We start from the raw sequence: 44,130 nt of genomic DNA on the forward strand, positions 1-44,130 counted from the left end.
AGATCATACCATCCGCAAAATATGCCATAATCGCGTTGCGGCGATACAGCCACTCCGGAAAATAACTGGGCGCGTCAGGATTGCCCCCCTCTTGCAAATACTCGCCGATGAGCCCGAGAGTCGTTTTTTTGTAAAGGTAGAGCGCGAATACTCCGATATCCGACTTCGGATTTGCAGGCTTTTCCTCAAAGGAACAAACGAGACCTGTTTCATCCAGCTCCACTACGCCCACTCTCTGCAGCTCCTCACGGCTATCCAAACGCTGCACCAAAATGCAGTCTCTGTCCTGCTCATAAAAGAAACGAACATACGCATTCAAATCAAAAGTAAAGAAATTGTCGCCGGCCAGCACCATGATATCCTCTTGAATCTGATCTTTCTCAATGGCAAATTGCATATCGCCGATGGCTCCAAGACGGGTTTCCAACGATAGTGTCCCGTCATTCAAGATGCGGACCGGTTTGCCCGAGAAACTGCTGCGCCGGTTATCCAGCCATTCCGAAAAATTCGGATAAAACTTGTCGTTGCAAACGAGGAGCACTTCACTCACCTCATCCACCGTATCAAGCTTCTCCATGATAAAATCCAGAATGGTTTTGCTTCCTTCTATAGGCAATAACGATTTCGGCTGGTTCAACGTCAATGGATACAACCTTGTAGCATAGCCCGCGGCCAAAATGATGGCTTTCATATGATTCTCCTTTTGGGTGCCTTTACGTTTCGAATGCTTGCTGGACAAGCGGATTGGACAAAATGAACTATTGACAAATAAATATTTTTGTGATATAATAATATGTTTCGTGTATTTACTAGATTTTCTCCATCTGTTATTATAGTTCTGCCATCGGCCACGAGACAAGGCTGACAGGTTGGTATAACATGACAGGAGGAATAATGATGACATCTCCCTCAGGGATTCAAATGCTGGATATCTCCGCCACTGTAATGGGTAAAACCCAATCGATCCATCCTACGCTCATTTGGGATGAATCCGATATGATTCTCGTCGACACGTCCTACCCGGGCCAATATCCCCTTTTGCAGGCAGAAATCATGAAAACCGGCTTACCCCTGGAAAAACTGAACAAAGTTATCATAACACACCAAGACATTGACCATATAGGCGGCCTTCCTGCTCTTCTGCAGGAGTGTCCGTCCGCCGATGTTATCGCCGACCCTATTGAAAAACCGTATATCGAAGGTGAACGGATGCTGGTGAAAGTGACGCCTGAGGCCATCGCCCAAGCCGTCGCCTCTTTGCCTCCTCAAGTACCCGAGGCCATGCGGGCAGCTTTCAAGCATGCTCTGGAAAACCCGCCGAAAGCCCCGGTGAATGCCACGGTTTCCGATGAAGAGGAGCTTCCTTATTGCGGCGGAATCAACATTATCGGCACCCCCGGACATACGCCCGGCCACATCAGCTTGTATCATCGGGCCAGCAAAACTCTCATCGCCGGAGACGCCTTGAACGTGGAGAATGGCGACCTTTGCGAGCCCACTCCCGCCAATTGTTGGGACTTTGATATGGCGCTCCATTCGCTAAAGCGGCTGAGCAAGTATGAGATAGACCGCGTCATCTGCTATCACGGCGGCAGTTTTACAGGCGATTGCAACAAAAGGATCGCTGAACTAGCCGGGGAATAACGACGTGCAAAAAGCTGCGGCTTTGATCCGAAGGGACTCAAGCTGCAGCTATCTTTTTTTGGAGGCAAAGGATATGAAACGTGTTTATAAAAAACTTAGCTTAAGTGATCTCCACCTGGTGCTGCGAATGGAACAGGATTTCCGCAGCGGCTTCATCTGCGTCGACAACGCGCGGCAGTTCCTCTCAAATCCCAGCAACTGGCTGTTTGCTTGCATTGAAGATGAGCGGATCATCGGTTTTGCTTACGGATATGAACTGAACCGACTCAATGATATCGGCAACATGCTTTACATTCATGAAGTTGGCGTACTCCCTGAGTATCAGCGGCAAGGAATCGGCAGGGAGATGCTGACCCGGATGAAAGAGCTTTGCACGCTCTCCGGGATATGCCGTTTCTTTTTATTTTCGCAAAAATCCAACACAGCGGCATGTGCCCTCTATGAATCCGTTGGAGGGGAAGCTTCCCACGAAGATGATGTCGCCTTTTTTTTTCAGACAAAGTGAATGTCCGATAAGACCCATCCCATGCGGATTAGCGGATTAACACGATTCTTCGATATAGCTCAAAAGCTCCGTTTTATAGGTATCGATTTCCGGACTCCGTTTATCATTGATAATGACATCAAAATACAAAATAACAAGATCATACAAGGCTTTGCTTAAGCTTTCCTTGTTCATGGTTACTTCGTATGTTTTTTGCAATCTTTTTGCATACGGATCATCCAAAGCATCGATCGATTTCAAATAGTCGTGATCAATCTGATTCGAGACGCAGATGATTTTGATAATATGGTCCCTAATATTCTCCATATCCTTTATTGCTTTTATGTAGGATCGGCGATTAACGGCAACAACGGCGTTTTGAACGAATTGCCAAAAGCTGCTGATTGAATCATGGACAACTTCTTGAATAACCGCGGGAACATGGGAAGCCAATGATTGGGACAATCGTTTCTCAATGCCGCCTGTTTTATCAAATTTGACAATCCAATTTGGCTTCGTTGCACGCAGCTTTTTTAGAGACCAAATCCCCAGGTCCAGGTTAAGGTAATCCCCCATGAAAAAACACGTTACGAATATATCCTCTTCATGTCGATACGTCTTGTGCCTCAATACGGTTTTGTTGCTTTCCAAATACTTGATAAAAATCTTGTTGATTTCCTCCGCCTGATCCGATTCTTCAATCACTAAAAGGACGTCGAGATCGGAAAACTTATCCCGAAACCCCAATGAACCGGAGCCCACCAATAGAAATCCGACGATCTCCTTTTGTTCATACGCGAAACTGACCAATTCATCAAGGAGCAGTTGCCTATCTTCACCCGTGTACATGTATCGTTCACTCCGATTCATCAGAAAAACTCATAGACCCCATCCGCAAAATAACGATATTCTTCATCCGATAGAGTTAATTTGCCATACGCATCGATAAAAACCTCTTTGTCCCTCTCGTTATCGAAAGCGTAAGGTTTCGGACGGATTGCTAACGCCGCATCATACCTGGGATCCCCGAATGCCGCTCCAGCCCAGTCGATAATCCCCGCGATATTACCTCCGCTGTCCACCAAGACGTTATCAATTGTAAAATCGCCATGAATCAAGGTATTGCCTATGGGGGCAGGCCGATGCCACTTCAATTGCGCGAGAAGTTCGGCAGAACCGTCCACCTTATTATGGGTTAAGTTGTATTCAGCTTTGAGCAGCATGGCATCCAGCCAAGATTGACTGTTCCCGGCCAACTCAAGTGGACATGGGCAGTCATGAATGTTCCGCAAGGCGAGACCAAAGTTTGCAATTGCCCTTTCCCTAGCTTTGGTTGTCTGTCTTCCGGATAAAAATGCTCGCAAGCTCACCCCGTCGATATAATCCATTAGGAGCCAGCGCGTATTTCTCTCTGCATGATAGCCATACACTTTTGGGACGGGCAATCCTGTTTGGGAAAGAATCACAAGTGCATCGTATTCTGCCGCCAACCAGCGATTATATAGCTCGTTTTCCGTCTTTTTCACCACATACTTTTGTCCGGCAGTTTCAAGAATAGCGACGACCGAGGTCTGGCCTTGTCGGGGAAAAGAGAGGCTTGTGATTTCTCCGGTATGCTCTACGATCCCCTCAGGCAGATCATGAATGGTCATGGCATGCACCTCTACTGTTATTAGAAAAGAGTCACCTACTCGCAAGGCAATGGCTAAAATCTCCAGCAAATAGAGTAAATTCGCCTAACCTAGTATCGGTTCCTTTTAATCATTGATTTATGCACCAAATCGTCATCGGCCGGTCATCGAAATGATCAATTCCTTGGCCAGCGTACGAATGGAAGGCGGCGTCTCCCCTTCCTTGAAATCGCAGCTCAAATCTGATTTTGATCTGCTCGAAAGGGGGAACGCACGCGTTATTGGAGAATGAATACCCAGGACATATCCATTAACGTTGTTAAATCCGTATTTATGCGTTTCTCATTTTTTTAAGTAATTCTCTTTTAGCTTGCTCGACCACGTCGTGTATTTCTTGGTTCGCATCAATTATGAGTTCCGCTTTATCCTTTACCCGGATTCCATTGAGTAAATACATCTCCCTGACACCTCCATATAAATAATCCGATAAAAAATGATCCAGCAAGCTTAACAAAGCTTCTGGATCATGCTTTAAGTTCTTTATCAGATCATAAATTCTTCTTCCAAGAGATAGTTCAGGACTAATATCCAAATATATGACGAAATCGATGAGGTCCGCTACCTCCTCTCTTTGTTTTCCAAAAGGTTCTTCAAGTAATATGATCTTGCCTGGTTTTAATTCTATTTCTTCTTTTAGTTTCACAATTCCGTACTCTTCTGCCCACCCGATCTTCTTGTCTACGATTACGGATTCACCATTTATGAGACAGATTAAATGCTCTCTAAGCAATGGCGTTTTAATATCATTGGGATTTCCGCCGCTGTGAATCCAATCTGCAATACTTTCTGGAAAGTCTTTTCTTGATGCGTAATCATCGAAAAACAATGGTACGGAATTCGCCAGCACTTTAGCTAATTCAATAACTAACTTACTCTTTCCTGATCCGGAATAACCACTAACTGCAACTACGAAAGGTTTTTGCATCTACATCTTCTCCCATATAAAAATTTAAGAGCAGACCTCGGTTGAGGTCCGCTCTTATTGGTGAACATCATAACATGGAAATTATGGATGTCAAGTACTACCAAAATAATTATCTAGGAGTCTTTAGGTTATTTATACGTCTATTTTCTTCTTGCATAAGCCAATGCCTTATTCCCTTACCGGCAAACGGTTCATCTTTGTATCTCGGTACAACATGTAAATGAGAATGATAAACAAACTGACCGCCTACTTCCCCGATATTCCAACCAAGATTATAACCATCTGGCTTATATTTTGTGTCCAAATAAGTTTTGGTTATATCAATCAGTTTTTTTGTATCTATCCATTCCCTTTCTGATAAATCAAATGGTGTTTCTTTATGTGCTTTCGGTATTATATAACATGCCCCTATTAATATATTATTATCATCAGCGACGCAGACAACTGAATCATTCTCAAATAAAACATGCTGAAAATTTTTGTGGTAATTACAACACTTACAATTAATATTTGTATCCATCTTAACCCCCCAAAATAAATAACATAATAACCGATACCGAGGTCCGTATGGGGCGACTTACCAAATGTTAATTATCTCTTCAAATGTACGGTCACCACTTACCTTTAAAACAAGTGAAGAAGGAACAAAGCTATTCCCTTTATAGTTAGGTGTTCCGGAATATTTTATTTTGAACCCATCTTCAAGTAACTTCATAACAATTCGATCAAAACTTTGTTTCATATCTACTGCGAAATGTGGAGCGTATAAAACATTACTTGCATCATCAACTCCACCAAACTCCAATGGAAATAAATACATCTTAGCTAAGTTTCCATTTTTATATTGTCCTATTGCAGAATCTATAGATTCAATGGTACTAAAATCTGGCGATTTGCTTTTGTCGTTTTTCCTGAACCAATTGAACATGAGCATTTTCTCCTTTTTCTTTTATGATTGTTTAATGAAATTATAGATAACGTTCTTGTATCCCCGAATCCGAGAGGCTTAAGGTCGCGCCAGCGACCGGGTGACTCCGCCACTTAGCCTCGCAGAATTGTCTGCCTGATTCCACTTTCCTGAAAAACCTCGGGCAGATTGAGGGCCGGAAGCGGGAATGTGGTGTTATCTGATGTCGAGGGCTTCCCGAAAAACTTAATATTAATCTCCTACTGGCTCGAAATACTAGTAAATGCTTCAACATCCTTCTCTTGAAATATTGAAATTCGATTATCCTGTTGGAATGTATGATTCTTAATATTTACTTTCGTAAATCCATGCTCTCCAATAATATACAGAATGTTTTTATGAATTAAATAGTTTTTTACTCCAGTTTCTATATTTTGTTTTTTCTTTAAATCGTATAAATTCTTAGATTCCCCACTCTTCAGAATTTGAATAGATCCATCACCTATAGATAGAACTGTATCTTTGCCTTCAGAATATTTAGTACATGATGTAAATAACATGCACAAAATGAACAATATAAAAATTCGCTTCAATGACATCACTTCCTTATATTTTATACTTCGATTTCAGATAACATTTTTGTATTCATGAGCCCGAGAGGCTTAAGGCAACTTATTGCGGGTGGCTCCGCCACTTAGCCTTGCAGGATTGTCTGCCTGAGCCCACTTCCCCGAAAAACCTCTGGCAGACCACGTACGGTGTTATGCGAAGGTGCCCTGAGTTACTTACATTAAGTTAACTTCCTTCTTCGTTTTAGTGTTCTACTAATTCTAAATATCAGCTTTGAGTCATTAATCGTAACAGTTAGGTTCTTCTGCCCGCTAATAAAATGATTTATTTGCATTCTTCTATTTGGGACCATTAACATTGGCAGCTTTTTCGGAATAAACCATCTTAACTCAGCTGTCTCTGGACCAGTATTTATCAATTCCCCTCCTGTTATTTCTCCGAAAAATAAGTTTTGAATGTCGTAATAAAATGGTCTTTCATATTGACCAATTTTATTTAATATCCGTATTTCAAGACCTGTTTCTTCTTTAACTTCCCTAATAGCACACTCAATATCAGATTCATGTTTCTCTTTTCTCCCTCCAGGCAAATCCCAGAAAGGGAAATCTCTTCTCTTCACCAGTAAGAACTTATCCCCTGATTCACTTAAAATAATTGTAAAAGAACCATGAGTGCTCAACTAATCACCATATTTCTTAAATAAATTTCTTCGCACTTTCGCATAACGTTTTTGTATTCCCGACGCCGAAAGGCTTAAGGTTCTCGCGTTGATCCGAGCGCAGCGATCAACCCGAACCGGGTGGCTCCACCACTTAGCCTTGCAGGTGTGTCACCTGATTCCCCTTCTTCGAAAAACTTCTGGTGACCAAGGGCCGACAGGTCTGCAGCGGGAATGCGGTGTTAGGTTTAGCAACACTTAATTCCAAATTGCCTTAAATCCTGCTTGTATTCGTTGCATTCATATAATCTTGTCTAATCATTCCATACAAGATAACGTTCAAAAATTGATTATCAATATATGCAAAGTTTCTAAGATTTCCTTCTTGAACAAATCCCGATTTCTCCAATACCTTTCTTGATGCGTGGTTGCACTCTGCTGTAAGTGCCTCAATTCGTTCTAACATTAGATATTCATATAAGTAACGTACTAAAGCTTTTGTGATTTCTGTTGCGTATCCGAAGCCCCAATACTTTGGATGAAGATTGTAGCCAATAACTCCCCTTTTGCATCTCGGATTATATGACAATAGCCCGGCTTCACCAATATATTCATCAGTATCCTTTAAGAAAAGAGCTTGAAATTCACATTTATTATTGTTGTAATTACTTAAAATGATTTCCAGTGTTTGTTCCACTTCTGAAATGTCCTTTACAACAGTTTTGTCAGAATATCTCCAAACCAATGGCTCAGACCTTAGCATAATAAGATTCTCAATGTCACTAGAACTGTAGTTTTTTAGTATAAGCCTTTCGGATTCCACAATCATTTTGAGGAACCCCCCCCGAAATATTATTTTTTGTTATAGTTTTACGACTATTTCACCTAACGTTGTTGTATTCGCGAACCCGAGAAGCTTAAGGTGCATCAGCGCCGGGTGGCTTCGCCACTTAGCCTCGCAGGGTCTTCTTCACGAAAATCTTTGGGCAGAACAGGGAGCGTTAGCTCCGTAGCGTGAATACGGTCTATGAAGGATGGTGCTTCTTAACTTACCCCAAAACTAATCATTCCTGTTTTCATCAAAAGGATCTTCCACATTCGGCATTACAGGAGACAAATATACATCTTGTTCCCGAGATAGATTCCCACGAACTAACTTCCATACAACAAAACAATTTGAATTATCGTGCAATTTACTGATGTCTTCATCGTCTTGAATATAAAGTAATCCATATGATCCAGGCATTATTTCACCGATCTTTTGAAAAAGTTCAATGACATATTCACTTCGATGATTATGTATTCCTGAGATACATAGTGAATCTAGTCCATTTCGTTGTCGCAAAAAAACAAGCTTCTCAGTATCTACTTTTGAAATATAATTAGTAAGCATCTTAATAGAGTTTTCTTGCTTTACTTGATCATTATCATGTGTGTGATATCTTAAAACAACCCAACCGTTAAACTGGAACATAGCTTGCTCCTTTAGATTTTTATGAGCTCTTCGACATCTTTCATACGTCTCTCGTATACACGAGCCCGAGGACCTTAAGCCCCAACGGGCGGCCGCGATGCGGTTAGGTTCACAGGGTTGTCCGCCTGATCCAGCTTCCACGAAATGCCTCGGGCTGACCGAGCAGCCAACAGGCTGCGATGCGTGAATATGGTATTATATGAAGTATCTGCCTTCTTCGAATTAATCTTCAACACAAATATTTATTTTATCTAAGTTATTAAAAGGTGGATTTGTGCAACCTATTAACACTTTTTCGTTTGTATAGCTCATCACTATCTGATAAGGCGTTGTTTGACTTATCAGTTGAATTGAAATGTCTTGATTATCTAATGGTTTTATGATGTTTATTATGTACTCTATATCTTCTTTGCTAACTCCTCCATTTTTTTCAAAGACATAAAATGTTCGTTTTGTAGAATACCAAATATATTCATTAAATATATATGGTTTATCAAGTTTATCTTTATAGTAACTCTCTGTACTTGCTTGCAATTCAATTTCCTTTTGAATTTCCTTGTTTGATTTCCATTCTTGAACGTAATTATTACCTATATCGAAGTAAAAGAATATTGCAATCATTCCAAATAGTATTAATAAACTATATTTCAGCTTTTCAGTTCCATGCTTATCAATATAATTGTTAATAAATATTATGCCTACAAAAAACACAAGAAAGTGTATCCCAATAGACTGAATAACTGGGATTTTTACAGGTGATAACAATTCAAAGTGTGCTAGTATTAAAAACACTCTACCGACTACCCAAGTTGCTGTTATTAATAGAAATAAACGAAGGTACATTAAAAAACCCCTGTCTATTAGTTTTTTTATTCTGCAAGTCTTTCGTCTAACGTCTTATTTGTGAACTTCATAAAAATCGCAATAAATATGTATTCGTGAATTTAGTAAGATATCCTTTTTATGGATAATCCTCTGAAACAAACCTTTCCCAGATACTATTTGGCGCTACGAATTTGATCCGATAAATAAAAAAAGCCCACAATATAAGTGGACTTCATTCGGATATTATTACTTATAGGTATCGCACACCTCTTAGAGGCATTATCGTTTTCGTATCAAAGGATGAAGTATTTATCGCTAAACGGGAAACGAAAAAGCATGACTGAATGGGTACGCCTTGTCTCTTTAACCGCGATCATCTTCAAAATTCATATGAAAAACTTGCTGCCATTTCGTATTGGTGAAGCCGCAACTTTCGTAAAACCGGTGGGCCTCCGTGCGCAAACCGTTGGAGCGGACGCGAAGCGTTCGATAACCTTTTGCTTTCGTCCACTCTACGCATGAATCTATCAGCTTCCGTCCAACTCCCATTCGCCGGCAGATGTCATCTACGACCAAACCGCCGATTTCAGCAAAAGGAGCGGACTCCAGCGCAAGACGACCTTGAACATGAACCCATCCTGCCAGTTTGCCATCTACTTCCATTACGAAAACGGCATTTTCCCCATCTTCCATTAACCAGCTTATGCGCCTACAGACCTCAGATTCATCGGCGGGATATCCGAGCTGAGTGGATAATCGGGCGATTTCGGCGGCATCCTCAGTTTGAACATTTCGTAACATCATGGCTACTCTTCCCCCATTACGGAACGATTAGACAAAACGAATCTCCTCAATACTCCTCGTACTACCCAAACTCCTCAAACCACCCGTTTATCGCAGATACGAAAGATCAAGCTTCGGTACTAGACCTTCCACCGCCGCGCGGTCGAGCAGGGAGGTGATCGCTTCATAGCCGGCATCGCCAAGATTAGCTGTAAACTCATTGACGTAGAGGTTGATATGCTGGTCGGCAACAGCCGGATCCATCTCTTGAGCGTGCTCCAGCACGTAAGCCCGGGATACCTCGGGATTCGCCCACGCATACTCGACGGAAGCGCGAATCCATGCGGCTATAGCGTCCAGATTCAGCGTTCGGCGGGCGATGATCGCTCCCAAAGGAATGGGCAGCCCGGTATCCTGTTCCCACCATTCTCCCATATCCGCCAGCAGGTTAAGGCCATAATTTTGATACGTAAACCGCGCCTCATGAATGACAAGGCCGGCATCGATTAAACCATCGCGAACGGCTGGCATGATTTCGTGGAAGGGCATGACGACGATTTCTCCAAGTCCGCCCGGCACATGTCCGGCCGCCCACAGCCGAAACAGCAGATAGGCAGTGGAACGGTCGCTTGGCACCGCGACACGGCGACCCGTCAGCTCTGCAGGCGCAAGGGAATCGCGTGTCAGCACCAACGGTCCGCAGCCTCTGCCTAAAGCGCCGCCGCAGGGCAACAGAGCATATTCGGGATGGATGTAGGGCAGCGCCGCATAGGAGATTTTCAAAATATCGAGAGAATCCTCTCCGCTTGAAACAGATAGTTTGTTTGTAATATCGATATCGGCGTAGGTCACGTCAAACTTCGGCGTATCCGGCAGCAATCCATGTACCAAAGCATGGAAAACGAATGTATCGTTGGGACAAGGCGAAAAAGCGATTTTCAAAGTTTCGTGTGTATTCATGAAAAAACCTCCCGTAAGACTGAACTAGCTGCTTCCAAAGCCGAAAAGGCTTCTTTCATTCTCCATGCAGACAAATCTCTCGGACCGACTCGGTTGGAGATGGAGCGGATTTCGGCAAAAGGAATCCCCGCTTCTTGGGCGGCAAAGGCTACGCCATAGCCCTCCATCGCTTCAACCGCCGCATTTGGCACTAATGCGGATCGCGATGCCGCCGTGTCTACCGTTCCTGTTGCCGTAGACACGGTCAGCACCGGTCCTGTCATGACGGCAATTCGCGCTGACCGCAACCGCTCCTCCAAAAGAGCAGCAATCCGTTGATCCGGATGCAGCAGGTTTGAACCGAAATTCATTTGATCCAGAGTGCGGAAGCCTTCAGCCGTTTCCACGCCGAGATCGGCGGAACGAACCTCAGAAGCGACTACTACCGAGCCGATCTCCGCCCGGGGATCGATGCCACCGCCGATTCCTGCGCTAATCACCAGACTATATTCTCCAGAAGACGCCGCCAAAAAGGCGGCAGTCCGCGCGGCTGCACTAATAGGACCGACACCGGCCAACTCCACGTCAAATCCGGTCGCCCCCGCCAATCCTCGCAAGACAGCCGCTCGCTCGGCTTCGACAGCCGTCATGATCAAGATTCGCTTGCCCAAAAGCGCAGCACCGTCCATATTGCCGCCAGCCGACCTTTCGTCTTTTTCAATAATCTCCATCTGAACGTCCTCCAAGCATTCCGCAGCTCGATTGATCATGGAAAAAGGAAGACGGCAAGAGCAGTAGCTCGTCGTCTTCCTCTATCATCTGATTACTCTTGTTTTAATCCTAATCCATTGGACAGCCTCTGTAAAGTCAACTGAGCCTCATCGTTTCGGGCTCGGGCTTGGCGATTTTGCTGCCGCACTAGACCCTTTCGGGTTTGGAGATTTCGCTGCCGCGTTCGAAGCCCCAGGTTTTGCTGTTGGCGATACCGCGCTGGAAGAGCCAGGAGACGGCGACGGCGATTGACCGACATCACCCGGTGAACCAGATGGCGTTGCCGTAACGCCTCCCGATGTGCTGCCTGGCGAAACGGCTGCAGGCGAACCGCTTGTCAGTGGAGAACCGGAAGGGACGGTTTGCGCCGGTTTATCGCCGGAACCTGCCAACTTAACGATAATCGCGATCAAGACGAAAACCAGAACTGCCGTCATGGAAAGGACCGTCAAGAACCGCCGATAACGCCTCACCATCCGAAAAACCGGAAAGCCGGTTTCATCACGCAATTGCTTGATAATTTCGCGGAATTCTTTACCCGCTTCCGGTGCTGTGAGTTGGGCATAGATGTCCCGTTTTCGCAGGGCCTTCCGCTCCGTCTCTCGGAAAAATTTGCGCAGCGCATTCCGGTATGGCGTCCGCATGCGTTTGCCGGATTCGTCCTTGAATAGCGGGCTGTTGGACGTCCAGATAAGAAACTCCCACATGCCCTCGAGTCCCTCGGTCTCCCGGTATACGAATTGGAGCAACTCCTGATACGCCATCTGATAATCGATTCCCCGCCATCTCGTGTTCCATTCGGCAAAGGTGAAGACGGTGTTGATATAATGCTCGGACGTCAGCCTTCCGCTAATTAAGCGGCGGATGATCTTCTGAACCTCTTTCATCTCCCGATCAGACAAGTCGGAAAAATCGAAAGTGGGTTGTGCCAGGTTTTGGGGCATTTGTTCGCCGCCCAGCAATTCCCTCGCCGCCGCTCCTCTCGTCGCGATGATTTCCCGGACGGCGCGGAGCAGCGTCAGCTTTTTCGCCTGATCATCCGTCAAATCTACTCCCGTTTGCAGGCGGTCTTCCACGAGTATGTAATCCACTTGGCGCAAATCGGACAGATCCATTGTAGGCAAAGCAATCATATCCAAAATGCAACGGGCGGTCTCAAATTCGATGGCATCGCAAAAATCCTCGAATCCTTTATCGCCCCGATACCGCTTATAGAGCTGCTCGATCAACCGGAACAGACTGCCTCCGGCTATGTACGGCTCACCCGATTTTACCAGCAGTTTTTTCACTTTCCCGCTAAATTGCCGAATCACATAGGATTGACCCAGGGATGCCAACGATTGATCCGTCCAAAAGGCGATCTCCTCCTGCAGATCATTGATCGCTTTTATCTTCATCAAACGTTCGGCCAGCAGAGCTTCGTTCAATTCGGCAAAATGCGGCTCCAGCCCGATACGCTCATATACCTGCCTCTGCAGCAAAGGCTGCTTTTTCAACGCCACCCCCGCTTCCGCCAAATAGGCGTACAAAGCGCTATTTTCCAGCGTCCGAACAGCATGGTCCAAAAACGCGATCAATGCCAGCGACAGCTCCGCCTTGTGGTCATCCGGCACGAACCCGTAAAATTCGGCAAATCCGCTAAACATTCGGATCGGCAAGACACCGATATTCGCTTCTGTGCCTCCCTCTTCCCCATGCTCGGGTACGACTTTCTTTCCGCCTAACTTTGCCGCTTCATCCCGCATCAAAACGAGCAAAAGTTCGGCTAGTTGCGGTTTTTTCGGAGCATTCGCAACCCGTAGACAGTGAAGAGCACTATCGATGACGGCCCCCATATCCTCCGTATACCGTTCCCGCTCCCCCCGGCTGATTCGGTACAACTGGGCCAACTGATTGTAGACATCAAGAGAGAGCTTGTCCGTCAACGTACATCCCTCAAGCGCCTCCTCGGCGAACTGGAAAAAGGAAGCGAGAGCGTCCAAGTTGTTACGGTTCTCCCACGCGAAATCCAGATAGCAACCTTGTTTGCCTATGTCTCCTGCGGGAAAACGGTTGTTGGGAAAATCGAAATTGATATCCTTGCCGATGCTGCGGTCCCCGGGCCGAATGCTGCCTTTCTCCACGAACATGACGTCAATGTTTTTCCGTCCTTGGGGCTCGTTGTTGTAGGTGGCGAAGCCGAAGTGACGCCGAACCTCCAAAGGCAGACAGTCGTATAAAATCTCCAGCAGCCGGGATGCCAGCTCTGAGCTTTCCGATATCTCCGCATCAAGGATGATGAACACTTTTTTCTTGGTGGCAACCGCCGTCAAAACCGCCGCCAGCAAGCTGCGAAACTGCTCCGCGTCGATGCCTAACCGCTGCAAAAGCTCGTCCCGCGCCGCTGGGTGAAACCCGCTGCCATAATCCAGGTCGTCCAACTCCGGCAAGCTTTTTCCCATGGAGGAATCATACGAAGCCTGAAAGCTGTTTATCCGGAAAAGCGCAGGGGGATTCAGCAAAATTTCATCGCGGCGTTCAGGAGGTACGACATAGTTGTGGCTGAAAATAACGTCCCGTTGGCCGGTATAATCCGGCCCTGCGAATACGCTTCGGCCGATGACCAGTTCCCCGGAATCCGCGGAAAAAACCGTCAAAGCAGCGGGATAACGGGTAGGGTCCTTCTCTCCCCGTCGCAGCAGCTCTTGCGGGGCGATGTAGAGACAGTAAGGATGGAGCGTTTTTTTAATGAACCCGTTGTCCAGTCCGGGAGACTTGGCTACCGTATCGAAACCTTCCCCGTTTTGAAACAATCCTTCACGGGCACGGGTGTAATATTGCTGCTGGATCTTGTCGCCGGTCATTAACGATCTCTCCCCTCGATGTACTCCAGCTTGTGCAGAAGCCAAACGAAGGGCTCATCTACGCGAATCGGAGTGACTACCCGCTCCAATTGCTTGTTCACCGGGTTACTGCCCAGAGCGGATACGGCAAAATAGGCGGTATTGTTGAAATAAACATCGACAGCATCTTTGAACGGACGGTCCACTTTTTCAATGAAGCGGCGGATTTCCCCGTCGATATTGGTGAACTCATGCAGGTTCAAATACTCGGAATGAACCACATTGCGGAACACGTTGCTGTTGGTGTCGATGTAATCGCCATCCTCTTCCCGCAGATGCTTGAGCATATCGCTTTTGGTCAGGACGATGGCGGTGGGGATGTCCGTTTTTGACTTTTCTTGATGGCCGATGAAATTTTCGAACATGGAGATGATCACATCCCGCGGCTCCGCATGACGGTTCGCCAAATCGCCAGTTTCCTCGCCCAGGCTGACAATGAGCCGATCCCGGATGGTTTTGATCTGCAGAGGATCAACCATGAAAAGGATGCCGGCGGAATTTTTGATATGTGCCGCATAGATGTCCAGATAATTCCGGTCCGTCATTCCCTCCCCTGCCACATCAAAAAAAGCCAGAGTGAGCGGCGGCAGCGTTTCATCCTTGAACACAAAGTTGAAGATGAAGGGTTCCATTTTTTCGATTTTTTGCGTCGCGCCCAGCATCATGCCCTGCTCGAAAATCGGTTCTTCGTAATAGGTACGGAAGCGGCGGCTGATGTCCGCATTCATTGGAATGCAAGCCGCGTGAAAATTGGATGCCGTCACATGCTGAAGAGTATGGATAAGGGAGGTCATGTAGACAGATTTGCCTACCGAGGTGGCTCCGACGATGGAAATGATGTTGCTTGGCACCTTCCCCGCCGGAATCGGCAGTTCATTGTGGCAATACGGACATAATCTGCGCCGGGTTAAAATACCGTGGCGGTCGGTAATACCGACGAGGACGTTATCCGAATAGATTTTGTTTTCCTCGGGAATCGTCCGCGGACTGATCACCGCCTCTACGTCACCGACGGAGTCCAGATTGAACTTGGCCCGGTACTCGTCCAACGCCTGATCCTCCTGCAGGGCGAAATCCGGGTCCGTTTCGCTGTAATGGGCGGCGCGGAACACCACATCCTCCGGCTCGAACCGGTGGAAGCAATGGGCGCACACGATATCGTAAAATGGTGGCCGCACTTTTACCGGCGGTTTGCGTAGCAAATTTTTCAACGTTTTCAGCATGCCATTTGTCCCCCTTAAGAACCGTGGATCAAGTCGAATGTCCCGCCATAAGCTTTGCCGTCTGTAAAAAACAGCTTGACGCAATCGTCCCGGCCAATTTCGATATCCGGCAGCCGGTTGCGCCCGGGACTTAAATCAAACAACAGTGGATAGCGTACGCCATCGTCTATGGAAAGCGGAAGCGATCCCGCTTTTTTCACGTAACATAGGGTTTCCTTTGGCACGGGCACCTCGGTGGAAACGGTCATGCGAGCCGTACGCCGCCTTCCCAGCCAGCCGCCACTGTACTCGATGGAACAACGGATGACCGCTTTGCCTAGGCTGAAAGCAACTTCGTTTTCTCCATCAGTCTGACGATAGACAAGCAGTTCGCCCTCCTGCCTGACGCATGGAAAAATTATATACCGGTAAAATCCGATGCGATCGATCCGCTCCCGGAATCCGCCGTTCGCTTTGTATTCTTCTCTAGTATAGAGCTTCATTCCTGCCGCTCCCGATTCCGGAAGCCGCTGTGCTCCCACGCCTCCCGTACCTGGCGCATAACCGTACAGAAAGACGTAGCGCAAGCTGCCGGGCCAATCCCAGGTGAGTATGCTGCTTCCATCCTGAGTCCGACAGTCGACACCGGAGATGTGGAGAGCAGCCGGCGCTTCCCCGCTCCATGTCCATTCCATTTCGTTCAACCCCTCTATTTAAAACTGCCGCTGCCCCCACGAGCCGAGCCGTAACCGCTGCCGGACGATTTACCTCTCCGGTAGATGGATGACGGTGCATCCGTGCTGGACTCTTTTACAGCCACGATCATGGTGGACGCGGCCAAAATAGCGGCCAATACGATATCCGCGACGAAACGTACAATACTGGAACTGACTGCGGCGTTCAACCCCTTTTCCAGCAGGAAGCCGGATACCGCTCCGGCGATTGCACCGCCGATGATGAAGCTTTTGGCCAGATGGCGGTTATTGAAAATAATCCCTAGGGCCAAACCGATCAACGCACCTAACCCCGCTACAAAAAGCACCCGGAGCATGGCATAGTACAAACTCGATTCACCCATGCCTACGCGCTCACCGGTTAAGTGCCAGTCCCGGCTCAAATCGTAGATTTTCGTAAATGCTCCGGTCAAGCCTTTTACATGTCCCACCCGTTGGAGGGTGCCGTCCGTGCCGCCAGCCAGCCTCTTCAATAACTTGCTGGCGTCGCTTCCCGTGCCTTTCATCCCCACCGTATGCAAAGGAATCCCTTCGCTCTTAAAGGAGGCGACGGTTTTCGGCACGTCCACATCGCTGTATCCGTCGGAAAGGAGAATCACCATACTCGTTCGTCTGTCCGAAAGAGCGTTCAATTGATCAAGCCCCAGCTGCAGCGCTTGTTCGATGTTGGTCTGCCCTTCAAAAGGATAACTGTCCAAGCGTGCGATTACCTGATCTTTATCTGCTTGAGAGTTCAGCGCCACGAAGGGCTGCAGCAGCTCTGCCCGTTCGTTGAAAAGGACGATGGACACCCGATTGCCGGTCTCCATCCGTTCGATCAACTGCTGGGCGCCGCGGGCACTTTGCCGGTTTGCATCGTTGTCTCGCATACTTTCCGATTTATCGATGACTAGAACGATGTCCTGGGCAGGCTTGTAGCCGCCGAATCCAAGACCGTAAATGGATTGAAACAGCGCCCCGGCAGCAAAAAGCAAACCGAGGGAAGCAGGCACCAGCAGCTTCCAGCCCGCTCCCGCATGACGATGCCGCCAGCCTCTTCCATTCAACACCGGAGAAAGGGTTTCCGCCCATAAGCTCATCAAGGCGATGGCAAGCCCGAGCACACCGAAATAGATGGCCATGAGTAATACATTGGGCATGCGCCCTTCCTGCCAACTGAGCAGAAACTCTCCCGCTGCAAAGCCTGCGGCTCCTCCGGCAAGACTAAAGAGAAAAAGTAATCCACTCCATTTGCGGCGATACATGGCTAATCCCTCCAAAACAAACGTTAACGTTGCGGCTCTCCGGCTTCATCCGGCAAGACATGCGGCAAAGCCTCCGGTAAATCCGCCGATAGATCTCCCGGTAAAGTTTCCGAAAAATAATCCCTCATATCGGACTCGTGAAAGACAAAGCCGTTTTGCTTATAAGATTCATAGTACTTTCGGGCGGTACGCATATACATCATGTCGTCTAGACGAAAGCCGCCCATGATATTGAGCTTATCGATTCCGCTTGCCTTCCGTTCATGGACGCAGCCTAACTGGTAAGCGCGAATCTCGCGGTCCCGCTGAAAGGCAAAACGGATAAACTCGCTTTCGTAGTCGCCAAAAAAATATTTTTCCTCGTACCGGTGCTTTTGCGTGTAATGGAACAACGAAATGCGAATGGCCGCGCCATCCTCCAGCCGTTCGTACAGATCCCGGAACAATTCTTCCTTTGAAAGCACCAAGTGCCGCTCCTCAAAGCGGACGATCACATTGGCCCGTTCAAGCAATTCCTCTTCAAAGGACTGTCCGAACACCGGGTCGGTAAAAACGTCCCGGCGGCAAATGGCAATGAGCCGGTTTTGCAGGGCATCCTCACTCGTCGTGGGCAATGCCGGCATATCGCCGAAATAATTCGAGTCAAAATAAAACAGCGGTCCTCTGCGCGCGGCGATTTCCTGGACGATACGCTTCACCTGCATGCCGTAATACTCCGGTAAATTGCGCTCCAGTTCGTCTTGGGTTTCTGCCATCATTTCGTGGAAGGCATTATCGAGAGACGTATCCAATTGCCGCAGCTTATCCACTTGGCGGCTTGATCGCTCATGCAGCTCCATCAGTACGGTTTCCGCAAAACTCAGAAGCTTGCTTTTGATCTCCAAAAACAAAATGTCATAGCGAATGCCGTAAATTCGCTCCAGCAGCGCACGGTTCATTTTGCGTTTCGCCCCTTGCGAGAAGAGCGGGAAGCTTCTCCCTCCGTGCAGACTCTCGCAGGTTTCATCGTACGCATCCTCAAGCGCTTGCCGCGCGTCCGCCAGGGAACGGGCTGTTTCCTCCGCTTGCACATGAAGCTCCTCGTATAAGCTGCTGCCGCTTTTCAGCTTCGTCCACAAATAGACCGTGTAAAAGGAATGCGGCGGACGCAATTCTCTCTGCAGTCTCTTCTCCAGCTCATCGGTCAAATTTACCGCTGCTGCAGCCCGATAAGCCGGTTCCTCAAACTGCGTGGCAAAAAACTGCCGGCTGTTGCCACCGTACAGCGCCTCTTCCGCCTCCCGTAAAGTGAGGGGTTTAAGGGAATCCAAGGAAATGTTCCGGGCTAATAGCGAATACATTTCCGTGAGCTGGTCTCCCGACGGAAGATAGGAAGCCGCACGCCGCTCTATCGAATCCCGATCGAGTCCAAACAGAGAGGCGACAGCATGGCGTTCTCCGCGGCTGCCCTCCTCCAGTTGATCAAGATACCCCTTGAAAAAGGTTTTGAGTACGATCAGTGCAATTGCCGCATTCGGTCTTCTCAACTCGGCGAATCCGGCACTGGAATAGACACGGTCGGGAACAGCAGGAGAAGTGATGTTTTGTTTATATTGAAGATTGTTATAAACTCCCGTTTGACGGTCAAACTCATGGATCGTCCGCCGATTCTTCAGCACGTTCAGGCTGCAAATCGCTTTGTAGGCCGACTCCAAACCGCCCTGGGCCAACAGCCCGCTTTCGTCCTTGTCGCCGAGCAAATACACCAGGTCGAATAAAGGAGAAGGCGAATGCTCCACTTCAAGAGAGAAACCATCCTCCGTTAGCAGAAGCGGCGCGCGAAACCGATACTCGCGGTTCTGCCATTCATCCAGCTCCGTCAAGAAACTGGAACCGAGAGCGGAGGAGTAAGCAAAATCCTCTCGGGTCTCCCCTTCCTTGATCAAGGCGTAAAGCTCCAACTGAATATGCTTGAAGGTTTCGCCGAGGATCGCTTTAGCGAGCAAGACGACTTCCGGCAGAACCGCGTTCAGCGGATCATCCGCTTGGGTAACGACGGACAGATGCAGCCGTTGAAAATCACCGAAGCGCCTTCCCGCCGCGGCAACCCGGTTGCCGATTTTACGCAAAAGCCGGTTCAACTCGGCAAGGGGCTTTCCGCTCTGATAAAAACGCCGGCGGCTTTCCGGCCGGACCGTTTTCCGGTTCAGCCGGGATGGAGGAATCACCAATGTTTCTACGTTTGGCATTTCTCTTGGCGTCGTCTCTTCATAGACATGCAAATATTGAATCCCGTCGCTATTGCTGCATTTGCGGGTCATGACCCGGTGAACGGCCTGGAGAGCGTCCGCCGACTGGTCTCCGATAAACAGGAAGACAAGCGGGTGGTACAAGCTGCGCTGCTCGTCGATCAGGTCATGAGCCGCGTCGCTCTCGCTGTCGTATTCATTGGCAAATGTCCATAATCCTTCGTTCACGGTATCCCTCCCCCCAAACCTATCTGATCTATCTGTCATGGATGGAACTACGACAGACGAAATCATGAATTGTTTTATCGTAATGTGCTTAGCATGTCGTTTACTTTGATAACCGCCTGCCGGTAAAAGCGGTACATCTCTTCACCGTTCACCAACTCTTCCCGGTCATAATCAAGAGAACCCTTCGCTTCCTGATAAGCGGCAACCATGCTTTCCAATTGGGCGATGAGCGGTGTGATATTCTCATCGGAGGTCAGCTTCTCGCTTCGTTTGGCTGCCTTGCGTTCGACTTGAGCCGCTTTTTTCGGATCGAGAGAACGCAGCTTATCATAGATGGCATAATCCGTAAACTTGTTCGCCCGAAGCAAGTTCACGAATGGCTCCCAGCTTTCTTCTTCGGCGTCGACATCGTAGACGTATTGTGCGCCCTTTTTGACGATGGTGCCGGTATACATCGCTTCGATGAACAGGCCCAGCAGGTGTTCCTCATCCTGGAACTTCGCCAAAATCCGCTCATAGCGGGCGATCTCGGCCGCGATGCGGCCGTACTTCGCATTTTCCCTGCGTACCGAATCGAATAAATCCGGATAGCGGATCAAGCTTTCCATCGCCTGTTCCCGGTCTGTGCTGTTGAAAATATCCCGTACGGTTTCCTTCTCCAAGCCTCCGGCCAGCAGTTCCTTCAAACCGGCGATGGCTTTCTTCACCTCACCAAGATTCGGCTTGGGCAGATCAAGCTGCATATTGTATCGGGCGGCGAAGGCATCCGGATCGAAAGGAACGCCGAATACGCACTCGAAGCGGCTGGTGGTCCGGGAGTCGACGTTCTTTTCCCGGATGATGCGATAGTTTTCCGCTTCCGCGAAGGCGCCGCGGACTTCCGCGTTATAGGCTTTTACTCGCACGTTTTCGTAAGTGTCGCCCCAGGACATTTCCGGGATTGGCGAGGGCAGGTTCACCCAGTTCACCTTTTCCGATTGTACCAGATGGCGGCCGTTGCCTTCGGCTTGCAGGATCGTTTTCTCGTAGCTTTCCTCATAGCTTTTAAGTGGTGCGTAAGAGAACAACGGCACCCCGTTTTTCGTGTTCAGCCAGAAAATCCGGTTCTTGACCTCGCTTTCCTTCACGGTGAAGCGGGCATTTCCGACAGCGTGGGCCTCGAAATTTTTGATGCCTTTGTAGATGTTCGGCGCTTTAACCGGGACCGAAACGAACCCATAAGACGGGAAATGGAAGCTGCCGGAGCTGTTGCTCAAGTGGAAGACCGGCACAGCCTCCTCGTTCAGCCGCTTAGCGATGATCCGTTCCATAATGTTTTCGATGGATTCGTCCTTGCCGTATTTGATCAACAGGAAATCTTCCATGGACTTGGTGATCAAATCGCCAAACTGATCGGTCATGAACTCGGAGATGGAGCCGACGATGTCCACTTCTGCTTCCTTAATCCAACTGCTGGAGCGGGCCATCAATTCCGCCGTAAAGTCGCGGATCAATGTCTGCACGTTTTTCTCGTCCAAAATGTTGCCAATGACCCGCTCGACATCGGGAACGTTGACGATATTCCAATAGTACGTCCGGTTGCCCCGGTGATCCACGTCCTCGTCGCCTCGTGCAAGGATGGCACCGTTTTTCTCAAAAATCACGTTCAGAGCGTTCAGCAGTTCGGCAAACACTTCGTAAATCCGGGAGTTCTGCTCGTTGATAACCCGGTACAAGTCCTCGTAAAAGTCAATCATCTGCTCGAAGCGTTCCCGGTCGGATAATAGCTGATACTCCTGAATTTTCGCATCGATATACAGGTTTTTCCGCTTCTCTTTGGAGATGAACGCATCCCGGGCGTCGCCCAGTTTTTGCTCGGCGTTATCTTTGGCAGCCTCGATGTCATCAGGCATCCGGTGCAGTGTTTCCTTTAAGCTTTCGATGTACGATTGGATAAGGGCAAGCAGAGACGGGCCTTTCGCCGTATAGATGATCCGGTTCGCATAAAAGGGGCCTTGCTCGGGGTTCAAGAATACCCGCTCAATTTGCTCGATGAAGCGTTCCAGCAGTTCGCCGGGCAGTTGTCTTCTGGCCTTGATATACTCTTCCCGGGCGCGGCTCAGGAAGTTCATCTCCAGCTCGGTGTCCATATTGACAACCTGCAGCTTGATCACGCTCTGATGGCTCAGCCGCTCGCTGTTCTCATAACCGGGTAGTGGCTCAGGAACGCGTTTCAAAAATTCACGGTGAATGGCGTCGGGATCGATCCCCAGTTTGTGGGCGAATTTTTCCACATCCTCCCGACTTGGACCGACTTTGAACATAGTTTCCATCTTCTGGAATAGACAGTATGCCAGATAAGTGGTCATCTCTTCGATAGGCAGTACGGCGGAGGATGCGCCGATGATGTTGTACTGGTAATTGGCGGCATACGGCTTCGCCATCTGATTGATGTTGCTGCGGATATTGCTGATGTAATCGTGAATGGCGAATTCCTCGCCGGACTGCTTCTCTTCCATCGCCATGAAATTCGTGATGTTCTCGGCGGTTACGTTCATGCAATAATCGTAGGCGTTCTCCAACAGCTTCCCATCCAGATTGGTGGCGGAGATCAAATGGGCCAAATTGAACGGCGGCAGCGGCGAATTGACGGTCAGCACATTGCCGTAGCGCTGGCGGAACCGCTCGCCCCGCTCGTCAGCGTTCATCCAGTAGTCCAATTCCTTAAGGGCAGCATAGCCGTTTTTCTTGATATATTCGCGGGTGTGGTCCGTCAGACTCTTATTGGACAAATTGACGTCCGGCATAAACAGATAGCCCAGCATACTGACCTTGTCGACCCCGGCTTCCGCATACTCGCGTTCCATGAGCCCGCGGATGATGTAGGCAATGTCGAGGAAACCGCCGCTGCCCGTGCCGCCGGAAAGACCGGTGAGCAGGAATACCATCAACTTTTTGTTGGTGCCTTCGGTGAGGGTTTTGATTTTCTTCTCGATGGTTTGCACGACCTGCAAAATCTTCGTGAACAGCAAAAGCCGCCCGGTTTGCCGGTTGCCTGATGCGCCGCCTACGCCGTCCGTGACTAGCAACTCAGGTGATAGCCACTCCGTTATGTAGGGCTCCAACACCTTGCGGTTTTGCAGCAGGCTGCCGATTTCCGCATTGGACAATAGGACGAATTCCGTCAAAGGGTCGAGACCGATGCCTTTATACTTTTTTTGCAGTTCGCCTTCGTTGGTTTCAAAGCCGATATATTCGATGTTATCGGGCTTCTCCCGTTTTTTCTTGGACAGGGGATCGTTCGGAAGCTTGAACCGCCGATTGATCTGGTACTTCAGTCGAAGCAGGGCGTCGATTCCGGTGCCGCCCAAGCCGATGACGAGCATCGGATTGTCGATGGTATCCACCCGGATTTTCTCGGAAATAATTCCGCCGCCCAGTGATACGTCCATCTGCTGGATATGCTCTCTGACTATCGCTTTCATGATTAAAGTCCTCCTCAAGAGACAGGTTCGATAGGTATAACCGGAATAGATTACAAAATATACTCCAACTGTATAGATTTATTGACGTTTTGCAGCGTGATCTTCAGCCGATCGTTCTTGCGGATTTCGATGCCTTTGCCAGCGTCCACTGCCCGGCCCGCTCTCTCGATGACGCAGCCGGACCGGTTGATCAGGATGATCGTGTCGCCCTTGCCTGGCGTGAACAGGATCTTATCGGTTTCCGCCAATTCCGGAGCCAATTGAAGCAGCTGATGCAGCTTGAATTGGCCCTTGAAGGCGTTCAGCTTCTTATAGTTCGGATTCGTGCGGTCGCCGGTATTTTCGTCCCGCACTTCAACGATCATTTGACCAACAAAGCCAAGGTTGGCTTTCCGGATGCGGCTCATAACCAAAAATGCCGCAACAGCCGCCACGATGAGGACAACCGCTCCGATTATTACGCTGAGCCAAGGAAAGGGTTTCTTCTCAGCCGGTACTGCCGGTGTCGGCGACGGGCTTTGACCCTGCTGGCTCGTGCCCGCCGAAGCATCCACCACAGCCGCATCGGAATCCCGGTAGAAGCTGGCGTCCTCTACCCTCGCTTTCACCTCATACTTGTTGCTGTCGGGAATGACCCACTCGCCGGTAAAATCGCTGCCGTCCTTTGTGAGCGGGAATTCCTCCGTTTTCTTCGTCGCAAGGTCGGTGACCAAAAGCGTCGATTTGAGGGATTTCATCAGATCCGCATCGGCTAAGGGTGCGCCCCCCGATTCCAGATGGGCTTTAACGCTCACCTTGTCGCCTTTCTTAAAGGAGGAACCGGACAATGGCTCCATGACAAGGGAGAGATCGTAATTGAAAACCAAATTAATGTCGATTTTGTCCTGGGAGACGCCCTTGACCATCAGCTTCCAATCTCCCTGCGCCGGCTTCATCAGCTTAAGCAGCGTATAGGAGGTGGATCTGGAATAGAGCAGCTGATCCGATGGATAAGGGATGGATTTGCCTGAAGGGTCGTACAGCTTCACTTCCACAGGCTGCTGTGACACAATGGAAATATTCGCTTCTAGAACATTCGCATTAGGAATCGGAACTTTCACTTCCTGATAGCTGCCGTTAGCCGTAAACCCTTGAAGGGGGACGACCTTTAGCTTGAGCTGGCTGGCAAAGATTTCGCTTAAAATTTGCGGCAGCGTGTCCGCCGTATCCGTTACGAAAGATAGGCCCCCGGTATCGCTTGCGATCTTTTCCAAAACCGACTTATTCAGCTTGCCGTCAGCGTTAAGCCCGATGGTGTAAATGCGGATGCCTTCAGCTTTCGCCTTCTCCACCGCTGCCGTCAGCTCCTTGTCGGATGCTTCCTGACTGCGGCCTTTTTGCAAAGAGTTGTTGCCATCTGCCAGCAAAACGATCATCGGATGATGATCCGGTTCCCGGCCCGCTTCCAAAACTTTCAACGATTCTTTGACACCGACGGCGATGTCGGTATAGGGCCCACGAACCAATTGATCGATAAACGTCTTCAAATCCTCTTTGTCTTGCGGCACCTGGAGTGTAAGCAGCGCTTTTTCCCGGATTATCTGGTCAGTATAGGCGATTACGCCGATTTTATCGCCCGTAGGCGAGGTCATATCCACAAACATCTTCATCGCTTCGTTAGCGATATGCTTTGAATCGCTGTTATTCATCGAGGTGCTGACGTCTACCGCCAGTACCGCATCCAGCCTCTGATCCGCAGTATCCGCTGCATAGCTTGGTTTGCCTAATAGTAAAGTCGCGGCGAGAACCGCCAAAGACAACCAACCTGCTACATACCGGTATGCGCCTTTTTTTCTCTCTCTCACAGCTTTCCCTCCGATATCTTCTATGGTTAAGCGCCTATCCCCCCGGCGAAAGACTAGAAACATGACACAGCCGATAGTAAAATGAACCTATAGGCTGTTTTACCTCTTTTTCAATAGATTGCAAAATTTGCGAATCTATTAGTAATCATACCTTTTGAATGTAAAAAATACTATTGCTTTCTATCTTTTGCAGGACAGACATCAGGGGTATAGTTAAGAAAAAACGGGTTCCCCATGACTTTTATACGGGCAGGTGTTCCAGATGTTCCCTTATTTGCTTATTTCGGCGGTAGCCGTTTATATTCTCGTAAAATGGCTGGTCTTCCGATGGAGCAGCCGCCGCAATCCTTCCCAGCAGGAATTGGATCTGAAGCTCTTGAAAATGTTGAATCCGGGGAGGGACATGGAAGATGAACGATAAAGCCGCCGTCCATTTTTCCAAGCCCCATGTGACTGCCACCCGCTACGAGCGACTGCGGCTATGCCGCAAATGCGGCGCCTTCACCGCCTTACCGGGAGACACCTGCTCCTCCTGCGGTAAAAAGACGGCGTTTATGCCCGTTGCCAAACTTGGCCGGAACGCGGAATGGATCAGGCTTGCCGTTGAAACGTCGCTTCTTTTACTCGCCGTTTTGTCGGCCGTCTACTTGGCTGATAGCGGTAAGGAGAAGATGATCACCGCTGCATGCGGTGCGGTGCTTCTGCTTTTTTCCTTGGGCCTGTATCGCTTCTACCATCCTATTCTCAAGATGTACCGGCTAAGCCGCGCTTTTGAAAAGAACGTTGCGCAAATTGCCAAAGGCTTAAGCTCCGACGAGAACGCCGCCGGCTTGGACTATGACGCAGCCCGTTACAAGGAATGCTATGAAAAACTGCGGGAAATCGGACATTTCAAGCTGGATGAACGGATTAAGGTTAACAAAATGGTATGCCTCGGCCATTTCGTCTTGCGCAAGGATATGGATCTGGAGTTGGAAAGCGTCGTTCCCCATGCCTACAGCAAGCTGTTCAATCTTCATCTGTGGGAAGTCTCCAAGGTCAATCCGGCCCTGATCCGAGAACACACCATCGATTATGTGCTGCGGTACCGGTGGAAGATCGATAAGCAGGAGTACGGGCCCAAGCTGCTGACCAACGTAGCGAGTGCAGCCCTTTATGCGAAAAGGAACCTCCCCTTCTGCCAGGATCTGATCGGCGATTATGCCGCTTTCTTGCCCCGGGACCGGTTCCGCCGGCTGTGTCAGATGATATCCGGTGCGCAGGGACGCCCTTATCCCGAGCTCGTTCAGCGTGTGCGACAAATCGCGAATACCCATTATGCTGGTGACGAGGAGATCCAGAGGCTGATCTAAATGGCCTGATCAATCGGAAATGAAAAAGAAGAGCGCGTCCGCGAGGAGCGCTTTTCTTTATATAGACGTAACTTGGCCCTCGATTTATGCAAAAAACATGAAACATTTTGTAGCATTTTTCGACAATTGCAATTGCTATCCCCCGGAACTATGCGCCATCCAAGCTCTTAAGCATGTAAACGTATAAGATCAGCCCTCATGAACAAGATAACCATGGAAATAATGAAAGGGGGCTGGTATAGTCTTATGTTTTCCACCGGAGGTAAGAAAAGGGTTCGATATTCCCGAATTCTCATCCTATCGCTTATGCTGTCGGCGATCAGCGCCGGCGTTGTTCCACTTGGGAACATACAGGCCGCGGCGGATCCGTCTCGGCTCGCCTCTCATCGCATCGCCATCGTCATCGACGATCTTGGCAACGGCATGCAAGGCACACAAGACATGCTGAATTTGCCGATTCCATTAACCGTGGCGATCATGCCCTTCCTGCCTACTTCAAAGCAGGATGCGGAAGCCGCTTTTAAAAAAGGACATGAAGTCCTCGTTCATATGCCCATGGAGCCTTTCCACGGCAAAAAAAGCTGGCTCGGTCCAGGAGCAATCACGACAGACTTGACGGATGATGAAATCCGCAAGCGGGTGGAAGGAGCTATCGCCAACGTTCCCCATGCCATCGGCATCAACAACCATATGGGATCGAAAGCAACCTCCGATCCTCGGGTGATGGCGGTCATCATGCAGGTTTGCCGGGAGAAGGGGCTCTTTTTTCTGGACAGCAAAACAACCCCCACAAGCAAAGCTCCCGAAGAGTCGACCCGAGCAGGAGTTCCTTTGCTGCAGAACGGCCTGTTTCTGGACGACGTATACACCCACGCCCACGTATCCAAGCAAATTCGGCTGCTCTTTGAGAAATCCCGCAAAGAAGCGGATTTGATCGTCATTGGGCATGTCGGTGTTCCGGGGAAAATCACCTCTTCGGCGCTGCGCGAAGCCATCCCCGCTCTGCAAAAGGAAGCGGAATTCGTGCACCTTTCGGACATGCTGCCCTGGCCGCAGCCGATCCCCCGATAAGGATTAAATAAAAAAACAAGCCTGCGTCACCGCAAGCTTGTTCCTTAAAATTAGTGTTATGCGACGTCGTAGCCCTGATCTTCAATGGCTTGCTTCACGGTATCCAACGTTACGGCGCTTTCGTCAAATTGAACGGTTACCGAACCGTTTTTCAAATCGACTTGGGCGGAACCGCCGACTTCTTTGACCGCCTTTTCAACGGAATTGACGCAATGCTGACAGGACATGCCTTTTACTTGCAGCGTAGCTTGCATGAATCTCGTCTCCTTTGTTTTGGAATTTATTTGAGCAATTTATTCACGGTAACGAGCAGTTCATCGATGACCTCATGTTCACCGGCTTGGATGCGCTCTACGACACAGCTTTTCATATGCCCTTCGAGCAATAGCTTACCAACGCCATTCAGCGCCGACTGAATCGCCGCAATCTGGTTCAGCACGTCGTCACAGTAAGTATCCCGCTCCAGCATGCCCTTTACCCCGCGTATCTGTCCCTCGATCCGGTTCAGTCGGGAAATCAGATTGCTTTTCATCTTGTCGGAATGGTGGCTTCTTCTTTCGCTACCCGCCGTGCAACAGGCATCCTCAAGTTCGCCGTGAGTCCCGTGCTCTTCCGCAGGTTTCTCGACATCTGCCATCTTTTTCACCTCGCCACCAAAATATACTATACCCCCTATGGGTATGTCAATATCTCATTTTAGTAAACCGGCTGATCATACTATCTGACAGTCGGTTGTTTTTCTGCACATATTCGATAGCACCATGGAAGTTGTTCAAGAATTAAAGGTCTTCGTCATATTTTTGCCGAACATATCAGTAAAGTAATACGAACGAATACACGGAGGCGTCGTCATGCTCATCCCAACTTTAAGAAAGGGAATACCCCTTATTCTAGCCGCAATCCTTGCCGGATGCGGGAGCACCAGCTCCGCTCATCCACTCGTCTCAGAACCTACATCGTCGATTATCGCTCAAACGGCAGCATCTGTCGCTTCCGCACTACCCTCCACTCCATCCACTCAATCGCCAACCGCCGCACCATCGGCTACTCCCGATTTTGCCGCTCTGCATAAAGGTGATCTGTCCCACCTACACATCGATCTGCCTAAAGGCTGGGCGCTCGCCGATTCGGATCCACTACAGTACTCGTTTATCGACCCTAAGCAGAATCCTGTAGGCAGCATAGCACCGCGAGATTCCGGCAGTTATAAGTTTAATGAAACCGATAAACCGAACCACAGCTCCGTAACGGCAGACGAAACCTTCGATATCCCGGCGGGCAAATGCCAATTTATCACCCTTGATATGGACAACGGAACAGCAGCATCAGGCATCACCGGGACCCATGATATCTATTATGGGATCATCACCGTGCCGGGAAAAGCCGTCTATGTCTTGGAACTTACCCGAAACGATAAAGAATCCGAAACTAAAGATCTGGTTATTGGGATCTTGAAGTCCATCACGTATAAAGATTAAACCGAACGAGTATTAAAATGTGCGTTTTCTTTCGCACAAGTTCTTCCAGCGCAGCAGCCACTCGTATTGTTCATCCGCGATCTCCCGGCTCAGCTTCTCCTACCATTAACTTTCCCACTCCGGCCTTGCCACAAATGACTATACTTAAATACCCCTCTCCGGTTAGGAAAGGGGTATTCTTTCTTATAAGTCAAACCGTTTTCGCCGGCTTCTTCCAATGTTCTCCGCTTCCGGGCAAATCGTCAAACCAAGCCGCATCCGGGGGACAATCCAGGATCATGAATTTTCCGTACAACCCATCCTTCGATTGATGATATTTGAGGTAAGCTTTGCCGCTTTCGATGGCCAATATTTCGATTTTCCCCGATGCGTGGCTCATGGATAAACGCACTCTTTTGCCGAGTCCCGAGGTCCGAGCTTTCGCTTGCTCTACAATCCGGTACACTCTCTCCAAGGGTAAAACAAATCCGCGGTTGCCGGCGACCGGCCGATTGATGAAGAAATAATAAGGGTTCACGCCCGCCCAAGACAGCTTATCCAGCAATTCACTCAGAACCTCGGGATCATCGTTTATCCCTTTCAAAATGGGAGTTTGATTCACCACAATGACCCCGGCGTTATGCAATGCGTGAATCGCTTTTTTGGCTTCAAAAGTCAATTCACGGGGATGGTTGATATGGGCCATAACATAGATTCGCTTCTCCACCGTTGATAAAGTGCGTAGTAATTCAAGTAACGCAGAGTCCTCATAGATGCGCATCGGATTAAAGACCGGCATCTTGGAACCGAGCCGAATGATTTTCACATGTTTGATCGCCCGCAGCCTCTCCAAAATACTGGCCAGCCGGGCTGTGGATAAGATCAAGCTGTCTCCGCCGGTCAAAAGCACGTTGTTGATCTCCGGATGCTCAGCGATATAAGAGATTCCCGGATCGACATTAGCGGAAGCCTCACTGACATCGTCCAAAAAGAGCCGCTTACGGAAGCAATACCGGCAATAGGACCCGCATACCTCCGATACGAGCAGTAAGGCGGTGGTGTGGTATTTATGTTGGCACCCCGGAACCACATAATTGGCATCCTCGTCGGAGGCATCCAAACAACCGTAATTCAAAACCTCCTCATCACCCGGGATAATCAGTTTTCTGATCGGATCGTGAGGGTCCTGCCAGTCAATCAACTTCAGATAATAATCGTTCGCACGAAAAGGGTATTTTTCCGTTATCGGTTTGAGCTTTCTCCGTACTTCCTCGGAAAGTTCCCGGATTTTATCGATGTCCGTGATGTATTTGGGCTGCGCCATAGGATGCTCCTCCTTGATTGTAAGTTAGGTAACCGATGAGCGGTTCTTCCTCCTTTCGCAAGGATCGAGGATGGGCAGCGAGCAAATAAAAAAGACCCGTATCGCAGCACCGACCATAAAGGCACAGTCCTATGCATGCGCGGGCCTATCCATAAAAAAGACCCGCTGTCTACGGGTCAATAAATGCAAGCATTGTCACAAGAGGATTTTGACCCATCCACTGCTGACGAGGTTAGCTGCCGGGCTCGGGAAAGATGGTTCCCTACAATGAAATGATTCGCCCCAAAAAAATGGTTCCCCCGCTTTCCAAATTCAGAACATTCGGAAATTAAGCGTATTTTTATCATACCGAAGATGGAAGGTTTCGTCAAACTGGGAATATACCGGCACTCCTTTAAACCGAGCCGACCGGCCATGCCGCATGCACATGGGTTTCATGGTTGGTGTCGCCGGGGCCGAGCACCTCCGTGGCGCCAAGATCGCGGCAAGCTTGCATAAACGCACGGAATGTCGGATGAGTCGCACCAATATGCCTGCCGTTAAGCTCGTTGATATCAAAGGCGACGCCTTGGTAATGGCGTGAAGCGGTCGAGTGGGAGCCGCCTGCGATCTCGACGACGCTGTAGCTGTTCGTCTGCGCCAGCACACTCATGCCGACAAGCAGATGCGTCGCAAGCGAAACTGTACCACCAGGCGCATTGCCGTATTGGCTGAGCGAAGCGGGCAGCCCTTGGGCGGTATCCGCTATGTTTTGAACGGCAAAGGCGTTATCGACGATGCCGGAATCATGCCTTGTCGCCAAAGTAACCGACGCATTAGCCCCAAGCCGAGTGGCCAGAATAACCGGCGTGACGGCTTCAAGGGTTACCGCGGTTGCCCCGTACGTTTCGATGAGCGTATGATCCGTCTGAAAATAAGGCCGGTTCACTTTGCGAAAGCGGCCTTGGACGGAGCCAAACTGCAGCACCGGGAAAGTATCGCCGTCTTCGGGAGAATATCCGTCACCCAATGGAAGCGACATCCCCCCGCGCAATGTCGCTTTTCCCGTGACATTCAGAATGGAGTAGCCCGCCTCCGCAAGGATACCGGAAATGGAAAAGAAGAGCTCGCAGGCATCCGCCAATTGATTATAGTTCCCGGTAATCCGAATCAGGCCGCCGTAGATGTCGTAGCCCGGGCTGATGGAGCCGCCCGCATGCTGAAGGGTGCCATCGACGGTACCGCTGCCGCATATAACCCCATTATTCAAGAATAATAGCGGACCGGTTCCCACGGAGGCAAGTGTACCGTCGATCAATCGGACCGTCCCATCCTGCTGTTGGAACGTGCCGGAGCCCTGAAACTTCAGCTGCCCCGGACCGATATTGATCGAACCGTAATTCGACAGCGTCATGCTGTCCATCAGCATCATCCCGCCTGTAACTTCGATGGAGCCTCGGTTTTCAAAAACGGGTGTGCTACCATAGCTCCAGTACATACGCACATTTTCTTCAGAGGTTAATCTCCCCTTGAGCGTATTCGTGAACTTCCCACCACCACCTAAGGCTAAAGTGCCAGTCCCCTGCCAAGTAACCAACCCGCTATTAACGATCACGCCTTCATACAGATATTTGTCCTTGTCCCCGGATATCCTGCAAGTACTGGCCTCATTCAATGTCAGCTGGCTTTTCAATGTCCCGCCAGACCAAAGAAACTGGCCACTAACGATCATCTGCTTCTTCGGTACGGTTGTCGTTGACGTAAGATTCAGCATCCCTTTATTCGTCAATTCAAACGTCGTTTCCGCACTGACGGTAGCATCGCCTTCCAGAGACAGCGTGCCTCCAGCCAATACAACCTTCCCTTGGCCCGTAAAGCTTGCTCCTTGCTTGAGCGTATAGGCGCCGATCTCGAAGCGCAGTTGGCCAGCCTCCAGATTTACGGCGCTGCTCGATTGAAAGCCGACGTCGGAAAACGAGACCCGTGGAAATTCCTGCGAGGAGGCATTCATCGCGAGCAGCTTCATCGTACCTTGATTATCGATGGAGCCGCCCTTCCCGTATCCAAATTTCAGATTGGCGTTGTGATGAAACTGCAGCAGAGAATGATTGACGATCTTTCCGCCGCCTCCGAACTGCATGTTGGTTTCATCCGTAAAATCGATGGTGCCGTAATTATCGATGATGTTGTCGTACATGAATTTGATCGGCACCCCTACTGTCTTCAAGCGGCCGGTCTGCTCCAGCTTCACGTCTACTGACAGCGTTCCTCCCGACCAAAGCAGCGTGCCATTACAGTCCAATAACGGCAAAGGGCTGCCTGCCGGCACCGCGATGTCAGAAAGTGATCCGTTTTCGCCAATTTCGAACACGCCTATGGCATCGACCATGACGACGCCTTCCACGACGGCTACCCCACCATCGGAAACCCGGACCCGTGCATCTCCGCCTCCGCAGGTAATGCTGGAACCATGAAGAAGACGGTGCTTCCCTCCGGGTCCATCCAATTGCAGGATACCGGAATCGACGCTAATGCGGCCTTTGTTGATCAGTCCGACTCCGTTCATCGTCATCGTCGTATCGGAAAAAACGGGAACCAGCCCATTTCTGACCGACAAGATACCGTTATTCTCGAAGGTAACCGGCACCCCGGCTAACCAGAACAATTCCGTCGAAGAGGTGCACTCCACTCGGTTAAGATTGCGGATCACTGCCCCTTCCGACATGAGGATCTTGCCGCCCTCCATGGAAATGGTGCCATTATTCGTGATCGTAATAGCCCTGACGTTTTTGTTTGTGCTGCCGGAACAAGACAATTTTCCGCCTGATTCGATCTCGACGTTGGTGTTCAGTGTTCCGCTCTCAAATGTAAAAGTCTCCGCTACGGACAGCTTTGACCCCGACAAGTAGCAATCGCCGCTCAGAGTCAGATTACGGACTCGCATTTCCTTTGGAACGACCGGCCCTTGATTTTTCGCGGTAGGCCTACCCGGAATAATAATGTCATCCATATCCTGCGGAACTTGCTGCGGATCCCAATTCTTTTGATTGTCCCAATTGTCGGTTAATGCTTGCCCTGTCCATGTACAGCTGCCCATAAAATAACCCTCCTCATTGGTATGCGATCCTTTCCGGATCTTCTGCCGGAAGATTTCCCCGGCTGTGAGCATTCCTTTAAGCGGTTGCTCATAGCTTCATGCTACCAGCCGTGTTCCGATATGCAGTCTGCCAAAAGATATATGAGGGGGGTATATCTTTTATGGGGAACGGGCAGCCAAAAGAAGAATCCGCTCACCTGGCGGTTTGCGAATTCATCGCTCAAGGGATCAGCTTCAGTTGTTTTGCCGCGCGAATCGCCTGCACCCGCCCTCCGCCTACAATGTCAAGATTTCTAATTCTCTTGGGGTAAGAGCATTCACATATAGAAGCTGCTCGGCTTCGAGGGCTGTATGACGAACGGCGCGGGCTCCAGTATATACCAGTATACCTTGCAGATAATCGCGGGATATACCGTTATACAGCTCTGGCATATATCCTTTGGCTATCCTCTCCGCAAATTCTCTCAGCAAAACGCAGCTATCCTCTATTTCTGCAAACAGCGTTTGATACCCCTCTCGTTCGCCGAGCTGAAGCGCTTCTTGCAGTTGTTCCTTTATCGACATTCGGTCTTTCTACCCTTTTCGTTGATGAGAATCGCAATTCTTCCATTTTGTAAATAGTAGAAAATCCTTGAATGGCAGCATAATAAAAAAAACCACCGCCTTGGAATCAGGCAGTGGGGATTGAAAAATATACCGTTCGTAGGTTATCGATATCTTACGAACCAATCTTATAGATTGCTAAATACGATATTCCGCAGCTTGCGAGTGATCGGCAGCGTTCCCGCATCTCTCTTTTGCGTCATGAACAGGATGGTCAAGCCGTCGCTGGGGCAATTGCAGAAATAAGCTCCCAGCCAGCCGTCCCAGCCATATTCGCCAAGGCTGCCGAGAATCCCGGACCGGCTTGTGTCGGTCATGACGCGCATCAGGTTGCCGTAGCTGTGCCCACTTAACGAGTTCCAAGCTTCAAAAGCCTGCTGCTGCGAAGCGGACAAAGTGGAAGAGGTCAAATAGCGGACGGTTCTTGGCTTCAAAATTTGCGCGCCATCTAACGTGCCGCCGTTCATGAGCATCGTGGTAAAACGGGCTGCATCGTCGATGGTCGACACCAGGCCGGCACCGCCGGACTCAAAAGCAGGTTCGCGGTCCATCTTTTGCAGAATCCCCAAATTGTTGCCCGTATAAGGCTGCATTCCGCCGTCCGGGGTGTTTTCATAGGTCTTCGTAAGTCTCGACCGTTTGGCGTCCGGCACCCAAAAACCCGTATCGGTCATGCCGAGAGGAGAGAACATTTCTTTTTGCAGAAAATCCCCGAATCCCATGCCGCTTGCGACTTCGACAACCGCGCCCAGCACATCGGCTGAGGAACCATATTGCCAAGAGGCACCCGGCTGGAAGAAAAGCGGGAAGGTTCCTAAACGATTCATGGCATCCAAGGTGTTAATCGGGGCATCGCTGTACAAGCCACGTTCGATCTCCTGAAACAACTCGCCCGTTGCTTTTCCTGCCAGATCTTCACCGCCATATACCAACCCGGAGGTCATGCTGAGCAAATCGTGAATCGTAACCTCGCGAACCGCAGGAACCAGTTCACCGTTTTGTGCAACCTTCTGGTTTTTAAAGCCTGGCAAAAAGCGGCTAACAGGATCGTAAATGTCGATAACCCCCCGCTCCACCAGAATCATGACGGATGCAGCGGTAATCGGCTTGGAAAACGAATAAAGCCGGAAGATAGAATCCCGCGAAATGGGAGTCCACGCTTCCCGGTCAGCCAATCCATCTTCATGATAAAACACTTCCTGGCCGTCTTTGATGATCATCATATTCGCGCCGGAGATTTCATTATTGTCGATACTCTCCCGCAGCGTTTGTTTCATTCGAGAAACGGTGATTTGATCCAGCATGAGGTTTTAGACTCCTTATCACATATTCAAAATGGACGACGAGACGGATGTCCCGCCTGATTCCATCCCATTTTACCACTTCGCTATCATGATTCAACCCCTGGAATTAGAGTGATTCTCCTCATTGCCGCGCTTCTTCTTTTGCCTTACTCTCAGAAAATATATCAGTGTTTTTATATCGATATATTTTGATCGAACCTTCGGAGGCATGAGATGAGCATAACGGTATCCAAATCCGCGTTCAGGCGGCTACCCGGCTATTTGAATTATTTGTACCACAAAAAAAGCCAAGGCTTTTCCACGATCTCCGCGACGGTCATGGCCGAAGAGATGAATATCAATTCAGTTCTGGTGCGAAAGGATCTGGCAAGCACCGGCACGGTAGGTAGGCCGAAAAGCGGGTTCAAGGTAGACGAGCTAATCCGGAACATCATCGAAATGTTGGGCTACAACAACAGCAGCGAAGCCGTTTTGGTCGGAGCGGGGCAGTTGGGTAGAGCGCTTCTGTCTTACGGGGAATTCGAGAGCCATGGGGTCAAAATCATCGCGGCGTTCGATACGGATCAAGAGGTTTGCCATACCGAGATCAACGAAAAAAAGGTGTTTCCTTTGGAGCAGCTTCCCCGCTTGGTCAGCCGGTTGAGGGTACCCATTGGCGTAATAGCCGTTCCTGCTGGCGTTGCCCAGGACATTTGCGACAAGCTCGTAGATGCCGGGATTCAAGCCATTTGGAATTTTGCTCCTGTTCATTTGCAGGTTCCGGAAACGATTCTCGTCCAAAACGAGAACATGGCAGCTTCTCTTGCTGCATTATCTCAACACTTAAAAAGAAACCAGATGGGATGGAGAGCTTGACGTGAACACCATGCACCTACAATATATCGTGGAAATCGCCAAAGCGGGTTCCATATCCCTCGCGGCCGAACGTCTGTATATGAATCAGCCGAATTTAAGCAAAGCCGTAAAAGAGCTGGAGTCATCCGTCGGGATCACGATTTTCAAGCGGACTTCCCGGGGAATGGTGCCGACGCCGAAAGGCGAAGAATTCATCGGTTATGCGAAAAGCATTTTAGCCCAGATCGATAAAATGGAGTCCATCTATAAGACGGAGAAAGCCAACAAAATCGCGTTCAGCCTGTCCGCCCCGCGGGCCAGCTACATCTCCCACGCCTTCACTCTATTCGTGAGCAAGTTAGACGCGGATAAGGATTTGGAAATCAACTTCAAAGAAACCAATTCCATGAAGACGATCAAAAACGTGACGGAAGAAGAATACAACCTGGGCATCATCCGATACCAGAAAAACCATGAAAGTTACTTTCTGAACTTCATCAAAGACAAGCTGGAGTTCGAAACGATATGGGAGTTTGAACCCTGCCTTCTCATGTCCAAAAACAACCACTTAGCTTTAGCGGATACCATTACCCCTGCCGATCTTCATGACGGCGTCGAAATCGTACACGGAGATTTAGCCGTTCCTTATCTTTCTACTACAGAAGCGGCAATGAACCAGAACAAAAGAGGCCAAAGAAGGCAAATTTCCATTTATGAGCGCGGCAGCCAATTCGATTTGCTAAATCAAAACCATAAAAGCTATATATGGGTATCTCCCCTGCCACAGGAGCAGTTGGACCGGTATGGGGTAGTGCAACGGAAATGCTCCACCCCGTCACCGGTGTATAAAGATCTCCTTGTTTATCGAAAAGGATACGCGCGCACAGACGTGGACGAGCGGTTTCTTGCCGAATTATCCGGAATACGGGACGACCTCGGCTTACTGCCGTGATCGTCTTTCCGGTTCCTTAAGCACTTGAATCAAATTTTCAGCAGGCTGACGGCATCACCGATTCGTTTCTCGTAAGCCTCCATGCCGTACTTATCCACTTCACTCTTGTCCTTCATGCCATGGGTCAGACAGCCGGCGCCGCCGATACATCCGCCGGTGCAGGCCATGCCTTCGATGAAGTTGGCGTCGAGACTACCTCTCACCGCTTTTTGCAGTGCGGCTTTGCTGGCTTCGATGCCGTCGCAGGCAATGGGCTGATAAGGAAAATCGGACAGGCCATGCTCCTGAAGCGCCTGCCGGACGGCATCGGCAAGCCCGCCGCTGCGGGCGAAGATCCGCCCGTAATAGGAGGCGTTGTCCAGGACATCCTCCTCCAGACGGGTAATGTCGATATCGCAACTGTCGAACAAAGCTTGCAGTTCCTCAAAGGTGATCACGCTGTCCACATAGGGACGGACGTCCTCCTTCTGAAACTCCATCTTCTTGGCCGTACATGGGCCGATAAACACCACTTTGGCGCCGGGAGTCGTCTCTTTGATAAACTTAGCAATCATCGCCATTGGGGAGAGGTTGTGGGAAACGTGTTGGACCAACGTCGGAAATTGCTTCTCTACGTAACTCACGAAGGCGGGACAGCAGGAACTCGTCAAGAACCCCTTCTCCACAAGCTCCTTCGATTCTTCAAAAGCCACCATGTCGGCTCCCAACGCAGCTTCCACCACGTGATAAAAGCCCAGCTTCTTGATGCCGCTGATCACCTGCCCAAGTTTTGCATACGTAAACTGGCTGGAGATGGAGGGAGCTACAACGGCATAAAGTTTGTATTTCTCATTGTTATCGCTTTTCTTGATCAGGTCGACCACATTCAGAAGAAATGACTTATCCATGATGGCGCCAAAAGGACACTGGTGGACACAAGCGCCACAGGAAATGCAGGTATCGTTATCGATTTGCGCCGCTTTCGTTTCGCTCATCCGGATTGCCTTGACTTTGCATGCATTCTCGCATGGGCGCTTGTTGTTGACGATGGCGCTGTAAGGGCAAACCTTCGCACACTGCCCGCATTCCACGCATTTGGATTTGTCGATATGCGCTTTCTGATGCTGGTCGAAGGTGATGGCTCCCCGCCTACAGCTCCCTTCGCAGCGGTGGGCAATGCAGCCCCGGCAAGCGTCCGTTACTTCATAGCCGCCAACCGGGCATTCGTCGCAAGCAAGCTCGATCACTTCGATGATGTTGGGATTGCCTTTGTCGCCGCCAACCGCTAACTTGACCCGTTCCGCCAAAATCGCCCGCTCCTTGTATACGCAGCAGCGGGTTTTCGCCTCGGGTCCAGGCGCGATGATTTTAGGAATGTCCAAGAGGGTTTCCAGCAGTTTGTCGGCAAAGGCTTGATGCGCTACCTCCCGAAGCACCTGATACTTCAGTTCTTGCACCTGCGTGTCGAATCTTCTCATAGAGATCCTTCTTTCCATCTATATAAGTTGAACGAACGATAGTAAGGATTCCGTCTCTGCAAAACCTGATTATTCTGGAGAGTCGCTGTTGCGCTCAGATTCCATGATTAGATAATCTCATATAAGGAAGGAATCTGATCGCAAAGGCGACCGCTGACGCTTTTCCAGAACAATCGGTTTCTCCGCTCCTTCATCCTTTTCTTTCGTTCAACTTATCTATCTAAAAATAGCTGACTTTGATCGTCTTCCCCATGCCCTTCAGGTGCGTGGCCAACTCGTCTACCAGCCGCATTTTGATATTGAAGTCGATAGGGAGATCCTGGTTCTGATGGGCCGGATTGACCGCTCTGCCGACGAAAAAATTGATGTCAGTGGCCTCCTCGAACAACAGCCTGGCGATTTGCGAAGCCCCGTCTTTTTTCAGGCTCCAGATCCCATAGGATTCGTTGTCCGCCAGGTAATCCTTGGCGTAACTCAACACCCTGTTGATCGTGATTACCCCTTCCGTCACCAAATCCACTCCGTCAATGACGGCGGTCGGCGGGATATCCGGATCAGGGTACTCCAGATTCGGCACGAGCTTCCTGTTCAAATATTCCGCTGCGATCGATGACGTGGTGCCGCCGCAAACGATGTGTTTGCCCTCCTTCGAGAAAAAGAGCGACATCATCCGGCTGCAGTCGTTGCGGTTGGCAGGCGGACCGATGATCAGGTTCATCGGCTCTCTTTTCCGGACGCGGATGGCGCATACACTGGTGTCGTCGCCTGGTTTGCCGCCGTAGAGCTTGCTGCATTCATCGAGCAGAATCGTCGCAAGGGTCTTTGCGGTAAACCCGACATGGCAGAGAGGCTCCATGTAAGTGATGATTTCTTTCCGATCCCAGCCGAAATTGAGAGAAAGCCCGACGCCGGCGTGAATGGCTCCATCGCTGACGGTGAGCATAATATCGTTTTCCCGCAGGGCGATCCGGGAATGGTAGGCGGTTTTGCCGCCGATGGTCAGCTCGGTTACGGGAATCTCCTGATGGACTCCGTCGCGGAGCAGCATAACCATGGGATTGTCGTACTGGATGATCTCCGCTTCCTCGTTGTTCACAATGCGGATAATGGTAAAAGTAGAATAGGCGACGCCCCGGACCGAACATACGGGTAAGGTCGCCGCGATGGTTGTGACGCAATCCTCGATACCGAGGCCCTCCGCCATCATCGTCGAGATGATTTTCGCCGTCAGCGTCGATAAAATGTTGGCTTTCACGCCGCTTCCCAAGCCGTCCGCAAGAACCATAATGGTCGAATTTTCGTCCTGATGAACGATATCTATGTGATCACCGCATAACTGTTCCCCGTGCTTGTTGATGCTTTGCCAGCCGATATCCAGACAGAGATTATTCATCTTCGATCGACTTCTTTAGCTTGGTTAAAGCGATTTTCGTTTCGGCGACGGTTTCGCCTAGTAGAGAGGCAATTTCCTGTACGACTCTCATCTGCTTCTCCACCACCTTGTCAGCTATGTCTACGGTTTGCCGGTTGAAGCTTTCTTTGCGGACCCGGTCCTTCTCCAAATCCGTGATATCTCTCAAGATGCCAATCAAAATGCGGTACTCCTTATCGTAGATGATCGTTTCTTCCACATAGCGTTCGTACTCGGCCAAATATCGTTTGCGGTCTCGGATGCTTCTGCCGGTGGATCTGACGGTCTGAAAATCCTTCGGGTCCAACAGTCGGACAATAGGCTCGCCCATGACTTCCGCGGCACTGCGCAGATTTAGGATCCGTCTGGCGGCGACGTTGATCTGTTGCACTTCCAAATCCTCGTTCAGCACGATGATCCCATTGGGCGTATTGTGAATGATATTTTCCGAAAAGCTCTCCGCCTTGTCCTTCAAGAACGGGAGGCACATGGAAAGATTGGCTTTTCCCTGATAGACGGCAGACGCCTTGTCGCGGCAGGTGTTGTAACCGCACGAGCCACAGTTCAGCTCATGCTCCCGCTTGGATTTGCCCATTTTCCGGAGAATTGCCTCGATCTCATCCACTCCGGGCGCAGATGGCTTTGGTCCGGGAATCACACCGTGTTTATACATCAACTCTGGAGGCAGAGTATCTACCGGGAAATCCTTCTTTCCGGCGTAAGTCGCTACCTGATTGTAAGACCGCACGGGAGCGCGCTGCGCTTTTCCCATGACCGGTCCCCCGATACAGCTGCCTGTGCAGGCGGACATTTCGATAAAGCAGCGGCTCAGGTTCCCTTCCCCGATATCCTCCAAAGCCGCCATGCAATTTTCCACGCCGTCAATGGCCATATAGCTGTAATCCTCGCGGCTTTTGAGCATTGTCTTCAAAATGCCGCCCGTCGTCGGGAAGAACCGTGCCCGGCTTTCCTCCGTTTGGTCCATGCCGGCTTCCAAGCGGATGTTCTCCGCCTCCAGCCACTGGCTTAGCTCCTCAAAGGTCATGGCGCAATCCACTGCGCCACCCGATTTTTCAGCCTCATCTTTTTTTGATAGACATGGCCCGATAAAAACCGTTTTCGCCCCGGGAATACGCCGTTTAATATCCAAGCAGTGAGCGACCATGGGAGAAACGACATCCGCAAGATAAGGCAGTGCCTTGGGATAATAGGTTTGAATAAGCAAATTGACCGAAGGACAACAGGAGGATATCACGATGTCTCTTCGGCCTTCATTCAGCATCCGGTCGTATTCTTTTTTAACCATCGTCGCCCCAATGGCGGTCTCTTCAGCTCCAGCAAATCCAAGCTTTTTCAGCGCCGCTTCAATGGGGGCGATCCCCACTCCGTAATGGGCAACAAAAGAAGGGGCCATGCTGGCGACGACTGGTTCGTCGCCGCCGAGCATAACCCTGGCCATTTCGGTAGAATCTGCGATTTCCTTTGCATTTTGCGGGCAAACCACAAAGCACTTGCCGCACAGGATGCATTCGTCTTCCACTATATGTGCTTGATTACCGGAAAAGCGGATGGATTTGACTGGACAGTGGCGGATGCATTTGTAACAGTTTTTGCAGTTGGACTTTTTCAAATTAAGAAACTTCGTCATCCCGCATTCACCTCGCTGTTCCCCTACAATCGGCTCAATACCTCGTCCTCGAAAAACGATTTCGTCGTTTCAGGCTTGACCGAAAACGGCTCTTCACCGATTTTGACGGATACACCGTTCATGCAATTGCCCATGCAAAAGGTGCCGGCCAGTTCAACTTTATCCACCAGATTGTTTTCCGCGACGAGAAACTGCAGTTCCTCCACGATCTGTCTGGAGCCCTTCAGATGGCAGGAGCTGCCGATACAGATGGTTATTTTCATCGTTCAAAGCCTCCCATATCTTCACAAGTGAACGACGGCTTTGCCGTCTCCTGGCTTATTCGTAATCGAAAACGTTCACCCAATGCAGGAGGAACTCCCGCTCTTCCGGTTTGCCTTTGACCAGCTGAGCTGCTGCTACCAGCGGCAGCCATTTTTGCACATACTCTTTCGCGGTGCCGCTTTTGGAGCAGAACAGCTCCATATACCGGTCTGCCATCCTGATATCCCCTGCCAGCCAGAATAGCATGTAAGTGTGGGCTGCATCAGCGGACGCATTGCCCTGACTCGCATGGGACCAATCCAGAATGTAAGGAATGCCTTCCTCTGTAATCAGGATATTGGTCGGGTTGAAATCGCCGTGGCAAACCTTGTTATGTTTCGGCATGGCATCCAGGCGGGTGAAAAGATCATAACGTGTCGTTGCATCCAAATTAGTCTCGGAAATTTTGCGGATCATCTTGTCCTGCAGCTTGTTTAAGAGCGGCGCTTTTTGAGCGTGAACCTCGACTTGCAAATTCACGAAAAGCTCCAAATACTCCTCTAAGCGATCGGGAGCTTCCGCCATGAGCCGCGCCAACGTCTTGCCTTTGACGAACTCTGTGACGATGGCCCATTTCCCCTCGACGAGACCGACATCGAGCAGCGCCGGAACGTGCAGCGCCGTTTCCTCGACTCTCGCATGGTTGAGCGCTTCGTTCAGGATATCCGCTTTGGAATATGCCTTATCGAACACTTTGATCGCCAAATTCCCATCATGATAAACCGTTTTGGACGTGTGGACCGCAATGACCTTTTCTAATTTCAACCCTTTCCCCTCCTCAAGCTTCTTCGGCTGTACCGTAATAAGCGTTCAGATACATGGTCTTGATTTCGCTAAACAGCGGATAACGGGGATTAGCTCCTGTGCATTGATCGTCAAAAGCCTGCTCCACCATGTCATCCAGGCGATCGAGGAAATTTTTCTCCTCTATGCCGTATTCACGGATGGTTTTCTTGATGCCCACTTGAGCTTTCAAGTCGTTGATGGCTACAATCAAGTTTTCCAGCTTCTCTTCATCGGTCACGCCGCCGAGCTTCAAATAATCGGCGATTTCTGCGTAGCGTGCCAAGGTGTGCGGATGGTCGTATTGCGAAAAAGTACCCATTTTCGTCGGAACTTCCGCCGCATTGAAGCGAAGCACCTTATCGATCAAGAGCGCGTTTGCTACGCCGTGAGGCAGATGGTGGAAAGCACCCAATTTGTGTCCCATCGAGTGGCAAACTCCCAGGAATGCATTAGCGAAGGCCATACCGGCCATGGTGGCGGCGTTAGCCATCTTTTCCCGAGCAACCGGATCGTTCGGGCCGTTGTCGTAAGCGCGCGGCAGGTATTCGAAGATCATTTTGATGGCGCGCAAGGCCAAGCTGTCGGTGTAATCGGTAGCCAGCATGGCCGCATAAGCTTCGAGAGCATGGGTCAATGCATCGATACCGGAAGCGCTGGTCAGCCCTTTCGGAGCGTTCATCATCATATCGGCATCGACGATAGCCATGTTCGGCATGAGCTCATAGTCAGCCAACGGATATTTGACGCCCGTTTGTTCGTCGGTGATAACGGCAAAAGGAGTAACCTCGGAGCCGGTACCAGCGGAAGTCGGAACCGCGATAAAGTACGCTTTTTCGCCCATTTTCGGGAAGGTGTACACCCGTTTGCGGATATCCATGAAGCGCATAGCCATGTCCATGAAGTCAGCTTCGGGATGCTCGTACATCACCCACATGATCTTGGCCGCGTCCATCGCGGATCCGCCGCCCAAGGCAATGATGCAGTCCGGTTCAAAAGCGGCCATCTGACCGGCGCCTTCTTTCGCACATGCGAGGGAAGGATCGGGAGCCACATCG

Annotated in this window: 41 protein-coding genes and 1 riboswitch; of the genes, 8 read left to right on the forward strand and 33 right to left on the reverse strand. The window is 49.7% G+C overall.

Annotation, left to right across the window (positions count from 1 at the left end; genetic code table 11):
* Positions 1-691, reverse strand: a 691-nt coding sequence (locus tag TJ79_RS16470) for a sugar phosphate nucleotidyltransferase (RefSeq protein WP_040951441.1), incomplete at its 3' end; no start/stop codon positions are given.
* 206 nt (positions 692-897) lie between these two features.
* Between TJ79_RS16470 and TJ79_RS16475 the strand changes: the two genes are divergently transcribed.
* Positions 898-1,644, forward strand: a complete 747-nt coding sequence (locus tag TJ79_RS16475; protein ID WP_040951442.1) for an MBL fold metallo-hydrolase — start codon at positions 898-900, stop codon at positions 1,642-1,644.
* A 73-nt stretch (positions 1,645-1,717) separates the two neighbouring features.
* On the forward strand, positions 1,718-2,149 hold the full coding sequence (locus TJ79_RS16480; protein WP_155987917.1) for a GNAT family N-acetyltransferase: 432 nt from the start codon (positions 1,718-1,720) through the stop codon (positions 2,147-2,149).
* Between the two features lie 36 nt (positions 2,150-2,185).
* On the opposite strand, the gene TJ79_RS16485 is transcribed toward TJ79_RS16480, so the two are convergent.
* The 20 genes from TJ79_RS16485 to TJ79_RS16580 all read right to left on the reverse strand — a co-directional run bounded on the left by TJ79_RS16485 (position 2,186) and on the right by TJ79_RS16580 (position 25,497).
* Positions 2,186-2,977: an aminoglycoside 6-adenylyltransferase gene (locus tag TJ79_RS16485; RefSeq protein ID WP_040951444.1), complete on the reverse strand. Its 792-nt coding sequence runs from the start codon at positions 2,975-2,977 to the stop codon at positions 2,186-2,188.
* 20 nt (positions 2,978-2,997) lie between these two features.
* Positions 2,998-3,849 carry a phosphotransferase family protein gene (locus TJ79_RS16490; protein WP_155987919.1) on the reverse strand — a complete coding sequence of 284 codons (852 nt, stop codon included), beginning with the start codon at positions 3,847-3,849 and terminating at the stop codon, positions 2,998-3,000.
* 241 nt (positions 3,850-4,090) lie between these two features.
* Entirely contained in the window at positions 4,091-4,744 is a 654-nt protein-coding gene (locus tag TJ79_RS16495; protein WP_040951446.1) for a uridine kinase family protein, read from the reverse strand.
* Positions 4,745-4,853: 109 nt separating this feature from the next.
* Complete coding sequence (locus TJ79_RS16500; RefSeq protein ID WP_040951447.1) at positions 4,854-5,264, reverse strand: HIT family protein; 411 nt, start codon at positions 5,262-5,264, stop codon at positions 4,854-4,856.
* 57 nt (positions 5,265-5,321) lie between these two features.
* Complete coding sequence (locus TJ79_RS16505; RefSeq protein ID WP_040951448.1) at positions 5,322-5,672, reverse strand: hypothetical protein; 351 nt, start codon at positions 5,670-5,672, stop codon at positions 5,322-5,324.
* 239 nt (positions 5,673-5,911) lie between these two features.
* Positions 5,912-6,211, reverse strand: coding sequence for a hypothetical protein (locus TJ79_RS16510; RefSeq protein WP_155987920.1), 300 nt, complete (start codon positions 6,209-6,211; stop codon positions 5,912-5,914).
* 230 nt (positions 6,212-6,441) lie between these two features.
* Positions 6,442-6,900 (reverse strand): NUDIX hydrolase, encoded by a 459-nt coding sequence (locus TJ79_RS16515; RefSeq protein WP_052339666.1) that lies wholly within the window; start codon positions 6,898-6,900, stop codon positions 6,442-6,444.
* Between the two features lie 253 nt (positions 6,901-7,153).
* A complete protein-coding gene (locus TJ79_RS26065; RefSeq protein ID WP_052339667.1) occupies positions 7,154-7,708 on the reverse strand; it encodes a GNAT family N-acetyltransferase in 555 nt (184 codons plus the stop codon).
* 231 nt (positions 7,709-7,939) lie between these two features.
* On the reverse strand, positions 7,940-8,353 hold the full coding sequence (locus TJ79_RS26790; protein WP_081756949.1) for an Imm7 family immunity protein: 414 nt from the start codon (positions 8,351-8,353) through the stop codon (positions 7,940-7,942).
* A 222-nt stretch (positions 8,354-8,575) separates the two neighbouring features.
* On the reverse strand, positions 8,576-9,196 hold the full coding sequence (locus TJ79_RS16530; protein ID WP_040951450.1) for a hypothetical protein: 621 nt from the start codon (positions 9,194-9,196) through the stop codon (positions 8,576-8,578).
* A gap of 345 nt (positions 9,197-9,541) precedes the next feature.
* Positions 9,542-9,982: a GNAT family N-acetyltransferase gene (locus TJ79_RS16535; RefSeq protein ID WP_040951451.1), complete on the reverse strand. Its 441-nt coding sequence runs from the start codon at positions 9,980-9,982 to the stop codon at positions 9,542-9,544.
* Between the two features lie 87 nt (positions 9,983-10,069).
* On the reverse strand, positions 10,070-10,903 hold the full coding sequence (locus tag TJ79_RS16540; protein ID WP_040951473.1) for a 1,4-dihydroxy-6-naphtoate synthase: 834 nt from the start codon (positions 10,901-10,903) through the stop codon (positions 10,070-10,072).
* A 14-nt stretch (positions 10,904-10,917) separates the two neighbouring features.
* On the reverse strand, positions 10,918-11,670 hold the full coding sequence (locus tag TJ79_RS16545; RefSeq protein ID WP_238323039.1) for a futalosine hydrolase: 753 nt from the start codon (positions 11,668-11,670) through the stop codon (positions 10,918-10,920).
* 108 nt (positions 11,671-11,778) lie between these two features.
* Positions 11,779-14,514 (reverse strand): GAP1-N2 domain-containing protein, encoded by a 2,736-nt coding sequence (locus TJ79_RS26070; protein ID WP_052339668.1) that lies wholly within the window; start codon positions 14,512-14,514, stop codon positions 11,779-11,781.
* On the reverse strand, positions 14,514-15,776 hold the full coding sequence (locus TJ79_RS16555) for a TRAFAC clade GTPase domain-containing protein (RefSeq protein WP_040951453.1): 1,263 nt from the start codon (positions 15,774-15,776) through the stop codon (positions 14,514-14,516). The genes TJ79_RS26070 and TJ79_RS16555 overlap by 1 nt, the downstream gene beginning before the upstream one ends.
* A gap of 14 nt (positions 15,777-15,790) precedes the next feature.
* Complete coding sequence (locus TJ79_RS16560; RefSeq protein WP_052339669.1) at positions 15,791-16,450, reverse strand: hypothetical protein; 660 nt, start codon at positions 16,448-16,450, stop codon at positions 15,791-15,793.
* 14 nt (positions 16,451-16,464) lie between these two features.
* Positions 16,465-17,733: a vWA domain-containing protein gene (locus TJ79_RS16565; protein WP_052339670.1), complete on the reverse strand. Its 1,269-nt coding sequence runs from the start codon at positions 17,731-17,733 to the stop codon at positions 16,465-16,467.
* A 23-nt stretch (positions 17,734-17,756) separates the two neighbouring features.
* Positions 17,757-20,189 carry a hypothetical protein gene (locus TJ79_RS16570; RefSeq protein ID WP_052339671.1) on the reverse strand — a complete coding sequence of 811 codons (2,433 nt, stop codon included), beginning with the start codon at positions 20,187-20,189 and terminating at the stop codon, positions 17,757-17,759.
* Positions 20,190-20,263: 74 nt separating this feature from the next.
* On the reverse strand, positions 20,264-23,653 hold the full coding sequence (locus TJ79_RS16575) for a tubulin-like doman-containing protein (RefSeq protein ID WP_040951454.1): 3,390 nt from the start codon (positions 23,651-23,653) through the stop codon (positions 20,264-20,266).
* A gap of 50 nt (positions 23,654-23,703) precedes the next feature.
* Positions 23,704-25,497 (reverse strand): vWA domain-containing protein, encoded by a 1,794-nt coding sequence (locus TJ79_RS16580; protein ID WP_040951455.1) that lies wholly within the window; start codon positions 25,495-25,497, stop codon positions 23,704-23,706.
* A 262-nt stretch (positions 25,498-25,759) separates the two neighbouring features.
* Here TJ79_RS16580 and TJ79_RS27285 point away from each other — a divergent pair, with 262 nt between their 5' ends.
* From TJ79_RS27285 to TJ79_RS16590, 3 genes are all read left to right on the forward strand, one after another.
* Positions 25,760-25,918, forward strand: a complete 159-nt coding sequence (locus tag TJ79_RS27285) for a hypothetical protein (protein WP_155987921.1) — start codon at positions 25,760-25,762, stop codon at positions 25,916-25,918.
* Positions 25,908-26,849 carry a hypothetical protein gene (locus TJ79_RS16585; protein ID WP_040951456.1) on the forward strand — a complete coding sequence of 314 codons (942 nt, stop codon included), beginning with the start codon at positions 25,908-25,910 and terminating at the stop codon, positions 26,847-26,849. Before TJ79_RS27285 ends, TJ79_RS16585 begins: the two co-directional genes overlap by 11 nt.
* A 306-nt stretch (positions 26,850-27,155) precedes the next feature.
* Positions 27,156-27,920: a divergent polysaccharide deacetylase family protein gene (locus tag TJ79_RS16590; RefSeq protein WP_155987923.1), complete on the forward strand. Its 765-nt coding sequence runs from the start codon at positions 27,156-27,158 to the stop codon at positions 27,918-27,920.
* 56 nt (positions 27,921-27,976) lie between these two features.
* Here the strand turns inward: TJ79_RS16590 and copZ are convergent, their stop codons facing one another.
* Positions 27,977-28,174, reverse strand: a complete 198-nt coding sequence (gene copZ / locus TJ79_RS16595) for a copper chaperone CopZ (protein ID WP_040951457.1) — start codon at positions 28,172-28,174, stop codon at positions 27,977-27,979.
* Positions 28,175-28,200: 26 nt separating this feature from the next.
* Entirely contained in the window at positions 28,201-28,557 is a 357-nt protein-coding gene (locus TJ79_RS16600; RefSeq protein ID WP_040951458.1) for a metal-sensitive transcriptional regulator, read from the reverse strand.
* 214 nt (positions 28,558-28,771) lie between these two features.
* Here TJ79_RS16600 and TJ79_RS16605 point away from each other — a divergent pair, with 214 nt between their 5' ends.
* On the forward strand, positions 28,772-29,398 hold the full coding sequence (locus TJ79_RS16605; RefSeq protein WP_040951459.1) for a hypothetical protein: 627 nt from the start codon (positions 28,772-28,774) through the stop codon (positions 29,396-29,398).
* Between the two features lie 190 nt (positions 29,399-29,588).
* Here the strand turns inward: TJ79_RS16605 and TJ79_RS16610 are convergent, their stop codons facing one another.
* The 4 genes from TJ79_RS16610 to TJ79_RS16625 form a co-directional block, all read right to left on the reverse strand.
* On the reverse strand, positions 29,589-30,701 hold the full coding sequence (locus tag TJ79_RS16610; RefSeq protein WP_040951460.1) for a KamA family radical SAM protein: 1,113 nt from the start codon (positions 30,699-30,701) through the stop codon (positions 29,589-29,591).
* A gap of 206 nt (positions 30,702-30,907) precedes the next feature.
* A riboswitch (cyclic di-AMP (ydaO/yuaA leader) is annotated at positions 30,908-31,046 on the reverse strand.
* 49 nt (positions 31,047-31,095) lie between these two features.
* Complete coding sequence (locus tag TJ79_RS26075) at positions 31,096-33,777, reverse strand: hypothetical protein (protein ID WP_052339673.1); 2,682 nt, start codon at positions 33,775-33,777, stop codon at positions 31,096-31,098.
* Positions 33,778-34,053: 276 nt separating this feature from the next.
* Positions 34,054-34,341 carry a hypothetical protein gene (locus tag TJ79_RS16620; protein WP_040951461.1) on the reverse strand — a complete coding sequence of 96 codons (288 nt, stop codon included), beginning with the start codon at positions 34,339-34,341 and terminating at the stop codon, positions 34,054-34,056.
* Between the two features lie 167 nt (positions 34,342-34,508).
* The gene (locus TJ79_RS16625) at positions 34,509-35,684 is read right to left on the reverse strand and encodes a serine hydrolase domain-containing protein (RefSeq protein WP_040951462.1); all 1,176 of its coding nucleotides are present in this window, start codon (positions 35,682-35,684) and stop codon (positions 34,509-34,511) included.
* Between the two features lie 213 nt (positions 35,685-35,897).
* On the opposite strand from TJ79_RS16625, the gene TJ79_RS16630 reads away from it, so the two are divergent.
* On the forward strand, positions 35,898-36,539 hold the full coding sequence (locus TJ79_RS16630; protein WP_040951463.1) for a redox-sensing transcriptional repressor Rex: 642 nt from the start codon (positions 35,898-35,900) through the stop codon (positions 36,537-36,539).
* Positions 36,540-36,549: 10 nt separating this feature from the next.
* Positions 36,550-37,470: a LysR family transcriptional regulator gene (locus tag TJ79_RS16635; RefSeq protein ID WP_238323041.1), complete on the forward strand. Its 921-nt coding sequence runs from the start codon at positions 36,550-36,552 to the stop codon at positions 37,468-37,470.
* Positions 37,471-37,499: 29 nt separating this feature from the next.
* Here the strand turns inward: TJ79_RS16635 and TJ79_RS16640 are convergent, their stop codons facing one another.
* The 6 genes from TJ79_RS16640 to TJ79_RS16665 form a co-directional block, all read right to left on the reverse strand.
* Positions 37,500-38,927 (reverse strand): 4Fe-4S dicluster domain-containing protein, encoded by a 1,428-nt coding sequence (locus TJ79_RS16640; RefSeq protein ID WP_202903334.1) that lies wholly within the window; start codon positions 38,925-38,927, stop codon positions 37,500-37,502.
* Positions 38,928-39,147: 220 nt separating this feature from the next.
* Entirely contained in the window at positions 39,148-40,320 is a 1,173-nt protein-coding gene (locus TJ79_RS16645; protein ID WP_040951466.1) for a SpoIIE family protein phosphatase, read from the reverse strand.
* Positions 40,313-41,986 (reverse strand): [Fe-Fe] hydrogenase large subunit C-terminal domain-containing protein, encoded by a 1,674-nt coding sequence (locus TJ79_RS16650; RefSeq protein WP_040951467.1) that lies wholly within the window; start codon positions 41,984-41,986, stop codon positions 40,313-40,315. The genes TJ79_RS16645 and TJ79_RS16650 overlap by 8 nt, the downstream gene beginning before the upstream one ends.
* A 23-nt stretch (positions 41,987-42,009) precedes the next feature.
* Positions 42,010-42,249, reverse strand: coding sequence for a (2Fe-2S) ferredoxin domain-containing protein (locus TJ79_RS16655; RefSeq protein WP_040951468.1), 240 nt, complete (start codon positions 42,247-42,249; stop codon positions 42,010-42,012).
* A 55-nt stretch (positions 42,250-42,304) separates the two neighbouring features.
* Entirely contained in the window at positions 42,305-43,054 is a 750-nt protein-coding gene (locus TJ79_RS16660) for a phosphotransferase family protein (RefSeq protein ID WP_040951469.1), read from the reverse strand.
* A gap of 13 nt (positions 43,055-43,067) precedes the next feature.
* Positions 43,068-44,130, reverse strand: a 1,063-nt coding sequence (locus tag TJ79_RS16665; RefSeq protein ID WP_040951480.1) for an iron-containing alcohol dehydrogenase, incomplete at its 5' end; no start/stop codon positions are given.

It is taken from the genome of Gorillibacterium massiliense (genome assembly GCF_000455485.1).
In the GTDB taxonomy this organism is placed as follows: Bacteria; Bacillota; Bacilli; order Paenibacillales; family NBRC-103111; genus Gorillibacterium; species Gorillibacterium massiliense.

What these genes read in the sequence shown, in the direction of transcription:
- TJ79_RS16510 (WP_155987920.1), bottom strand. Translation starts at nt 6,211, where the DNA reads ATGTTATTTACATCATGTACTAAATATTCTGAAGGCAAAGATACAGTT.
- TJ79_RS16590 (WP_155987923.1), top strand. Translation starts at nt 27,156, where the DNA reads ATGCTGTCGGCGATCAGCGCCGGCGTTGTTCCACTTGGGAACATACAG.
- TJ79_RS16635 (WP_238323041.1), top strand. Translation starts at nt 36,550, where the DNA reads ATGCACCTACAATATATCGTGGAAATCGCCAAAGCGGGTTCCATATCC.
- TJ79_RS16505 (WP_040951448.1), bottom strand. Translation starts at nt 5,672, where the DNA reads ATGTTCAATTGGTTCAGGAAAAACGACAAAAGCAAATCGCCAGATTTT.
- TJ79_RS16645 (WP_040951466.1), bottom strand. Translation starts at nt 40,320, where the DNA reads ATGAATAATCTCTGTCTGGATATCGGCTGGCAAAGCATCAACAAGCAC.
- TJ79_RS16625 (WP_040951462.1), bottom strand. Translation starts at nt 35,684, where the DNA reads ATGCTGGATCAAATCACCGTTTCTCGAATGAAACAAACGCTGCGGGAG.
- TJ79_RS26790 (WP_081756949.1), bottom strand. Translation starts at nt 8,353, where the DNA reads ATGTTCCAGTTTAACGGTTGGGTTGTTTTAAGATATCACACACATGAT.
- TJ79_RS16495 (WP_040951446.1), bottom strand. Translation starts at nt 4,744, where the DNA reads ATGCAAAAACCTTTCGTAGTTGCAGTTAGTGGTTATTCCGGATCAGGA.
- TJ79_RS16545 (WP_238323039.1), bottom strand. Translation starts at nt 11,670, where the DNA reads ATGATCAATCGAGCTGCGGAATGCTTGGAGGACGTTCAGATGGAGATT.
- TJ79_RS16475 (WP_040951442.1), top strand. Translation starts at nt 898, where the DNA reads ATGACATCTCCCTCAGGGATTCAAATGCTGGATATCTCCGCCACTGTA.
- TJ79_RS16555 (WP_040951453.1), bottom strand. Translation starts at nt 15,776, where the DNA reads ATGCTGAAAACGTTGAAAAATTTGCTACGCAAACCGCCGGTAAAAGTG.
- copZ (WP_040951457.1), bottom strand. Translation starts at nt 28,174, where the DNA reads ATGCAAGCTACGCTGCAAGTAAAAGGCATGTCCTGTCAGCATTGCGTC.
- TJ79_RS16575 (WP_040951454.1), bottom strand. Translation starts at nt 23,653, where the DNA reads ATGAAAGCGATAGTCAGAGAGCATATCCAGCAGATGGACGTATCACTG.
- TJ79_RS16600 (WP_040951458.1), bottom strand. Translation starts at nt 28,557, where the DNA reads ATGGCAGATGTCGAGAAACCTGCGGAAGAGCACGGGACTCACGGCGAA.
- TJ79_RS16485 (WP_040951444.1), bottom strand. Translation starts at nt 2,977, where the DNA reads ATGTACACGGGTGAAGATAGGCAACTGCTCCTTGATGAATTGGTCAGT.
- TJ79_RS16565 (WP_052339670.1), bottom strand. Translation starts at nt 17,733, where the DNA reads ATGTATCGCCGCAAATGGAGTGGATTACTTTTTCTCTTTAGTCTTGCC.
- TJ79_RS16620 (WP_040951461.1), bottom strand. Translation starts at nt 34,341, where the DNA reads ATGTCGATAAAGGAACAACTGCAAGAAGCGCTTCAGCTCGGCGAACGA.
- TJ79_RS16630 (WP_040951463.1), top strand. Translation starts at nt 35,898, where the DNA reads ATGAGCATAACGGTATCCAAATCCGCGTTCAGGCGGCTACCCGGCTAT.
- TJ79_RS16535 (WP_040951451.1), bottom strand. Translation starts at nt 9,982, where the DNA reads ATGATGTTACGAAATGTTCAAACTGAGGATGCCGCCGAAATCGCCCGA.
- TJ79_RS16480 (WP_155987917.1), top strand. Translation starts at nt 1,718, where the DNA reads ATGAAACGTGTTTATAAAAAACTTAGCTTAAGTGATCTCCACCTGGTG.
- TJ79_RS16500 (WP_040951447.1), bottom strand. Translation starts at nt 5,264, where the DNA reads ATGGATACAAATATTAATTGTAAGTGTTGTAATTACCACAAAAATTTT.
- TJ79_RS16655 (WP_040951468.1), bottom strand. Translation starts at nt 42,249, where the DNA reads ATGAAAATAACCATCTGTATCGGCAGCTCCTGCCATCTGAAGGGCTCC.
- TJ79_RS16585 (WP_040951456.1), top strand. Translation starts at nt 25,908, where the DNA reads ATGAACGATAAAGCCGCCGTCCATTTTTCCAAGCCCCATGTGACTGCC.
- TJ79_RS16640 (WP_202903334.1), bottom strand. Translation starts at nt 38,927, where the DNA reads ATGAGAAGATTCGACACGCAGGTGCAAGAACTGAAGTATCAGGTGCTT.
- TJ79_RS26070 (WP_052339668.1), bottom strand. Translation starts at nt 14,514, where the DNA reads ATGACCGGCGACAAGATCCAGCAGCAATATTACACCCGTGCCCGTGAA.
- TJ79_RS26075 (WP_052339673.1), bottom strand. Translation starts at nt 33,777, where the DNA reads ATGGGCAGCTGTACATGGACAGGGCAAGCATTAACCGACAATTGGGAC.
- TJ79_RS16605 (WP_040951459.1), top strand. Translation starts at nt 28,772, where the DNA reads ATGCTCATCCCAACTTTAAGAAAGGGAATACCCCTTATTCTAGCCGCA.
- TJ79_RS16610 (WP_040951460.1), bottom strand. Translation starts at nt 30,701, where the DNA reads ATGGCGCAGCCCAAATACATCACGGACATCGATAAAATCCGGGAACTT.
- TJ79_RS16560 (WP_052339669.1), bottom strand. Translation starts at nt 16,450, where the DNA reads ATGGAATGGACATGGAGCGGGGAAGCGCCGGCTGCTCTCCACATCTCC.
- TJ79_RS26065 (WP_052339667.1), bottom strand. Translation starts at nt 7,708, where the DNA reads ATGATTGTGGAATCCGAAAGGCTTATACTAAAAAACTACAGTTCTAGT.
- TJ79_RS16650 (WP_040951467.1), bottom strand. Translation starts at nt 41,986, where the DNA reads ATGACGAAGTTTCTTAATTTGAAAAAGTCCAACTGCAAAAACTGTTAC.
- TJ79_RS16530 (WP_040951450.1), bottom strand. Translation starts at nt 9,196, where the DNA reads ATGTACCTTCGTTTATTTCTATTAATAACAGCAACTTGGGTAGTCGGT.
- TJ79_RS27285 (WP_155987921.1), top strand. Translation starts at nt 25,760, where the DNA reads ATGTTCCCTTATTTGCTTATTTCGGCGGTAGCCGTTTATATTCTCGTA.